Annotated in this window: 51 protein-coding genes and 1 other annotated feature (2 of these 52 only partly in view); of the genes, 16 read left to right on the top strand and 35 right to left on the bottom strand. The window is 44.5% G+C overall.

Going from position 1 to position 57,671, the window contains the following annotated elements:
• Positions 1-1,657, bottom strand: the 5' portion of a protein-coding gene (locus AACV32_RS06095; protein ID WP_170894773.1) for a YgiQ family radical SAM protein. 650 nt of this gene lie to the left of the window's left edge; the window shows 1,657 of its 2,307 coding nt (coding positions 1-1,657); the start codon lies at positions 1,655-1,657; the stop codon falls past the left edge of the window.
• A gap of 213 nt (positions 1,658-1,870) precedes the next feature.
• Positions 1,871-3,508, bottom strand: coding sequence for a S1 family peptidase (locus AACV32_RS06090; RefSeq protein WP_249339476.1), 1,638 nt, complete (start codon positions 3,506-3,508; stop codon positions 1,871-1,873).
• Between the two features lie 381 nt (positions 3,509-3,889).
• Between AACV32_RS06090 and AACV32_RS06085 the strand changes: the two genes are divergently transcribed.
• The 3 genes from AACV32_RS06085 (at position 3,890) to AACV32_RS06075 (ending at position 7,385) form a co-directional block, all read left to right on the top strand.
• Entirely contained in the window at positions 3,890-6,364 is a 2,475-nt protein-coding gene (locus tag AACV32_RS06085; protein ID WP_170894772.1) for a sensor domain-containing phosphodiesterase, read from the top strand.
• A gap of 70 nt (positions 6,365-6,434) precedes the next feature.
• Positions 6,435-7,115: a hypothetical protein gene (locus AACV32_RS06080; RefSeq protein ID WP_170894771.1), complete on the top strand. Its 681-nt coding sequence runs from the start codon at positions 6,435-6,437 to the stop codon at positions 7,113-7,115.
• A 69-nt stretch (positions 7,116-7,184) separates the two neighbouring features.
• Entirely contained in the window at positions 7,185-7,385 is a 201-nt protein-coding gene (locus AACV32_RS06075; protein ID WP_010316942.1) for a DUF4250 domain-containing protein, read from the top strand.
• A gap of 73 nt (positions 7,386-7,458) precedes the next feature.
• Here the strand turns inward: AACV32_RS06075 and metR are convergent, their stop codons facing one another.
• A complete protein-coding gene (gene metR / locus AACV32_RS06070; protein WP_170894770.1) occupies positions 7,459-8,370 on the bottom strand; it encodes an HTH-type transcriptional regulator MetR in 912 nt (303 codons plus the stop codon).
• Positions 8,371-8,681: 311 nt separating this feature from the next.
• On the opposite strand from metR, the gene metE reads away from it, so the two are divergent.
• Positions 8,682-10,976, top strand: coding sequence for a 5-methyltetrahydropteroyltriglutamate--homocysteine S-methyltransferase (gene metE / locus AACV32_RS06065; RefSeq protein WP_170894769.1), 2,295 nt, complete (start codon positions 8,682-8,684; stop codon positions 10,974-10,976).
• 83 nt (positions 10,977-11,059) lie between these two features.
• On the opposite strand, the gene AACV32_RS06060 is transcribed toward metE, so the two are convergent.
• From AACV32_RS06060 to AACV32_RS06000, 13 genes are all read right to left on the bottom strand, one after another.
• The gene (locus AACV32_RS06060; RefSeq protein WP_013857154.1) at positions 11,060-11,449 is read right to left on the bottom strand and encodes a GspS/AspS pilotin family protein; all 390 of its coding nucleotides are present in this window, start codon (positions 11,447-11,449) and stop codon (positions 11,060-11,062) included.
• A 1-nt stretch (position 11,450) separates the two neighbouring features.
• Positions 11,451-11,747 carry a YciI family protein gene (locus AACV32_RS06055; RefSeq protein ID WP_013857153.1) on the bottom strand — a complete coding sequence of 99 codons (297 nt, stop codon included), beginning with the start codon at positions 11,745-11,747 and terminating at the stop codon, positions 11,451-11,453.
• Between the two features lie 90 nt (positions 11,748-11,837).
• Positions 11,838-12,239 (bottom strand): acyl-CoA thioester hydrolase YciA, encoded by a 402-nt coding sequence (gene yciA / locus AACV32_RS06050; RefSeq protein ID WP_013857152.1) that lies wholly within the window; start codon positions 12,237-12,239, stop codon positions 11,838-11,840.
• A 131-nt stretch (positions 12,240-12,370) separates the two neighbouring features.
• The gene (locus tag AACV32_RS06045; RefSeq protein ID WP_017042013.1) at positions 12,371-12,937 is read right to left on the bottom strand and encodes a septation protein A; all 567 of its coding nucleotides are present in this window, start codon (positions 12,935-12,937) and stop codon (positions 12,371-12,373) included.
• Positions 12,938-13,039: 102 nt separating this feature from the next.
• Entirely contained in the window at positions 13,040-13,291 is a 252-nt protein-coding gene (locus AACV32_RS06040) for a hypothetical protein (RefSeq protein WP_017044617.1), read from the bottom strand.
• 228 nt (positions 13,292-13,519) lie between these two features.
• Entirely contained in the window at positions 13,520-14,779 is a 1,260-nt protein-coding gene (locus AACV32_RS06035; RefSeq protein WP_170894768.1) for a dicarboxylate/amino acid:cation symporter, read from the bottom strand.
• A 326-nt stretch (positions 14,780-15,105) separates the two neighbouring features.
• Complete coding sequence (gene trpA / locus AACV32_RS06030) at positions 15,106-15,912, bottom strand: tryptophan synthase subunit alpha (RefSeq protein ID WP_170894767.1); 807 nt, start codon at positions 15,910-15,912, stop codon at positions 15,106-15,108.
• Positions 15,912-17,102 (bottom strand): tryptophan synthase subunit beta, encoded by a 1,191-nt coding sequence (gene trpB / locus AACV32_RS06025; RefSeq protein WP_013857145.1) that lies wholly within the window; start codon positions 17,100-17,102, stop codon positions 15,912-15,914. The genes trpA and trpB overlap by 1 nt, the downstream gene beginning before the upstream one ends.
• Positions 17,103-17,233: 131 nt before the next feature.
• On the bottom strand, positions 17,234-18,643 hold the full coding sequence (gene trpCF / locus AACV32_RS06020) for a bifunctional indole-3-glycerol-phosphate synthase TrpC/phosphoribosylanthranilate isomerase TrpF (protein ID WP_170894766.1): 1,410 nt from the start codon (positions 18,641-18,643) through the stop codon (positions 17,234-17,236).
• A 5-nt stretch (positions 18,644-18,648) separates the two neighbouring features.
• Positions 18,649-19,647, bottom strand: a complete 999-nt coding sequence (trpD, locus tag AACV32_RS06015) for an anthranilate phosphoribosyltransferase (protein ID WP_170894765.1) — start codon at positions 19,645-19,647, stop codon at positions 18,649-18,651.
• A gap of 20 nt (positions 19,648-19,667) precedes the next feature.
• Complete coding sequence (locus tag AACV32_RS06010) at positions 19,668-20,258, bottom strand: aminodeoxychorismate/anthranilate synthase component II (protein WP_013857142.1); 591 nt, start codon at positions 20,256-20,258, stop codon at positions 19,668-19,670.
• A 5-nt stretch (positions 20,259-20,263) separates the two neighbouring features.
• Positions 20,264-21,829 (bottom strand): anthranilate synthase component 1, encoded by a 1,566-nt coding sequence (locus tag AACV32_RS06005; RefSeq protein WP_170894764.1) that lies wholly within the window; start codon positions 21,827-21,829, stop codon positions 20,264-20,266.
• A 124-nt stretch (positions 21,830-21,953) separates the two neighbouring features.
• Positions 21,954-22,056 (bottom strand) — a sequence feature (Trp leader region).
• The gene (locus AACV32_RS06000) at positions 22,003-22,140 is read right to left on the bottom strand and encodes a hypothetical protein (protein ID WP_010318233.1); all 138 of its coding nucleotides are present in this window, start codon (positions 22,138-22,140) and stop codon (positions 22,003-22,005) included. It overlaps the preceding feature by 54 nt.
• A gap of 64 nt (positions 22,141-22,204) precedes the next feature.
• Here AACV32_RS06000 and rnm point away from each other — a divergent pair, with 64 nt between their 5' ends.
• The 5 genes from rnm (at position 22,205) to AACV32_RS05975 (ending at position 26,246) form a co-directional block, all read left to right on the top strand.
• Entirely contained in the window at positions 22,205-23,074 is an 870-nt protein-coding gene (rnm, locus tag AACV32_RS05995) for an RNase RNM (RefSeq protein WP_017042022.1), read from the top strand.
• Positions 23,071-23,691 carry an L-threonylcarbamoyladenylate synthase gene (locus tag AACV32_RS05990; RefSeq protein ID WP_013857139.1) on the top strand — a complete coding sequence of 207 codons (621 nt, stop codon included), beginning with the start codon at positions 23,071-23,073 and terminating at the stop codon, positions 23,689-23,691. The genes rnm and AACV32_RS05990 overlap by 4 nt, the downstream gene beginning before the upstream one ends.
• Before the next feature lie 121 nt (positions 23,692-23,812).
• Positions 23,813-24,856, top strand: a complete 1,044-nt coding sequence (gene rluB, locus AACV32_RS05985) for a 23S rRNA pseudouridine(2605) synthase RluB (RefSeq protein WP_013857138.1) — start codon at positions 23,813-23,815, stop codon at positions 24,854-24,856.
• 276 nt (positions 24,857-25,132) lie between these two features.
• A complete protein-coding gene (locus AACV32_RS05980; protein WP_236732704.1) occupies positions 25,133-25,789 on the top strand; it encodes a GGDEF domain-containing protein in 657 nt (218 codons plus the stop codon).
• Positions 25,790-25,832: 43 nt separating this feature from the next.
• On the top strand, positions 25,833-26,246 hold the full coding sequence (locus tag AACV32_RS05975) for an EAL domain-containing protein (RefSeq protein WP_231564206.1): 414 nt from the start codon (positions 25,833-25,835) through the stop codon (positions 26,244-26,246).
• A 230-nt stretch (positions 26,247-26,476) separates the two neighbouring features.
• Here the strand turns inward: AACV32_RS05975 and cydC are convergent, their stop codons facing one another.
• The 4 genes from cydC to AACV32_RS05955 all read right to left on the bottom strand — a co-directional run bounded on the left by cydC (position 26,477) and on the right by AACV32_RS05955 (position 33,239).
• Complete coding sequence (cydC, locus tag AACV32_RS05970; RefSeq protein WP_170894763.1) at positions 26,477-28,198, bottom strand: heme ABC transporter ATP-binding protein/permease CydC; 1,722 nt, start codon at positions 28,196-28,198, stop codon at positions 26,477-26,479.
• Positions 28,191-29,978 carry a heme ABC transporter permease/ATP-binding protein CydD gene (gene cydD, locus AACV32_RS05965; RefSeq protein WP_170894762.1) on the bottom strand — a complete coding sequence of 596 codons (1,788 nt, stop codon included), beginning with the start codon at positions 29,976-29,978 and terminating at the stop codon, positions 28,191-28,193. The genes cydC and cydD overlap by 8 nt, the downstream gene beginning before the upstream one ends.
• Positions 29,979-30,115: 137 nt before the next feature.
• Positions 30,116-31,075 (bottom strand): thioredoxin-disulfide reductase, encoded by a 960-nt coding sequence (gene trxB / locus AACV32_RS05960; protein ID WP_170894761.1) that lies wholly within the window; start codon positions 31,073-31,075, stop codon positions 30,116-30,118.
• A gap of 133 nt (positions 31,076-31,208) precedes the next feature.
• On the bottom strand, positions 31,209-33,239 hold the full coding sequence (locus tag AACV32_RS05955) for a GGDEF domain-containing protein (protein ID WP_017044628.1): 2,031 nt from the start codon (positions 33,237-33,239) through the stop codon (positions 31,209-31,211).
• 520 nt (positions 33,240-33,759) lie between these two features.
• On the opposite strand from AACV32_RS05955, the gene AACV32_RS05950 reads away from it, so the two are divergent.
• The gene (locus tag AACV32_RS05950; RefSeq protein WP_170894760.1) at positions 33,760-34,416 is read left to right on the top strand and encodes a 2OG-Fe dioxygenase family protein; all 657 of its coding nucleotides are present in this window, start codon (positions 33,760-33,762) and stop codon (positions 34,414-34,416) included.
• Complete coding sequence (locus tag AACV32_RS05945) at positions 34,391-35,629, top strand: cysteine desulfurase-like protein (RefSeq protein ID WP_170894759.1); 1,239 nt, start codon at positions 34,391-34,393, stop codon at positions 35,627-35,629. Before AACV32_RS05950 ends, AACV32_RS05945 begins: the two co-directional genes overlap by 26 nt.
• Positions 35,630-35,684: 55 nt before the next feature.
• Here AACV32_RS05945 and AACV32_RS05940 read toward each other — a convergent pair whose 3' ends face one another.
• The 3 genes from AACV32_RS05940 to AACV32_RS05930 form a co-directional block, all read right to left on the bottom strand.
• Positions 35,685-36,434, bottom strand: coding sequence for a SanA/YdcF family protein (locus tag AACV32_RS05940; protein ID WP_026028037.1), 750 nt, complete (start codon positions 36,432-36,434; stop codon positions 35,685-35,687).
• Complete coding sequence (locus AACV32_RS05935; protein WP_088721142.1) at positions 36,407-36,730, bottom strand: DUF3392 domain-containing protein; 324 nt, start codon at positions 36,728-36,730, stop codon at positions 36,407-36,409. The genes AACV32_RS05940 and AACV32_RS05935 overlap by 28 nt, the downstream gene beginning before the upstream one ends.
• A 61-nt stretch (positions 36,731-36,791) precedes the next feature.
• Complete coding sequence (locus AACV32_RS05930) at positions 36,792-38,480, bottom strand: NAD-dependent malic enzyme (RefSeq protein WP_170894758.1); 1,689 nt, start codon at positions 38,478-38,480, stop codon at positions 36,792-36,794.
• A 438-nt stretch (positions 38,481-38,918) separates the two neighbouring features.
• On the opposite strand from AACV32_RS05930, the gene AACV32_RS05925 reads away from it, so the two are divergent.
• The gene (locus tag AACV32_RS05925; protein ID WP_026028825.1) at positions 38,919-39,296 is read left to right on the top strand and encodes a hypothetical protein; all 378 of its coding nucleotides are present in this window, start codon (positions 38,919-38,921) and stop codon (positions 39,294-39,296) included.
• A 52-nt stretch (positions 39,297-39,348) separates the two neighbouring features.
• Here AACV32_RS05925 and AACV32_RS05920 read toward each other — a convergent pair whose 3' ends face one another.
• The 3 genes from AACV32_RS05920 to AACV32_RS05910 form a co-directional block, all read right to left on the bottom strand.
• On the bottom strand, positions 39,349-40,452 hold the full coding sequence (locus AACV32_RS05920) for a phosphoribosylaminoimidazolesuccinocarboxamide synthase (RefSeq protein ID WP_017042032.1): 1,104 nt from the start codon (positions 40,450-40,452) through the stop codon (positions 39,349-39,351).
• Between the two features lie 302 nt (positions 40,453-40,754).
• Positions 40,755-42,437, bottom strand: coding sequence for an aspartate:alanine antiporter (locus AACV32_RS05915; RefSeq protein ID WP_013857120.1), 1,683 nt, complete (start codon positions 42,435-42,437; stop codon positions 40,755-40,757).
• Positions 42,438-42,622: 185 nt separating this feature from the next.
• Complete coding sequence (locus AACV32_RS05910; protein ID WP_010320195.1) at positions 42,623-42,889, bottom strand: GrxA family glutaredoxin; 267 nt, start codon at positions 42,887-42,889, stop codon at positions 42,623-42,625.
• Positions 42,890-43,183: 294 nt separating this feature from the next.
• Here AACV32_RS05910 and AACV32_RS05905 point away from each other — a divergent pair, with 294 nt between their 5' ends.
• Positions 43,184-44,425: an iron-containing alcohol dehydrogenase gene (locus AACV32_RS05905; RefSeq protein ID WP_170894757.1), complete on the top strand. Its 1,242-nt coding sequence runs from the start codon at positions 43,184-43,186 to the stop codon at positions 44,423-44,425.
• A 57-nt stretch (positions 44,426-44,482) separates the two neighbouring features.
• Here AACV32_RS05905 and AACV32_RS05900 read toward each other — a convergent pair whose 3' ends face one another.
• The 5 genes from AACV32_RS05900 to AACV32_RS05880 form a co-directional block, all read right to left on the bottom strand.
• Entirely contained in the window at positions 44,483-45,337 is an 855-nt protein-coding gene (locus AACV32_RS05900; RefSeq protein ID WP_010320194.1) for a MurR/RpiR family transcriptional regulator, read from the bottom strand.
• 311 nt (positions 45,338-45,648) lie between these two features.
• On the bottom strand, positions 45,649-47,292 hold the full coding sequence (gene panP / locus AACV32_RS05895; RefSeq protein ID WP_170894756.1) for a pyridoxal-dependent aspartate 1-decarboxylase PanP: 1,644 nt from the start codon (positions 47,290-47,292) through the stop codon (positions 45,649-45,651).
• Between the two features lie 99 nt (positions 47,293-47,391).
• Positions 47,392-47,904, bottom strand: a complete 513-nt coding sequence (locus tag AACV32_RS05890; RefSeq protein ID WP_013857115.1) for a hypothetical protein — start codon at positions 47,902-47,904, stop codon at positions 47,392-47,394.
• Between the two features lie 86 nt (positions 47,905-47,990).
• Positions 47,991-48,896, bottom strand: a complete 906-nt coding sequence (locus AACV32_RS05885; RefSeq protein WP_017047741.1) for a lysine exporter LysO family protein — start codon at positions 48,894-48,896, stop codon at positions 47,991-47,993.
• Positions 48,897-48,919: 23 nt separating this feature from the next.
• Positions 48,920-49,840 (bottom strand): HDOD domain-containing protein, encoded by a 921-nt coding sequence (locus tag AACV32_RS05880; RefSeq protein WP_026028035.1) that lies wholly within the window; start codon positions 49,838-49,840, stop codon positions 48,920-48,922.
• 370 nt (positions 49,841-50,210) lie between these two features.
• On the opposite strand from AACV32_RS05880, the gene AACV32_RS05875 reads away from it, so the two are divergent.
• Positions 50,211-50,804: a TfoX/Sxy family DNA transformation protein gene (locus AACV32_RS05875; RefSeq protein ID WP_013857112.1), complete on the top strand. Its 594-nt coding sequence runs from the start codon at positions 50,211-50,213 to the stop codon at positions 50,802-50,804.
• 88 nt (positions 50,805-50,892) lie between these two features.
• On the opposite strand, the gene AACV32_RS05870 is transcribed toward AACV32_RS05875, so the two are convergent.
• The 3 genes from AACV32_RS05870 to AACV32_RS05860 form a co-directional block, all read right to left on the bottom strand.
• Entirely contained in the window at positions 50,893-51,441 is a 549-nt protein-coding gene (locus AACV32_RS05870; RefSeq protein ID WP_026028034.1) for a hypothetical protein, read from the bottom strand.
• 182 nt (positions 51,442-51,623) lie between these two features.
• Positions 51,624-52,121 (bottom strand): response regulator, encoded by a 498-nt coding sequence (locus AACV32_RS05865; RefSeq protein WP_026027604.1) that lies wholly within the window; start codon positions 52,119-52,121, stop codon positions 51,624-51,626.
• Between the two features lie 30 nt (positions 52,122-52,151).
• Complete coding sequence (locus AACV32_RS05860; protein WP_026027605.1) at positions 52,152-54,077, bottom strand: ATP-binding protein; 1,926 nt, start codon at positions 54,075-54,077, stop codon at positions 52,152-52,154.
• Positions 54,078-54,251: 174 nt separating this feature from the next.
• Here AACV32_RS05860 and AACV32_RS05855 point away from each other — a divergent pair, with 174 nt between their 5' ends.
• The gene (locus AACV32_RS05855; RefSeq protein ID WP_017047739.1) at positions 54,252-55,511 is read left to right on the top strand and encodes a DUF945 family protein; all 1,260 of its coding nucleotides are present in this window, start codon (positions 54,252-54,254) and stop codon (positions 55,509-55,511) included.
• Positions 55,512-55,654: 143 nt separating this feature from the next.
• The gene (gene serC, locus AACV32_RS05850) at positions 55,655-56,752 is read left to right on the top strand and encodes a 3-phosphoserine/phosphohydroxythreonine transaminase (RefSeq protein ID WP_170894755.1); all 1,098 of its coding nucleotides are present in this window, start codon (positions 55,655-55,657) and stop codon (positions 56,750-56,752) included.
• 100 nt (positions 56,753-56,852) lie between these two features.
• Here the strand turns inward: serC and purB are convergent, their stop codons facing one another.
• On the bottom strand, positions 56,853-57,671 hold the 3' portion of the coding sequence (purB, locus tag AACV32_RS05845) for an adenylosuccinate lyase (protein WP_017049888.1). Its footprint extends 552 nt past the window's final position; only the last 819 of its 1,371 coding nucleotides appear in the window; its start codon lies off the right edge, out of view — the gene reads right to left on this strand; the stop codon is at positions 56,853-56,855.

Here is a 57,671-nt window from a genome sequence, read left to right as displayed (position 1 = left end):
ACTGTTTCTTACCTGCTTCAGCGCTGTACTTCTCAAACATCTCTTTGAAGCGATTATAGGTGCCCATACCCGGTTTCATCATCAGATCGAGCGGATTCTTCTCGGTATGTTCTGGGGCGATCTTGAGATAGCCTCCTACGTGATGCGTGACCAATTCACGCACATATTCAGGAGATTCAATCGCCAAGTCATAACGCACACCAGAGGCGATCATCACTTTTTTAATGCCTTTGACTTTGCGCGCTTCACGATAGAGATCAATCGTATGTTTGTGGTCGGTATTGAGCTTATGGCAAATTCCGGGGAAAACACACGATGGGCGGCGGCAGTTCATCTCAGCTTTAGGATCACTACAACCTAAACGGTACATGTTCGCCGTTGGCCCACCCAAATCCGAAATGGTTCCAGTAAAGCCGGGAACTTTATCGCGGATCTCTTCCATCTCATTCAAAATCGACTCTTTTGAACGGTTTTGGATAATGCGCCCTTCATGTTCGGTAATCGAGCAGAATGAACAACCACCAAAGCAGCCACGCATGATATTAACCGAGGTTTTGATCATGTCATAAGCAGGAATTTTACTTTTACCATACATAGGGTGAGGCACGCGTGCGTAGCTCAGGCCAAACACGTAATCCATCTCTTCTGTGGTGAGTGGGATCGGGGCTTGGTTGACCCACAACTCACGGTCGCCATGGCGCTGGATCAGCGCCCGGCCAGAGTAGGGGTTGGTTTCTAAATGCAGTACACGGCTTGCATGCGCGTATAAAATCCGGTCATTATTGAGCTTTTCAAAAGCAGGCAAACGAACCGCTGTTGTAGCGGCATCATGGCGAGAAGGACGAATGGTGATTGGCTTTGCTTCGGCTTCTTTTTCTTGATTAGTTTCACACTGCGTTTCCACCGCGTAAGGGTTCACCGGAACAAACGCTTTACCTGGTTTCTCAATGCGTGATGAGTCAATGATGGTGTAATGTTCAGGCTCAGCGGCCAGGTTCACTGCTGTGCCGCGAATATTGGTCATATCAGCGATATTATCGCCATTGGCCAAGCGGTGCGCTACTTCAACCAATGCGCGCTCTGCGTTACCAAACAGCAGTATGTCGGCTTTGGCATCAAACAGCACAGAACGACGCACTTTGTCTGACCAATAATCATAATGGGCAACGCGACGTAAGCTGGCTTCGATACCACCGAGCACCAGTGGCACATCTTTATAAGCCTCACGACAACGCTGTGAATAGACAAGCGTGGCGCGATCTGGACGTTTGCCACCTTCATTATTGGGTGTGTACGCATCATCATGACGTAATTTTTTGTCAGAGGTGTAGCGGTTGATCATCGAATCCATGTTGCCGGCCGTGATGCCAAAAAACAGGTTGGGTTTTCCCAGCGCCATGAAAGCGTCTTTATTTTGCCATTGCGGCTGGGCAATGATCCCAACGCGAAAGCCTTGCGCTTCGAGTAAACGGCCAATGATCGCCATACCAAAACTGGGGTGATCCACATAAGCGTCACCCGTGACGATCACGATGTCACAGCTGTCCCATCCTAGGGCATCCATCTCCTTTTTACTGGTTGGCAGGAAAGGTGCGGTTCCAAAGCACTCTGCCCAGTATTTTTTATATTGATGAATAGGAGTGACGTTGCTGTGCATATTTTGACCTCTGATTAATGAGCCGCGCATTATAACGACTTGCACTGGTAGTATCTAGCGGAACATTGGCTTTGCGTTCTATTTATAAAGAAAATTATTAATAAAGTGAGTGGTAAGTGTGTCGGAGAGATACTAAGTGATATGTGATAAAAAGGATGCACCAATAGTAAAAAGGTCAACCAGTAATAAAACGGGTTGACCTTTAGACGAGAGTTAGTGGCTCAAGTAACGACGTCGAATCAATAAGGCGGCCAGCATTGACAATAAAGTCATTCCACCAGTACTACCGCCGCCTGAACCTCCTGAAAGTGGGGGTAAGGTAAAGGAGTAAGGCTTTTCATATTTCAAATTTTTGATGTAAGCCGCATCACTGCCGGTTGGTGTGCTTGATGTCTTTACGTATTCAAAGCGGATATCGTTGACTTCATCATCCAAATATAGCGTTCTGCTGCCACTACGTTCACCATCTTCGATTATGTAAGTGCTACCGTTCACTTTCACAATTAAGGAATCATAAATAAAAGTAGAGGAGACTTGGAAATCAAAACTTACTTTTCCTTTAGGGACGTTTTCAAGAAACAAAACCGATCTCGCTTTATCGTTCATAATGGCAGAACGTAGCCAACCATCTTCTTCTAGCCAAGGGTTTACATTCACACTAAGACTGCTATTGGGTACGGTAATTAACCCCTCTAGTGATTTTGAAGCAGGTTGTAGAACCGTATTGAGCTTTAGTGACGAGGTGACGCTTCCTAAATTTAGTGGGCTTTTAGTGTCAATCTCTAAGCGCACATCAGCAGGTGTCATTGAATCAATGGTATAAGAAACATCAACATAACATTGGCTACTCGGAGCCAAGCCTTGTGAACAGTTTTCGGCTGTGATATTTGCAGAAGCTGGAGACAGTGTGACGTTGTTTGCGGTAATAATCTCATCAGAGCCGTTTACAAAATGAAAGCGATGGGTGTAAGTGCCGTACTTAATCTCGCTTTGGTATTGAGATTGACGAAAAGAAACACCTGACGTTCTTTGATCCAGCCAATCATTGAAATAGTCGACCTTGCTATAAACGCTAGCAGCACCTGCTAATCCGCAGCCACGTCCCCAACTGATAACACCATATTGAATAAAGTCATCACCCTCTTTAACAAAGATAGGGCCGCCGCTGTCACCTTGACAGGCATCTTGTGGAAAACTGCTCGTACAAAAAGCGTCATTTCCTATACGAGGGTAGTCGCTGCCACCTAAAGCTTTGCATGCTGCTGTATCCATTAACGACACCTCTGCTTTACGCAATAGTGAAGAAGGATTGCTCGATTTATTCAACCATTGGCTGTATTTCGTTGTACCAAAGCCAATAATTTCCAGAATCGAGCCAACGGCTATACTATCAAAATCACCAGTATTAGGTCTTTTGATTGCTTGGATTGGTAATGCACGTTCCAATTCAAGAATAGCGATATCGTTGAATTTTTCGGTATAGCCAGCATGAGTTTCATCATCATAAGCCTCATGATAATAGATTTGCTTGACTTTCACCCGGCGACCAGAATTAGTGCGTAAGTCATACGCTCCAACCGTCACTTCAATATCCTCTGCATTGAGCGGGTTTTTTCCTGCTACGCAGTGAGCGGCGGTAAGTACATACTTATCACCCAAGTAGCTGCCACCACAAAAAGAGCTTTTAAGAGTTGAATAGTGTAAGGCAACCATAAAGGGAAAGCTACCCGCGTCAGCAGGAGTTCCATTGATGATTCTAGTTGATATTCCGGATTCCGTTCCAGAAGCACTGAACTGAAAAGATGTAAACAGAAGCGCTCCTAGCGCGACTGAAAAAAGGGGTTTGTTCATGAGTACCTCGGATTAGTTTTTCCAGCACCTCTTAGGTGTGGGAACGGTACCATATAGAGGCTGATGAATCTCGTCAATCAGTAATAATTATCATATCGACAAGATATATTAATCAGATAAGGCAAGTTAATGTATTTTGTTAGCTTATTTAATGAACAGGTCGGCTAATTTGTGTTCGTAATTTTATTTCGATGATGACAATTCTAGGCTACTCCTTTTGAGGTGTATTGATGTTCGGCGTTTTTTATATGGCTTGTCTGGCCTAAAATAATAAATAAGCAACTGAATTTACATCATTAGTGCTAACTCACGGCTTGTGATTAAGTTTTGCTCTATGCTGTGGCCATTAATGGTAAATCATTTGAATGAGTTGGAGTCTATATGGCACAGGTGAAGTCTCAAGAGCTACGAGAAAAGGCAGACCTTCGAGAACCGCCAGTGGCTCGATATGATGCGATTGATTGGTCGTTTAACCTAACGACTTCCGAATTTATTTGTGATCTGAAAGCGGCGAATGCGTTACTTCATTCCCGTGTTTCGATAGCCAATATTCAAGAATTATTGCGTTATATGACGCCGAGCAAAGCTGCAGAGATGAAGCGCTGCTTCAAGTATGTGATTGAAAGTGGCAAAAGCCATGCCTTAAATTGCAACCTTGTTATTTCGGATCAGGCGTTAACTTATGTGGAGATTTTTATCGAGCGTACTTCTCTCACGCAGTTGCAAGGTACGATTCGACCGCTGCTCAAACTGGAATCATTGCAAGAGGTGGCCAAGCTTTTTGAAGGAGTGTTTGATAATACACATCATGGTTTGATCCTAACCGACGATCAAACGCAGGTTTTGGCTTGTAACCACTATTTTGAGCAGCATTCAGGTTTCAAACAAAACGAGCTACTTGGGTTAAAAGCCAACGTATTTAATGCAGGCAAGCATTCCAAAGAGTTTTACCAATCGATGTGGCATGACATCAACACCAAAGATCATTGGAGCGGTGTCATTCTCAATCGTCGGGCATCTGGGCTGGTTGCACCACAAGAATTAACTATTCAAAAAATAGTACTGCAAGATGGCCGAGTGTTCTTTGTAGGGATGACGCTTGATTTAGCCGATAATCTTCACCGCGTAGCCGATACGGCACTTGGGGATATCGATCTTTTGACGCAACTGCCTACCGAACAAAAGTTTAAAGCCTTGCTCGAAACATATTGCATGGAGTACCCCAAAGGCCAAACACAAATTGTTTTGGCTTTTCAACCTGCGTTTGAATCAGATCGACACCATGTAGAAACTTTAATGCTTTCCAGTTTTTTGGCGCGCTGTAAAGAAGCTAAGTTGGTGGGCTATGTGGGAAAAGATATTTATTTAGTGAGTTTGAGCTGTTTAGAGTGCCAAAAAAACACAGATTTTCGTCTCATCCAGCATGCGATCCGCCGCTTTATGAAAGAGTTAAAGAACGAATCCAGCTCACATACCGCGATTATTAATGGCCGAATTGGTGTGTCTGTTTTAGGGTTCGATGCAAAAACGCCAGCTCGAATGGTGACGCATGCGATGCAAGCAATGCTTGAACAACATGCAGGGGAAGCGCGTAACATCAGTTTCTATCACAGTGAAATACATCAACAAGTGAAACGTAGAAAAAACTTGGAAGACAGAGTCGCTAAAGCGATTGCGCAGAAAGACTTGGAGATACACTACCAACCGATTGTCGATACTAAAACATGGAACATTGCGAAATTCGAAGCGTTATGCCGTTTTAAGCCTGTGCCCGATTTACCTTTTACCACGCAAGAAATGATTGGTATCGCGGAAGATCTGGATTTGATTGCCGAGCTTGATCGTTGTGTCAGTATCTTGTCTTTGCAAGATTTACCAAAGATAAAAACCTTGTTTGGCCAAGGTGTTGGGGTAACAATCAACCGCTCTTTCAATACCAAAATGGATGCGACGCAGATTTTAACCAATACCATGGAGATCATTGATCGCTACACGGATACGCCTCAATCAGTCACCATTGAGCTAACCGAAAGCGCCTATTTTGATAGTCAATCTCATCAGGTTGATGCCCTCAATGCTCTTCGATCGCGTGGCGTAACGGTTGCGATTGATGATTTTGGTACGGGTTATTCCTCTTTTACCTACCTCAGTGATTGCAATTTTGATTATTTAAAAATAGATCGCGAGTTTGTCACAGACATTCAGGTCAACAGCAATAAGTACAGCATTGTTAAAATGATCACTGAGCTGTCGCACACACTCGGCGTGAAAGTGGTTGCTGAAGGGGTGGAAACAGAGCATGAGGTTTGGGTGCTTAAATCATTGGGTATTGACTACATACAAGGCTATATTTTTTCAAAACCACTACCGCTTAAGGAACTGGTTCGGGCCAAGGAGTATCGTAACCGTTTTGCGTATTCAGGCGCTAAAGTGGAACAAGAGCGAAAGCCCAACTGTTTGCTCAATCTGTTCAAAGAGGGGAAACCACATTTGGATCCCAGTGAGCCAATCTCTCTTGCTTATCAGTATATTAAAGCGACTAAAGTTGATGTGCTGCCAGTCGTCAATCAAGGAGAGTGTGTTGGCATCGTCGATGTGGCCTCACTCAATTTATATCTGACGCCGAACATGGGGACCGATCTTGAAACCACGCGTGAAGCGGCCGTATGGCGTAAGCCCGTGAATCAGATCATGAAATTTCATTTCACTCAGCTTGACGCGTACACCGAGCTGAATCAAGTGGTGAATTTGATCGAAAAAGGGCATGCGTTTCCATGGGTACTGGTCGATAACACTCGTTACAAAGGCTTATTGACTCAAGCGGACGTGCTGAGGTATTTGGCCGAAAGTCAGTAACCTTCTCTGGGCATCCGCGCTTACTCTTTGCTATTATCGCGCCCAGATGTTTCCAGATGATGTTTAGATTATGATTCAAACCTTACTTTCTGTTTTTTCACCCATGCTGCTCGGTGCGCAAATCTTACTGACGTTAGTGCTGGTCAAAGGGGATATTTGTCCTGGACAACGTGGCCGTATTCATCGCGTCTTGCCAGCCATTGGTGTGCTTTGGTTGGCAGTGGCTTCACTAAAAATTGAAGCCTTTTTGGTCGTCTTTTCCATCTTCTATTTCTATTCACAAGTTCAAACCAAGAAAACTCGAGATGAAGGCCCGTTATGGGCACTGTATTTGGCGAATGGCCTTGCCTTGGCTTATGTCGCGATTCAGATATCAGAGCAGGGTCATTGGTCAGCTTCTATCGCCATGTTGCTGTTGGTTGGTTTGTTGGGCGCGAGTTTCTCGCACCTTCTACTAACGATAGCGCGCTCGCGTTTACAAGCTTTCCATCGAGTTCTACCCGTTGTGGGCATTCTCTGCTCGATGGGGATCGCTTTATGCGTTGTGCCGCACGCGTACGGGTTAGATGACGAAACGTTGGCTCAAGCAACATTGCCGTTACTAACGACATTCGGTTTCATGATTGCAGGTATTATCGTGTGGTGCTGGTATATCTTGTTTGCCAAAAGCGCTGAGAAAATTCAATTAACGGCAGCCTTGTTATTGATGCTGGCAGCCAGTATTTGTTTTCAAGGTTTGTTTAATCTCTAGACCTGGGTCACTCTTTAGTGCGAATTTTACCGCTAGTCTTTAGTGGTCTCTTTGCTATAGGAGTGAGCCATGGATTTGAGTAACGTCAGCCGTTTTGATAGCAATATATTACTTGGCATCGTCAATGAGAAGCTACGCTTAGAGTGTGACAGCTTCGAAGAGCTTGCCAGTATGTATGAAATGGATAGAGAAAATGTAGTCGGTAAGCTGGATGTTTTAGGTTACCAATACGACCCACTGACCAACCAATTTAAAGCGAACCAACGCTAGTGCTAAGCAGCGTGCAGTGACAGTTAACCAACCACACTGTCATTCAAATAGCCATGTCGACACGACGAATAGTTTAAGCCATCTTGATCCCGTCAAGGTGGCTTTTGCATTGTTGGCGCGCGGTGGCAAAAAAAGCTTGTAAATAGTGGCGATCTTTTTCTCTGTGGCGTGTTGCGGCAAATAGTCGACGCCATAAACCTTTCCCTAGTGGCTTGCTGGTAATAAGCCCCTGCCTAGAGAACTCGCTGATGGCCCAATTTGGCAGTGCTGCCACACCTAATCCAGCAGAGACCATTTGTACTAGCATCAAAGTGTTGTCGGCTTGTTTCCACTTCGCGGGTTCAACACTAGCAGGTTGTAGAAAGTGTTTCACCACATCCAAACGCTGCTTTTGTACGGGGTAAGTGAGCATCGTTTGTGAGGCGAGATCCTCTGGTTCAATCATCGATTTTCCCGCAAGTGGGTGAGTTGTAGAGGTGATAAGGCGCATTTCAAAATCAAAGAGTGGTTCGTAATGTACCTCTGAGCGAGGCAAAATATCGGAAGTGATGACCAAATCAAGTTCGCCGGCCAGCAATGCGGGTAAAGGTTCAAAGCCAAAGCCGGACGAAAAATCTAACGTCACACTTGGCCAAGCAAGCTGGTATTCGCGCAGCGCTGGCATCAACCATTGAAAGCAAGAGTGACATTCAATCGCCATGTGTAAGCGCCCATTGACGTCTTCTTTCAAACTGGCTAAATCATTTTCAGCTCTGGCCAGCTTTGGCAGGATCTCGTCAGCCAGTTTCAGTAGGATCTCTCCTTCTGAGGTAAATTTCACTGGGCGAGTTTTACGTAGAAACAGTGGCCCGCCAATGCGTGTTTCGAGATCTTTAATCTGATGTGAAAGGGCCGATTGCGTCAAATGGAGCGCGGTAGCTGTTGAGGTGAGTGAGCCGCTGTCCCTTAAAGAAACTAAAGTCTTCAGATGCTTAAGTTCAATCATTGCTATTATTTTCCTTCATTCCTTTGAGAGAACGGTGGTTGATACCAGTATCGTGGGTCGCATCAACACGGTGACCATTCTGCTGTTCTGAGCTAAGTTACGCTTTTAATATGGAGCTGTAAACATCTAGACGTCTATTTATCTTGATGTCAATTAAAGCTCTCTGCAATCAACATGAATTTTTTTAATAAACAAGTTGAATAATTGCACCTTGTCTGTGGGTCAGTTTAGATGGATAGTCTAGCCATCCAGACATCTTTATCTCATGCGATAAAGAATCAGACACGATCAACAGCAAAAGGACTAGGGACATGGCAACGACGACTCACATCTTAGGTTATCCACGCATTGGTGAAAAACGCGAACTGAAATTTGCGTTAGAAAAATATTGGCGTGGCGAAAGCGATCAAGCGCAGTTACTGCAAGTAGGGCATGACATTCGTCAGAAAAACTGGGCTGAGCAGCAACAAGCGGGTCTGAGTTTTTCAACCGTAGGCGATTTCGCTTGGTATGATCACGTACTCACAACCACATTGCTCCTTGGACACGTTCCTAAACGTCATAAAAACGGCTTTCCTGATTTAGATACACTCTTTCGCGTTGGACGTGGTCAATCACAAGCGGGTTGCGGCTGTAGGGGAAGTGCAGCATCTGATATGACTAAATGGTTTAATACCAATTATCACTACCTTGTGCCGGAGTTCAGCCAAGACGATACGTTCGAAGTCAGCTGGCCTCAACTGTTTGAGGAAGTCAATGAAGCGTCGAAAGCAGGCCACCAAGTTAAGCCTGTACTGCTTGGCCCGCTGAGCTACCTCTACTTGGGTAAAGAGGTCGAAGAGGGATTTGATCGCCTGACCTTACTGCCTCGTTTATTGACCGCTTATCAAGCAATTTTAGCTAAGCTTGCTAAACAAGGAGTGGAATGGGTACAAATCGATGAACCTATTTTAGCGTTAGAGCTAGAAACAAAGTGGCAAGATGCATTTAAGTTGGCTTATCAAGTGATCGCTGGTGATGTAAAACTGTTACTGACTACTTATTTTGATTCGGTGCTTGATACGCTCGATAAAATCATTGAGCTACCAGTAAATGGATTGCACATCGATCTCTCCGCTTCTGCCGATCAATTGAACGCGGTACTAGAGAAATTGCCAAAAAATTGGGTACTTTCGGCAGGTGTGGTCAATGGTCGCAATGTGTGGCGCGCCGATCTTGCGACGTTATTGGCTCGTTTACAGCCAGTGAAGCAGCAACTGGGGGATCGTCTGTGGATTGCGAGCTCGTGTTCACTCTTACATAGCCCGGTCGATTTAGATCTTGAGCAGCAGCTCAGTGATGAAGTACAAAGCTGGTTTGCATTTGCCAAGCAAAAAGTGACAGAAGTTGCTTTACTTGGTAAGGCACTGGACGGTGATGACGCGGCGATTCTGGCCTGTGAAACTTATAGCCAACCGATACTTGCACGTAAAACGGCAACTCACGTTAATAAACCGCATGTACAGGCGAGAGTCAACAGCATAACGGCGGCACTCTCTGAGCGCAGTGCACCTTATTCAGAGCGCGCTCATCACCAAGCTGAATTGTTAGGGTTGCCATTTTTGCCAACGACAACCATAGGCTCATTCCCTCAAACGAGTGAGATCCGCCATCAGCGCAGTGCTTACCGTCAAGGTAAACTAGCACACGCTGATTATATCAATGCATTGAAAGGGCACATTGCCGATGCAGTAAAACGTCAAGAGGCACTTGATCTCGATGTGTTAGTGCACGGTGAAGCTGAGCGTAACGACATGGTGGAGTACTTTGCCGAAAACTTAGCTGGTTTCCAGACTACGCAATTTGGCTGGGTGCAAAGCTACGGCTCGCGCTGCGTAAAACCGGCTATCGTGGTGGCCGATATAGAACGTGAAAAACCGATTACGGTGGAGTGGTCTACTTATGCTCAATCATTGACTGCGAAGCAAATGAAAGGAATGTTGACTGGGCCTGTAACGATTTTATGCTGGACGTTTCCTCGTGAAGATATTTCTCGTCAAACCATCACACAGCAGTTGGCTTTTGCTTTGCGTGATGAAGTGGCAGACCTGCAGCAAGCGGGCATTAACATCATCCAAATTGATGAACCTGCGATTCGTGAAGGGTTGCCATTGAAGAAGCGTGACCATCAAGCATATCTGGCGTGGGCGGTTGAGGCATTTAAAATTGCGGCGGCGAGTGCGAAACCCGAAACGCAGATCCACACTCACATGTGTTACAGCGAATTTAATGAAATCATTGACTCAGTAGCGGCACTGGATGCCGATGTGATTACGATTGAAACTTCTCGCTCGAATATGGAACTGCTCAAAGCGTTTGAAGAGTTTAACTACCCGAATGAAATTGGCCCAGGTGTGTACGATATTCACTCGCCAAACATTCCCTCTCAAGAGTGGATTGAAGGTTTGTTGCGTAAAGCGGCGGAAAAAATTCCAGCAGAGAGATTATGGGTTAACCCTGATTGTGGTTTAAAAACGCGCAATTGGAATGAAGTGGAGGCAGCACTGACCAACTTAGTGTCAGCAGCTAAAGCGCTGCGCAAAGAGCTTAAACCCCAGCAAAGTTAAGCCACATTAATCTTGACAGAGGCCTCAAATGAAGCCTCTGTTTTTTACGAATAAAGTGGTGGTCATCACTAATAAGGGGAGGACTATTGTGCCGAACAAGTTGCTTTACTAATGAATTGGTCTACAACAAGTTGGCCCCGCGTATTGCGCATTTTAATTCGATAAGTTAAGCCGAGGTCGAGGTTAGCGCGTGTGGTTGAATCCGAGCAGTAGGTATTGATGCTGGTTTTCAACACTTGATCAATCGGCTTTGCTCCTTTTTGATCCTCATTGTAAATCATCATAATTTCCACCGTACTGCCTTTAGCACTGGCACGCATCACGGACAAAGGGCCAAACTCTAAGGGTAACTCAGCGCTAATCACATTCGCGCGATTACTGGCTACGGCTTCCAAATATTTTTGCTGATCACCATTCGAGCTACAACCCACCAGTACCAGCGTTGTAAACAGAGCACAGAGAATGACTTTCATCTTAAAATACTTTCTTGAAGGGTTTAACGATAACATGTTGATACACACCGGCAGCAACATAAGGATCGGCATCCGCCCATGCTTGAGCTTGTCTTAAAGAATCAAACTCAGCGATGACTGTTGACCCCGTAAACCCAGCTTCTGCTGGATTCTCCGAATCAATTGCTGGCATTGGCCCTGCGGTTAATAGACGACCTTCATCTTGCAAGGTTTGTAAGCGCTCTAAATGTTGTGGCCGGACACTCATGCGTTTTTCCAACGAGTTTTCTACGTCTTGAGAGAAAATAACGTACCACATATTGATATCCTTATTGTTTGATAATGAAGTCGAGGCCTTACTGTACTGAAACTGGCGCGTATTGAAAGCAACCAAACTGAATTTCTGTGATCAGTTGCTAGGCTTAATCGGTCGAGGGCGGCCATCAGTATCAATGGCGACATAATTGAAGGTTGCTTCACATACTTGGAAACGATCTCCCACGCTGTCGTATTTGATGGGTTTTACCCATACTTCAAGATTGACTGACATTGAAGTGCGGCCAATTTTGGTGCATTCACCATAACAACACACCACATCACCTACCTTGACGGGTTTTTTAAACGTAATGCTAGAAACAGACACAGTGACAACGCGGCCAAATGAGATCTCTTTGGCTAAAATTGCGCCAGCCAAGTCGAGTTGAGACATGATCCAACCGCCGAAAATGTCACCGTTGGCGTTAGTATCTGCTGGCATGGCTAAGGTGCGTAGCAATAATTGGCCTCTTGGGGCGCTATTTTCCTGATTCATTTTTCGACATCCACAACAACAAAACAGCGACCAAAGTGGTCGCTGAAAAATAGGGACGGATTATACCAAAGACAGCCTGTTTTGCACTCAAAGAGTCCTCTGAATGAATCCTAGCGAGAAGGTTAGTGTAATCAGTGCTCGTGCGAGGAGGGTTTGCTCTCGGAAACTTGCTTCTCTTTTGGCAGGTGTTTGTAGATAAAAACGCCCGTTAATAAGGTATAAACAAAAGTTGCGGCTAATAAGCCAAATACTTTGAAGTTGACCCAAACATCCAATGGCAGTTGATATGCAATGTAGATGTTTAGTACAGCGCAAACGCTGAAAAAGAAAACCCACGCCCAGTTGATTTTTGCCCATACGTGTTCAGGTAAGGTTAGCTCTTTGCCAAGCATTCCTTTAATGGCTGATTTGCCCATGATGTGGCTGATGGTCAAGCCCAAGGCAAAAACAACGTAAACAATGGTGACTTTCCATTTAATGAAATTGTCATCGTGAAAGAAAATCGTCATACCACCGAAGATAGTCACCATCAAAAACGTGATGATCTGCATTTTTTCAACTTTCTTATACAGTGCGTAGGTCAGGGCAATCTGTACCGCACTGGCCACGATAAGTGCCCCTGTGGCGACATAGATGTCGTACATCTTGAAAAGGGCAAAAAAGATGATAAGTGGTATAAAATCAATAAGTTGCTTCATTCGTATTTATGCTTCCGATTTAAACGTTGCGCACAGTCTAACCAAAACCGTGTCAGAGCTAAATAGAAAGAGACAATTCGAAACAAATTAACTAGAAATGGATCAGCGTTCCCAGCCGCTGGTTTCAAGTTGTGGTATTGCTCGTTTCATATCTTCTAAATAGCCTTCACTTTTTAAATTGGCGACGGCTATCTGCAATTCTTCATCTGTCATTGAAAAACAGGAATCTTTGCCAGTAATTAAGCCTAGATATTGGTGGTATTCAAATTCACTGAAATGGCCAATCCGATCGATAACCAATTCTCGGATCCCGTGGTGAATCAAACCATAATAAGTATCACGATGAATATCCATTACTCATACTCCAAGTCGATTCGTGCTAACGCCAAAAGTTTGCCGCTGCTATGTGGCACGAAAGAGGTGTCGTTTATTATAGCAATCGCAATGCCAACTTTATCGTCAGTCATAGGGCGCTTTAATGATTAACTTTAGTATGAGAACTGTTTTTTTTGCAAATTGCGATGCAAAAAGAAAGCCGCATAGGATGCGGCTTGTATTGGATCAATGATGCTCTGTGATGAGTTAGGCTTTTTGCTGCTCCAATGAGGCCTCAGTGGCTTCTTCTTCAATCAAAGCATCAACAATAACGGCACACGCGGCATCCCCTGTGATGTTGAGCGCGGTACGGATCATGTCGAAGATACGGTCTAGGGCGAACAGTAGTGGCAAACCTTCAATTGGAATTCCAGCCGCTAGCAAAACGGCTACTACAAGGAAAGAAGGACCAGGAACACCTGCCTGACCGACGGCGCCCAGTGTCGCTGTTACGATGATGGCAATGTAAGCGCCCATCGAGAGATCAATATTGAATAGCTGGGCGAAGAAAATCGCAACTAAACCGTAATAGATGGCGTTGCCAGACATGTTGATGGTGGCACCTAATGGCAGAACAAAGGCGGCAGTTGAGTTGCGTACGCCAAGGTCGTGTTCTACGGTATCCATAGTGACAGGGAGTGTCGCCATTGATGACGCGGTTGAAAGGGCTACGGCTTGAGGCTTTTTCATCGCAAGGATAAATTTCTTAGCCGACGTCTTGGTTAAGAGCTGAATCATCAGCGGGTAAGCAATAAAGCCGAAAATTAAAATGGCCGCGACATAAACGACAAACAGCTTAAATACCACCATCAGTGCACCAAAACCAAACGTGCCGACGGCTTCAGCCATCAAACCGAATACACCGATAGGCGCGATGATCATCACTTTGTTGATCATCCACACCATGGCATCAACAATGGTGTTTACGCCATTGATGATCGGGTCACGTTTTTCTTTGCTCTGTTTAGAAATGGCAATGCCAAAGAACAAACAAAAAACAAGGATTTGTAGAATGTTGGCATTATTCAGTGACTGGAAAACGTTGGTTGGGATCATACCCGTAATGGTTGCCCAAAAAGTAGGTAGTTCACCTTTTGCTGCGTATTCGGCAGAAAACATACCTTCAACGCCCGAAATATCGACGCCGATACCCGGTTGGAAGACTTCGCCCATTACCAGTGCCAGCGTTACGGCGAGTGCGGAAGTGACCGCAAAAAAGCTGAGTGTGACAAAACCGACTTTACCCGCCGCGTGGCTATTACCAAGGCCCGCAGCACCGGAAATAAGCGCAACGGCCACCAGTGGGATCACCAGCATCTTAATTAGGTTGATAAAAATGACACCCAGTGGCGAAAAGACGGCCGCATCGTGTCCCATCATGGCACCAACGGCAGTACCAATGATCATTGCAATGACGACTTGCACGCCAATGTTGCTTAACAAACTCTTTTTGTTTAACACTTCCATAACCTCTGTGCTAATTAATTGTAAATTCCTAGTGTTACCCACTACATAAATATCAATCGGTGGATAAATGTTTCGACTAGCTTTTTACACGGATATTTTACATTTAGCAATATGGTAACAAGGTAAATTGACAAGATTATTGATAGTTCATTGACATGAAACGTGGTTTTTTCAAAAAGAAAACGTTTGCTATTTGTTTTGTCAATTCAATGAGTGGTTGATTTGTGTTTTGTGAATGAATTTGGCGAGGCGTAAATGTTAAAAAAAAGATCGATTTCTTGGTTTGATTCAGAAATCGATCGGGTTGGTTTTTGCTGCAAACCAATTTATTTCAACGTTGCTGCTTTCATGCTGGAAACGAAATGGCTGAGAGTCGTTAACATTTCATCTGGCTGATTAAGTCGTTGTTCAATAATTTTCACCACTGCGGATCCCGATATTGCGCCAGCGGCACCAGCGGTGATGGCCTGTTTGACTTGCTCAGGTTCTGATATCCCAAACCCAAGCAATGCGGGTGGGGCATCAAATTGGTTCAGTCTTTCCAACAAGGCATGTACTGGCATGTTGGCTTTTGTTTCTGCTCCTGTCACACCGGATCGAGACAGTAGATAAGTATAGCCACGGCCAAGTTTGGCGACCGCGGCCAGGGTCTCATCACTGGCGGTGGGTGGTGCGATGAAAATGGGTTGAATCCCGTATTTGTCTGCCGCCGCGACAAATTCACGGCTTTCATTAGTCGGAACATCGGCGATCAATACTGAATCCACACCTGCATTTTTACAGCGTTGGTAGAAGTTCTCGATGCCGCGTGAATAAACGAGGTTGGCATACATGAGTAGTCCGATAGGCAGGTCGGGATATTGCGCGCGAATTTTGGTGATCAACTCAAAGCAGATATCTGGAGTCGTCCCTGCATCCAGTGCACGAATATTCGCCCCTTGGATGGTTGGGCCATCAGCGAGCGGATCAGAGAAAGGGATACCGAGTTCTAATGCATCTGCTCCTGCGTCCACTAGCGTTTGCATGATGCGCAGTGATTGCTCTGGATCTGGGTCCCCGATGGTCACAAATGGAACAAACGCACCTTGATTGTTGTCAGCTAAACGCTGAAATAGGGTTTGATAGCGATCCATTACAGCGCTCCTTTCTCTTCTAATAGTTTATGGACGGTGAAAATATCTTTATCGCCGCGACCGGATAGATTCACGACCAATAACTGCTCTTTTTCTGGCTCGGCATACGCCATCTTCACGGCGTAAGCAACCGCATGTGATGATTCCAGCGCGGGAATAATACCTTCGTTACGTGCGATCGATTGGAAAGCATCGAGTGCTTCGTCATCGGTAATGCTTTCGTACTCAGCGCGGCCTGTCGCATAAAGATGAGCGTGCTGAGGGCCAACAGAAGGGAAGTCAAGCCCAGCGGACACCGAGTAAGACTCTTCTACTTGCCCGTTTTCATCTTGCATCAAAGGTGATTTCATGCCGAAGAAAATACCTGTCTTGCCGTGCTTCAATGGCGCGCCATGCTGGTGGGTATGAATGCCTTTTCCTGCTGGCTCAATGCCAATCAAACGGACATTCTTTTCTTCAATAAAGTCAGCAAACATGCCAATCGCGTTCGAACCGCCGCCGACACAAGCAAGCACCGCATCTGGTAAACGACCTTCGCGAGCCAAAATTTGCAGTTTCGTTTCTTCGCCAATCATGCGTTGAAATTCACGGACTATGGTTGGAAATGGGTGAGGACCCGCTGCTGTACCTAATAAATAGTGGGTGGTTTCATAGGTGGCAGACCAGTCACGTAGCGCTTCATTGCACGCATCTTTAAGTGTTGCTGATCCTGAATGAACGGGGATCACTTCTGCCCCCATTAGCTTCATACGAAACACGTTGGGGCTTTGGCGTTCAACATCTTTTGCACCCATATAAACGCGACATTTTAGCCCCAGTAGTGCGCAGGCCAACGCTGTTGCAACACCATGTTGCCCTGCGCCTGTTTCGGCAATAATTTCATGTTTACCCATACGCTTAGCAAGCAGTGCCTGACCAAGTACTTGGTTGGTTTTGTGTGCGCCACCGTGCAATAAGTCTTCACGTTTTAAATACAATTTGGTTTTTGTGCCTTTCGTGAGGTTTCGCGTCAAAGTTAGCGCCGTTGGCCGACCTGCATACTCTTGTAGTAACGTCATGAATTCAGCACGAAATTCAGGATCTTCCTGCGCATCAATAAAAGCTTGTTCCAATTGGTCAAGCGCTGGTACTAAAATTTGTGGAACGTATTGACCACCGTATTCGCCAAAATAGGCATCGAGTTTTGCCATGATTCGTATCCTTAGTCTCTGTGTTACTGCTGAGTGATTCAGCGGTAATGAATCTGTTGTTATCCCTTGCTACTTGACCTTGAGGCTGGGTGAGTCACTCGCTTTTCAAGCCAATGGGAATCGATTTAGTGTTAGTACTGCCGAATAGCGTCGAACGCTAGGGTTAGCTTGTGTAAGTCTTTTTTCCCCGGCTCGCTCTCAACACCTGAATTGAGATCGAGCCCTAAACAACCGATGTTTGCTGCTTGCTGAGCATTTTCAGGGGATAAGCCACCCGCCAACATGACATCGTTTATCTTGGTTAGTAATTGCCAGTCAAAACGTTGGCCAGTGCCGCCAGATTGCGTTCCTACTTTGGCATCGAATAAATGACGGTCAATGTGGCGCTCAAGTTTGGTCGGTAGGCAGTCGCTCACGCCATAAGCTTTCCAGATTTCAATCTGGCTAGGTAAGTGAGCTCTCAATTGGTCAACATAGGCTTGATCTTCTTCGCCATGCAGTTGCACCGCAAAGAGTTTTAACGTCGTAGCAATCTGCGTAATGGCTTCAATAGTGTGATTTTGAAACACGCCCACGTAGCGCAGCGGTGCGCCGCTCATCGTCAAACGTGCATTGTCCAAGTCGACATAGCGTTTGGATTGCGGCACAAAAATTAAGCCACCAAACACGGCTCCAGCTTGATAGGCTTTGGCCGCATCGTCAGCATGAGTTAAGCCGCACACTTTGTTTTCGCCGAGCGTCACTTTGCGTACCGCTAGCTCTAAATTTTCTTCGGCCATTAACGAGCTGCCGATTAAAAATCCGTTGGCGTATTGCGAAAGTTCACGCACTTGTTGGTGAGTATAAATGCCAGACTCAGAGATGATCACGGTTCCTTCTGGGAGTAAAGGTGCCAGCTGTTTAGTGCGATTTAGATCGGTTGAGAGATCGCGCAAGTTGCGGTTATTAATGCCAATAACTTTCGCTTGCAGGGCGACTGCCCGATGCAGCTCTTCCTCATTGCTCACTTCGGTTAAAATACCCATACCCAGTTGGTGAGCCACATTGGCTAGCGTTTGATAGTGTTGATCATCAAGGACGGACAGCATCAATAAAATGGCATCTGCACTGTAATGACGAGCCAAATAAACCTGATAAACATCAACCATAAAATCTTTGCAAATCACAGGTTGGCTTACTTGCGCGCGAACGCGTGGCAGAAATTCGAGGTTGCCTTGGAAATATTTTTCATCAGTCAAAACTGAAATGGCGTCTGCATATTGATGGTAAACCGAGGCGATATAATCCAAATCAAAATCTTGGCGAATGAGTCCTTTGGAAGGTGACGCTTTTTTACACTCCAAAATAAAAGCGGTTTTACCCGTGTTTAACGCATCATAAAACGAGCGATCCGATACGGTTAATAAGTGTTCGAAGCTGCCCAATGGTTGCTGCGTTTTACGCTGCTCGACCCATTCATATTTGTCATTGACGATTTTGGCCAATACTTCAGCCATTTGAGTATGCTGGGTTGAAATGTGGTCAGAAAGTTGCTCAGGCATGGGGCTTAACCTCTTTGTGCCAGTTGTTGGACAAGCTGATAGGCTTTGCCCGAGTTCATTACACTAATGGCCTGTTGTGTATTGGCTTTGAGATCTTCTTGGCCAAAAAGACGCAGCAGCAGCGCCACATTAACAGCGACGGCAGCCAATTGCGCTGGCGTGCCTTTCCCTATCAGCAGGTTGGTGATAATGGCGCGATTCTCCGCAGGCTCACCACCTTGAATGGCTTCGAGTGGGTAGCTTTCAACACCAAAATCTTTAGGTGTTAAGGTGTATTCGATGATGTGTCCATCACGAATTTCAGCCACTAAGGTTTCACCATGAATCGCCACTTCATCTAAACCACTGCCATGAACGACCGCTGCACGTTTCAATCCCATTTGTAACATGGTTTGGGCAATAGGCAGAACCAGTTCTTTACTGTAAACACCCATCAGTTCAATGTTGGGGCGAGCAGGGTTAATTAGCGGTCCTAATATATTGAAGATAGTGCGCGTTTTCATGGTTTGGCGCACGGGCATCGCATGACGCACGCCACCATGATATTGCGGCGCAAATAGGAAAGCGACGCCCAAATCATCGATGGCTTGGCGAGTATTTTCAGCGCTCATCGCAAGGTTAATACCAAATGAATCCAGTAGATCAGAAGAGCCTGATTTGCTCGATACTCCACGATTACCATGTTTGGCAATTTTTACGCCACAGGCAGCAGCAACAAATGCTGCGGTGGTTGAAATATTAAAAGTATTTGAGCCATCACCACCAGTGCCGACTATGTCTGCAAAATCATAGTCTGGCCTTGGAAACGGGGCCGCGTTAGCCAATAATGCTTTGGCTGCGCCAGCAATTTCATCGGGTGTTTCACCTTTGATTTTCAGTGCCGTCAATACCGCTGCCATCAAAATAGAGTCGAGTTCACCACGGATGATGAGATCAAACAGTTGCTGGCTTTCTGCTTGCGAGAGCGACTGCTGCGCGTAAAGTTTATTAATGATGTTTTCCATAAAATATCCCTATAAATCCGTTAGTGGGTGCTTTTTTCTAAAGCCCAATCGATCGCATTGGCAAGCAATGCTGCGCCATGAGTAGTCATGATGGACTCTGGATGAAATTGAAAGCCGCACACTTTATCTTGCTCTTGCACCACGGACATCACGAGCCCATCAACCTCTGCCGTGATGGTTAAACTATCCGGAACTTCAGTAGCCACTAGGGAATGATAACGAGCAATGGCTAATGGTGACGGTAGCTGTTGGTAAATACGGTGATGTTGGTGTTCCATCATCGAGATTTTTCCATGGATAATTTCGCCAGCACCCGCGACAGTGCCGCCGTAAGCTTCAACAATCGCTTGGTGACCTAAACAGATGCCAATGATCGGCACTTTGCCCTTAAGGCGTTGGATTAATTGTGGCATGCATCCCGCGTCTGCGGGCGCGCCCGGTCCGGGGGAGAGTAGCAGCAGCGGTTCATCCAATTGAAAGACCGCTTGTTCAATGCTCTGTGCGGCGATGTTGTTGCGATAAACTGTCACCGTATGGCCGAGTGAGCGGAATTGATCAACAAGGTTGTAGGTAAAGGAATCAAAGTTATCGATAAAAATAATGTTGGCCATGTCTGCTACTCCTGATGCGCGGCTTGAATTGCAGAGATCACGGCTTGTGCTTTACCACGTGTCTCGTCGGCTTCCGATTGAGGGTCTGAATCATAAACGACCCCAGCGCCCGCTTGAACTTGCGCAATACCCTGTTCGACATAAGCCGAGCGGATCACGATGCAAGTATCTAAATCGCCTTCCCCGGTAAGGTAGCCTACCGCGCCACCGTAACTGCCACGGCGGGCTTTTTCCACGTTACGGATAAGCTGCATGGCCCGAATTTTCGGCGCACCAGTGAGTGTGCCCATATTCATGCAGGCTTGGTAAGCGTGCAGTGCATCGAGATCGTTTCGGAGTTGACCCACCACGCGAGAAACCAAATGCATAACGTGACTGTAGCGATCCACTTTCAATAAATCAGCGACGTGGCGCGTTCCTGCTTGTGCAATACGTGCGACATCGTTGCGCGCAAGGTCGACCAACATCATGTGTTCAGCATTCTCTTTTTTGTCGCAACGTAGCTCAAGTTCAATGCGGCTATCTAAATCAAAATCAATTGAACCATCAGCGCGTTTACCACGGCGGCGAGTCCCTGCGATAGGGTAAATCTCAATCTGGTTGGTTTCGGTGGCGTATTTCAATGCGCTTTCAGGAGAAGCGCCAAACAGAGTAAAGCGTTCGTCTTGCATATAAAACATGTAAGGGCTTGGATTGCTCTCTTTCAGTTTTTTATAAGCAGCAAGTGGTGAAGGGCAAGGCAGCGTAAATCGGCGAGAAGGGACCACCTGAAAAACATCGCCTTTCACGACAAATTCTTTTAACGCTTGAACGGTCTTGCAAAACTCTTGGTCAGAAATATTCGTTGTCACGATTACGTTAGCTACGGTTTTGGCTTGCGGTAGTAATTTGGGTGCAGCACATTGCTGCGCGATCTCTTGTAAACGAGTAATTAATGTTTCACGCATTGTTGGCGTGGGGTTAAAAACACTGGCTTGCAACTGACAATGCTCAGTTTTATGGTCAATCACCAATAAGGTTTCTGCGATATAAAAAACGTAGTCTGGACACTGATTAGTCGTATCGGCATTTCCTAGCGGTTCGAAGTTGGCCACCAAATCGTAGGCAAATAAACCGCCTAGAAAGAGGGCATGTTTATCGTGATGACGAAGATCGAAACTGTGCTGCACGAGACGTAGTGCATCAAAAGAAGAGGCTTCGCGTAGGCGAGAATCTTCGTCTAGCGTGTCGCATGGTGCTTGAAATTGAAGTGTTAAGGTATTTTGTTGTAACTGATGTTCAATATCCGTTTTAATATTACGCTGTAGATGTTCGATGAGCTGTTGACCATTGTCTGTCAATGCGTAAAAAGTGACAACGTGACCAAAGCAAGTGATGCGCACGGCAGCATCAACCAATAATAGACTTTTGAGATCCTGTTTTGAGTCGATCTCGGCGGATTCTAATAGCAAACAATCTGTTTTTGACTCACATAGCGTATGAAATAGACGTGTTGGATCTTGGGTATAAGGCACGGACATATTGATTACGTCAATTTGGCCTAAGCTTTTAATTTCAATGGTCTTATTCACAAGACCTCCTTGATGAATTTTAATGTTCCTGTCGTCCATACTCGCATAATCCTCTTAGAGACCCAATCATCACTTTGGGGGGGTCGCTGTTTTATTGCGCAATGTAATGTGAGCTATTCGACAAAATAAAAAGCCCGCTCATTGAGGCGGGCTTTGTGAATTCGTGTTCTATTTTAAAAGTACACGGTTGCCCACCAAGAACTTGTCCAAGTGTGCCACCAATTGAGCTCAGATGAAGCTGCGCTTAAATTGTGATTATGGTTTTGGTTAAATTCTTGTAACATGGTCAACCTCAAATACGTGCCTTGCATTTGCGTACTAGTTAACTAGTGCGAGAGTAAAAAGTCAAGCCTAAAAGATGGCCAAAATAAAATTATGAGAATTGATCTACATAGCCACACCACTTCTTCAGATGGCAGGTTATCGCCGCAAGCGTTAATCGATAGGGCGCTAAGCTTTGATATTGAGGTATTGGCGATCACTGATCACGATACGACTGATGCATTAACTATTGCTCATGACTATATTAATCAGCAACAATTACCCATCACCTTGATCGATGGCATCGAGATTTCCACGGTTTGGCAAAATAAAGATATTCATATTGTTGGGCTCAACATCGACTCAAACGCTCAAGCTCTGCAGCAGTTAATTGAGCAGCAAAAGGCACATCGTGTGCAGCGCGCACAATTGATTGCACAACGATTGCAAAAAGTGACACGTGAAGGGGTGTTAGAAGAGGTGCAAGCCATCGCCGGAGAAGCACCGATTACTCGTGCGCATTTCGCAAAATGGCTGGTTGAACAGGGTTTTGCGAAGAACATGCAGCAGGTGTTCAAAAAGTTTCTCACCCGCGATAATCCCGGGTATGTACCACCAAGTTGGTGCTCGATGACCGATGCCGTTGAAGCAATACACGCCGCTGGTGGCCAAGCGGTATTAGCGCATCCTGGACGATATGACTTGACGACCAAGTGGCTCAAGCGCTTAATAACGGCGTTTGTAGAAGCGGGTGGTGACGCTATGGAAGTGGCACAGCCACAACAAGCGCCACAAGAAAGACGTAATTTGGCCGATTATGCCATACAATACAATCTATTAGCTTCTCAAGGCAGTGACTTTCATTACCCCTCACCTTGGATGGAACTGGGGCGAAATCTTTGGTTGCCTTCTGGCGTCGATCCTGTCTGGAAAGATTGGGGTTTAAGCCCCGTAGATAGACTCAATAATGAGGAATTACAATGAGCCAGTTTTTTTACGTTCATCCAGAAAACCCGCAGACTCGCTTGATTACTCAAGCGGTTGCCATTATCCGCAATGGCGGAGTTGTTGTGTACCCAACGGATTCTGGTTATGCACTAGGCTGCCAACTAGAAAATAAACAAGCATTAGAGCGTATTTGCCAAATTCGCCGCCTTGATGATAAGCATAATTTTACCTTGCTGTGCCGTGATTTGTCAGAGCTCTCTTTTTATGCGCGTGTAGATAATACCGCTTTTCGCTTGCTAAAGAATAATACACCTGGCCCTTATACGTTTATTTTTAAAGGGACCAAAGAAGTGCCACGTCGGTTAATGAATGCGAAGCGTAAGACGATCGGTATCCGAGTGCCTAATAACCGTATTGCACTTGATTTACTTGAAGCGTTAGGTGAACCACTAATGTCCACCTCACTTATTTTGCCCGGCAACACCCATACAGAATCGGATCCAGAAGAGATTCGGGATCGTCTTGAGCACGCCGTGGATGTCATTTTAAATGGGGGTTATTTAGGTGAACAGCCGACGACAGTGATTGATTTCAGTGAAGATGAGATGGTGGTTGCTCGCGTGGGAGCGGGCGATCCAACACCTTTTGAATAGCTTTTGAGTAGGCCATCAAAACGAGTGCTTTTTGGCGTAGAATTTGAGATACTATGCGGCCGCGATTTTGGGGTCGCATTTTTTCATTCGACGTCTGTGAAGACGACACATAGGTAGATAAATGAGCGAAAAGTTACAAAAAGTTTTAGCACGAGCTGGTCATGGTTCTCGTCGTGAGTTAGAAGCTTTGATTAGAGCAGGACGTGTCAGTGTTAATGGCAAGGTAGCTATGTTGGGCGAGCGTCTAGAAGATGATAACGCGGTTGTGCGTATTGATGGACATGCTGTTTCCGTTAAAGCGCCAGAAGAGGTTATTTGTCGAGTGCTTGCTTACTACAAACCGGAAGGTGAGCTTTGTACCCGTCATGATCCAGAAGGTCGTCGGACGGTATTTGATCGCCTACCTAAAATTCGTGGTTCGCGTTGGATTTCAGTTGGCCGCTTAGATGCCAACACCTCAGGCTTACTTCTCTTTACTACCGATGGTGAATTGGCTAATCGCCTTATGCACCCAAGCCGTCAAGTAGAACGCGAATATTTAGTGCGTGTTTTTGGCGAAGTGAACGAACAGAAAGTGCGTAACCTCGTTAAAGGGGTTGAGCTAGAAGATGGCTTGGCACGCTTTGAAGATATCGTTTACGCTGGTGGTGAAGGTATGAACCATACTTTCTACGTCGCGATTAACGAAGGCCGTAATCGTGAAGTTCGTCGTCTTTGGGAATCTCAAGATACCACAGTGAGCCGTTTGAAACGCGTTCGTTATGGCGAGATCTATTTGGACAAAAAACTGCCACGCGGCGGTTGGATGGAACTGGATCTTAAAGATGTAAACTATTTACGTGAATTGGTTGAACTGCGTCCTGAAAAAGAGACGATGCTAGATTTGAGCAAAGACAACACTTCACGTACTCGTGAGCGTGCGCGTAGCCAAAAAATTCGCCGTGCCGTTAAGCGCCATGAAGAGCGCGTAACGACGACTGGCAAGCCTAAAAGTCGTACGACCAATGGTACAACGACGAATGGAAAAAAAACTAACGGTACGACAACCAATGGCACAACTACTGGCCGTCGCAAGCCTGCTTCAAGTACCCGTAACAGTGGTGCCGATGGTAGCCGCGGCACTGGTCGGCCTCAAACTGGTAAAGCGAAAGCGCCACGTCGATAAGCGAAACTTTCTCGTTGCCTGTTAGTTGATATTAAAATCCCGAGCTAAGCTCGGGATTTTTTCATTTAAGACATTGATAATAAAATAAAAATTAAAACAATAGAGTTGGTATTGAGCACTTGTGCATGGATTGACATCCCTATGTTCATATTTTCTGGTATTAAGTGAGTAGAGTGAAGAAGCAGGCTACATGTGGCATGTATGGTATGGTTGACTAAATTTTAGTGATGCTACAATGTTACGATCACAGGCGGGTAGATTTGGAGTTAGTTAAACATGGATAGAGCAGGCATCTCAGCCGTTAAAGTGGCACTTATCTACGCAACATTTGCCGTGCTCTGGATATTATTCTCGGATATGACAGTCGAATTATTGCTAGATAACGCCCAGTTGCGCGCTCTCGCTCAAACCTATAAGGGGTTGATGTTTGTCATTATTACCGCCTTACTTTTGCTCATGTTGGTGCTTAGAGGGAATCGCTTACTAGAAAAAGCCAATGATATGGACAGCCTCACTGGGCTGCACAGCCTTAGTATGTTTGTGCGTACTCTCAATATAACGATCAAAAAATTAAAGTCTAATGAGCGATTTATTCTTTGTTACCTTGATGTCGACGATTTTAAAAGTATCAACGAAACTCTGGGGTTTGAGCGTGCAGATGCATTTTTGCAGGATTTAGCTCACGATATTAACGAAATGACTTTGCCCAGCTCATTAGTATCGCGCTTACATGCCGATCAGTTTGCCAGTTTTGTAAAGTTGAGTGACGCTGTAGATATGGATTCTCATGTTCGGAGCGTCCAACGTCTGTATACCCATCGGGCCAAGCAACACAATATTGAAACAACTTGCTGCATAGGTGTTGCCATTTACCCAGCCGATGGTATCAGCGCCAGAGAGCTGATGGTTTCCGCGACTGAGGCTCTTTCTTAATGTTGCAAAGAAACAAAAGAACGCTATTCAGCAGCATGAGAATTTGAACTCATACATACGCATTGAAATTACGGAAACAGCAACGCTTACCGATATGAAAAAGAGTGTTGAAATTATTTCTAATCTGCAATCTAACGGGATTACTTTTTCCATCGATGATTTTGGCACTGGTTATACGTCACTTGCCATGCTCAAAGATCTTACTGTGGATGAAATCAAAATTGACCGCAGTTTCGTCTCTGAAGTAGAAAATGATGATCGTTCAAGAACGATAGTGAATGCCATTATTGCTATGGCGCAAAGTTTTGACATCGACATTGTGGCAGAAGGCGTAGAGAAGGCCAACCAATTGAAAATTTTGCAGGCAATGGGCTGTCAACAAGTGCAGGGCTACTACCTAGGGCACCCAATGCCAGCGGAAGATCTCATTAACCATTTGTCCTTGAATATTAATTAAAAATCTCACCTATAAAATGAGTAGTACGCTCAGTATTTATTAAGCTGATGAGGTACATATTTAGCGAGTTTGGTTGACTGCCGCTTCTTTGCAAGGCAGCTTCTTCACCCTCATGCACTGACTCTCAAAGCAAGAGGGCGAAGATTTTTCATACCAAGCTTCAGTTACCTAATTCAGCATAGTGTTCCTAAAAAAGATAAGTCTCATAACGAGCAAATGACAAACTATGGCTACAAGGTTTGTTGTAGTTGGAAATAGCGGCCTTGTTTGGCCAATAACGCTTGGTGGCTACCGTATTCCACGATTTCACCTTGTTCAATCAGGCAAATAGCATCCATTGTTTCTAACTCGACCAAGCGGTGAGTAATAAAGAGGACCGTTTTATGCGCAAAATGCTGTTGAAATAGAGCCAGAATTTGCTGCTCTGTTTGTTTATCCAAGCCTTCCGTGGGTTCATCGAGTAATAAAATTGAACCGTTGTGGAGCAGTGCGCGCGCGATACCGATGCGGCGTTTCTCTCCACCAGAGAGCTGACGGCCGCCGTCACCCAGCCATGCGTCCAAACCTAGATCGTCCAATAGAGTATGTAAACCGACTTGCGTTAAGGCGTGAGCCAACTGTTGATCGTTTGCGCTTGGATTGGCCATCGCGAGGTTGTCTCGTAGCGTGCCATTGAGTACATCTACACGTTGGCTAACCACACTGATGGTTTGGCGAAGTTCGCTCTCATTCCATGCTGTTAAGTGGGTACCTGCAATGGAGACGCTACCTTGCTGTGGATCCCAATAGCGTGACAGCAATTGCATTAAGGTTGATTTGCCAGAGCCTGTTTGTCCCACTATCGCAACGCGATGCCCTGCGGGAATATGGAGGTTGACATCGCGTAGCACATCTTGTCTGCTGTCAGGATAGTGAAAGGTTACGTCTGAAAATTCAATATCGAATTGACCTGAGTGCTGAGTTGAAGCGGTAGGAAATTGGACTTCAGGCTCAGCCAAAATAATATCGTTGAGGCGGCGAGCAGAAGTGAGTGTTTGCCCTAAATGTTGAAATGCACCAGCAATCGGCATCAGCAGCTCAAAACTTGCCATAGTTGCAAAAGCCACCAGTGCAATCATCGGGTCGGGTTGATTACCTGCCACACCATCGGCGGCAAGCCAGATCACTAACACAAGCGTCCAGCCATTAGCGAGCATGAGCAGTGCTTGTGCAAGGCCAGAAAAATGAGCGTTAGCCAATTGATTGACCAGCAATTTTTGCTGCGCGCTAAGAATCGCTTCACGGTAACGGTTTTCTGCACCAAACAGGGTCAGTTCACTGTAGCCTTGCAACCAGTCAAGCGTTGCAATACGCAAATCCGCCTTGTGCTGGGTGAGCTCGGCACCATTACGCTGACCCAGTTTATAAAAGAGGACTGGCCACACGAGCAGTAGCGTTAGAAGAATTGCACCAAGGGTTAAGCCAATGGCAGGGTCGAACCAACATAAGAATGCCGTTAACGCACTAATGCCTAGTACACCCACGGTTACTGGGCTGATTAAGCGTAAATAGACGTGATCCATAGCATCGATATCTGCCACTAGACGGTTGAGTAAATCAGCGTCTCTGAGGTTTGACACACGACCTGGGATCAGTGGCGCGAGTTTTTGGAAGAAGAAAATACGCAGATCCGTCAGCAGCTTGAATGTAGCATTATGGCTGACAACACGCTCACCCCAACGTCCTGCAGTGCGTCCCATGGCAAACCCACGTACAAACGCGCCCGGTAGCATGTAGTTGAATGTTTCACGAGCAATGGTTAAGCCAGCAATGGCCGCTGCGGATAAAAACCAGCCGGATAAGGTCAGTAGACCAATCGAGGCAAACAGGGTTAAAAAGGCCAGCAGCATGCCGAGAGATAAACCAAACCAGTGCTTTTTATACAATTTAAGGTAAGGGATGAGATCACGCATCAAGGTTCCCCTTATTGGCTTCATCAAGCGCTTGATTAGCTTGTAACATATCTGAAAACAGACCCTTTTGCTGGCTGAGTGTGTTGTAATCGCCTGTTTGAACTATCGCCCCATTTTGCATCACCAAAATCTGTTGCACCGATTTTAATGGTGCTAATTGGTGCGTCACGATTAAAGCGGTGTGGTGTTGAATTTGGCGGTTCAAACCTTGCATCACTAAGTGTTCGCTGCGGGCATCTAAGCTGGCGGTTGGTTCATCAAGTAGCCAAAAATTGCCGTTTTGTAGCAGCGCGCGAGCAAGTGCAATTCGCTGAGCTTGTCCGACAGATAATCCACCAGATCGATCGGTGATGGCGTAATCCAAACCATGTTTGTCGACAAATTCAGCCGCATAGGCATTGTCTAAAGCCGAATGAAGCGCTTCGTCACTCATGTCATACTTGCCAAGGCTGATATTCTCAACGATGGTTCCGTGCACCAATAGTGGGTTTTGCCCAACCCAACTGATCTGCTTACGCCAGCTGGTATGCTCAAGATCGCTCAGTTCAATACCATTAATTTTCAAACTGCCTTGGTAAGGCATGAAGCCTAAAATGGCGTTTACTAAGCTGGTTTTACCTGCACCGCTTGGCCCGACAAGCGCAGTGGTTGAATGGTTATCTAACGTAAATGAAATTGGACCGACCAAGCGTTTTCCTTCTGGGCTAAACACTTCGAGATCTTGCGCTACAATGTCAATCTGCTGTGCACCGTCGAGCGAGATAGATCCTGATTTCACTTTGCTGATGTCTGTTTCCAAAAACTCGACAATGCTTTCAGCCGCGCCGACAGCTTGTTGTTTGGCGTGATAAAAGGTGCCCAAATCACGTAATGGTTGATAAAACTCAGGCGCAAGGATCAAGATAAATAGGCCGGAAAATAGAGTTACGGCTGTACCGTAGTAGCCGAAATTCAACTCGCCAATAAAGCTAAAACCAAAGTAAACGGCGGTGATGGCGATCGATATCGAGGTGAAAAATTCTAACACTGCTGATGATAGAAAGGCGATTTTCAATACATCCATTGTGCGAGTGCGAAAGACTTCAGAAGCGCCTTTAAGCTGATCGGCTTCGGCTTGTGTGCGGTTGAATAGGCGTATTGTAGTCATCGACTGCAGGCGATCATAAAAGTGACCAGATAACCGCTGCAGAGCTTTGAAATTTTTACGATTAGCATCGGCTGCTTTCATACCGACTAAGGCCATAAACAGCGGCACTAAGGGTGCGGTGATTAAGAAAATCAAACCCGCCGCCCAGTTGACGGGAAAGACCACAATCAAAATCATAAACGGGATCAACACAGATAATGACATCTGCGGTAAATAGCGCGCAAAAAAGTCCTGCATGTTTTCGACTTGTTCAAGCAGTAATGTTGCCCATGCACCGGCAGGCTTACCTTTAATGTAAGCAGGTCCCAACTCGCGAACTTTATCCAGTATTAACTGACGGATATAAATGCGGATCTGCTCTCCGCAGCGAAAACCCGCAATTTCACGCCCCCATGCGCACGCGGCACGTGCGGCAATCGTCACCACCAAACCAAGAAAATAGGGAATGAGCTCTGCTTTATCAACTTGTTCAATAATCAGTTGATGCAGAATGGAGGCGAGGAGTGCGGCCTGAGCCAGCAAAAACACACTTGATAATACGCCAAGGCCAACAGCAATCATTAACCAGCGTTTTGCCAGTTTACTTTGCTGTTTGAGCCAATTATTCAAGCTACGTTGCTTTTTCTTATCCATTTCGAAGGCTTAATGAGAATTATTATGTAAACGGAAGGGCGGTAGTATACAAAATAAAGCCCGATGGATATACCACCGGGCTGTCGGGTTTTGTTATAAAACTGGAAAATAACCTTTTGCTTACTTGTCGTTCATGCCTACTTATCGTTCAAGCTATCTAGGTAACGTTCCGCATCTAAGGCGGCCATACAACCTGTTCCTGCCGAAGTGATCGCTTGGCGATAGTTGTGATCCATCACATCACCAGCAGCAAACACACCTTCAATGCTAGTCTGAGTTGCATTACCATCAAGGCCAGATTTGACCACGATATAGCCCTCTTTCATCTCTAGCTTACCAGCAAACATGTCGGTATTCGGTTTGTGACCAATCGCGATAAAGACGCCCATCACGTCAAGATCTTCTGTAGTTTCTGATTGGGTGTGTTTCATACGAACACCCGTCACGCCAGTCTCATCACCTAAGACTTCCTCTAGGGTACGGTCAGTGTGTAGCACTATATTGCCGCTTGCGACTTTATCCATCAGACGGTTAATCAGAATTTTTTCTGCGCGGAACGAATCACGGCGGTGGATGAGGTGAACTTGTGCCGCAATATTAGATAGATAAAGCGCTTCTTCCACCGCGGTATTGCCGCCACCTACAACGGCCACTTTTTGGTTACGATAGAAAAAGCCATCGCAAGTAGCACAAGCGGAAACTCCTCGTCCTTTAAAGGCTTCTTCTGAATCTAAACCTAGGTAACGTGCGGATGCTCCTGTTGAAATGATCAGAGCATCGCAGCTATATTCTGCACTATCGCCTTTAAGGCGGAATGGCCGCTGTGAAAAATCAACTTCATTAATATGATCAAACACAATCTCGGTTTCGAAGCGCTCGGCATGCTCTTTCATTCGCTCCATTAAAGCAGGGCCCGTGAGGCCTTCTGCGTCTCCTGGCCAGTTTTCTACTTCTGTAGTGGTCGTTAACTGACCACCTTGCTGCATACCGGTAACGAGAACTGGATTAAGGTTAGCGCGAGCTGCGTAAACGGCTGCCGTATAACCAGCCGGGCCGGAACCAAGAATAAGAAGTTTGCAATGTTTCACGTTGCTCATGGGGACTCCAGTATCGAAAATGCTCGAAAATTTAACACGATTGTAGGGAATATCTCGAGTCAATTAAAGCGATTACATGGGCTAGCTTAGAAATAATCGTTATATAGCCAAACTGAGCAATGATGGGACTTGGCTAATAAGTCAGCCAACGTGTTTTTAAGCAATTTCGGCCGCTGGCTTTAGCCGCATAAAGTAGTTGGTCGACTTCTTCACACAATGCTTGGAGGTCTAAATCAGTATTCGTTGCGGTCAACACGCCAAAACTCGAAGTGACGGATACCGATTCTCGTGATTCGGTTACAAAATGGTGATCTTCAATTTTTCGGCGCAAGGTTTCGGCAATTTCGCTAGCGACGCTTAAGTCAGTGTCGGGTAGTAAGATGAGAAACTCTTCCCCACCGTAGCGAGCGACAACATCGGAAGAGCGTACCGATGACTTAAAGATAGCCGCAGTTTCTACTAATACTTGATCGCCGAAGGCGTGACCATAAGTGTCATTAATGACTTTAAAATAATCAATATCGGTCAAAATAAGGCTAATCGGTTTTGCATCTTCATTATGTTGGATCTGTTCGTCTAATTGCGCTGAATCGAATGGCTCGGCGTTTTTTTTAGGTGAAGATTGACCTTTGAACCAAGTCTGTTGCCACATCAAAATCCGTTGTGCGAGTTTAATAAGCGTTTCGCTACTATTTTGGTAAGATTTAGATTGATGTTTTGCAAATCGTTCTTCCATGTAGCGTCGATTATACAAGCCAGTCAAGGTGTCCGTTTTGGCAAGCATGCCCATTTTGATGCGAGAGCGGTTGGCCCAGATAAATATGACCAATAATCCGATTAATGCAAGAGCAAGGAAAAAGACGATTTCACCTAATAGATGAAACGTTTTCTGATGGTTTTCAATTTCTAGCTTTTGAAGTACGTTGTTCCAGTTTAGATCCTGATTTTCATATTGTAGACGCTCAAGATCAAACAACATTTGTTGTCTCTGTAAGTTCTCTATCTGTTCAACATTGCGAAGTGTGAGCGATCGTAAATGATAAAAATCATAAGTTTCATAGGCTTGTTTGTAGTTATTTTGCCCAGCATAAGCCTGTGCTGCCACTTTTAACAACTCTATCTGTTGAATAAGTAGATTTGATCTTTGCTTGATATGCACAATGAGTGGTTCTACAAATTCAATCACTTCACCGTAGCGTTTTTGTTCCAATAGATCTTGTGTTTGTAATAGCTGAAAAGTGGCAAGGTAGCCTGGTTGGCTTTCTCTGTACTGCAGTTCCTCTGCTTTTTTCAAGAAAAAGCGCATTTGATCTCGGTTGTTGGTATCTCGATAAAGCCGTGCAAGTTCGATGTTAATACGAAAGCGATGTCGCCCGTCACCCAGTATTTGTGCTAGCTTGAGTGCGGTTTTATAGGTTTCGATCGCCGCCGTGATTTGATTACGTGACTCTTGCAACTTAGAGATGTCGAGTAAGCTAACCAATTGGCTATAAGACATTTTACGCTGCTTGAAGTAACTGTAGGAATTTTCAAGTAACAGTTGTGAACGATCAAAATCTTGTAGCTGAACCAGTATTTGACCTAGACCGTGAGATATTCTCTCCATTAACTCTTTGTTATCAATGGATTTTGCTGTATCAATTGAGGTCATTATTGCGGCGTACGATTTTTTAAACTCGCCTTGCTCTTGGTAATAGAGGCTTTTAGCTAGTAATACTTCTGATTCGATTTGTGCATTGTGATCGTTTCCTGCTTCAACTAACAGTGCGTCAAGTTTCGGCAACACGTCGACTTTTTGGTGCCGTAAAGCTTGAATCTCTCTTAGTTTGAGAGTGAGCGTTTCAACGTTGGTGTGTTCTGTTCGCTTTAATCCTAATTGTGCCGCTTCTAAGCTCCTATCATATTCCTCTAGTAGCCCATATACAGTGGCTTTGGCCAAATAGTAACGAACAACGAGAGCGGAAGGCTGTGACAATATGATGTAGTCTTCTTCTAGTTCACTAATTTGTGCTTTTGCCTTGATCGGTAGTGAATAGGTGATCTGCTCAATGCCCTCCAATGCTTGGAGAAATTTATCTTTAGGATCTATAGCCGCATAGGCATTGATTACACTGAAACCTAATGCGATGAAAGTCCACAGTGTGACTTTAATACTAGAGTTCACGAGTTGAGGATCTCCTTATCAGTTGAGCGATGTTTCAACTAAGTCTTAATAGTCAAATATATCAATTAGTTTGATGATCTAGTATTAACTTTAGTCTAATTTTTGGCATGGCTTACTACTTAAATGGTGCTAATTTAGAGTTAATGAGATGCTATATGGCTCATGGATTAATACATGCTAAATTTAGTCGAATCGAGTTGATAAATTAGTTACTGATATGTCCTTTAAACCTGCCCATGGTCTACATACCATTCCTACATCATCCTAATGTTGGTAATTCATTGTTTTTAAAAGCCTATTAACCTTGAAGTAGTGAGCTTGTCTAAAAATCGCTATGTGTCATGCTCGCTATTGGATGTTAATTCTTATTTTTGTGATTATTTAAGTATTAAATTTTATATTGATAGTCACATACAGATATAACATTCATTTTTACTTGAATGTGCAATATTAGTGCGTATCCTTAATGTAAATTAATTGTTAATTTAATGTGTTCAATAATTTAATTCAGGAGCTGGTGATGTTAGCTGTACATGAAAACACTTTACAGATTACACAATTAAGTCAAAAAGCGATTCAACAACTTGCTCCCTCCTTTGCGCAATTACCACATACGGAGCATGCTGATGGTCAGTATCGTTTACGGCGCTACTCTGTGGTTCAATTTAACAAAGGGAAAGTCGAGGCGTTGGACAAGCATGACTTTATGCAAACCGATCAAATCAATCATTTTCAAGGCAACATTAAGCGTCATTTCGATCCTATTTTACCCTCTACGTTACAAAGTGAGGGGATGAGAGAAGTGTGCGAGGTGTTTGTGAGTACGAATGGTCTGCCTAATGGGCAAGAGATTGAAATCCATCAGATCCGAATTGCTGCTGTGTTTGATGAGACGCAAGTCGCGCCAGAAGGTGTCCATCAAGACGGTTTTGATCATATTGCGTTGGTGGGGGTGAATCGCCACAACATCGTTGGCGGTGAAATTATGCTTTATCAAGACTGCAATGAAGCCCCTTTCTTTCGGAAAGTGTTAGAAAATGGTGAGATTGCGATGCTCGCGGACAGTAAGTTATGGCATAACGCTTGTCCTATTCGCTCGATTGAGCATGGGCAAGAAGGTCATATGGATGTTTTTGTGTTAACCGCTAAGGATGGCCGAAATGCTCTTCACTCCTGAAAAAGCGCGTACCCAGTTTAGTGCTTTGTCGCAAAAATATCATGGTAAGTCAGTGAGTTTCTTAGATGGTCCAGGTGGCTCGCAAGTACCTAAGTCGGTAATAGAAAAAATGAGTGAATATCTGGGCCATTTTAACTCTAATTTGGGCGGACACTATTTTTCAAGCCAAATCACCACTGATTTAATGCAGCAGGCTCGTGAGTCGGTGCAAGCGCTTCTGAACGCTGAGTCATCAGGAAATATTGTATTTGGCGCGAATATGACCTCGTTGACTTTTCAGCTAAGTCGAGCCATTAGCCGAGATTGGCAAGCGGGCGATGAAGTGATTGTTACTGCGCTTGACCATTACTCCAATGTCTCCAGTTGGCAGCAAGCGGCGCAGGATAAGCACGTTACAGTGCACCAGGTAAAGGTGAACCAACAAGATTGTACTTTGGATGTTGAGCACTTACTGTCATTACTCAATCCTAAAACAAAGCTGGTAGCGGTCACTTATGCTTCGAATACCACAGGATCTATTGTCGATGTTAAACGCATTGTGGATGCGGCGCATCAAGTCGGCGCGATGGTGTATGTGGATGCCGTTCACTATGCTCCGCACCATTTGATTGATGTACAAGAATTAGGCTGTGATTTTTTAACCTGTTCGGCATATAAATTTTTTGGTCCACACGTTGGTATCGCTTATATCGCTTCGCAGTGGTTACATGCACTTAAACCCTACAAAGTTGAACCTGCAACCAATATTGGTCCGGGACGTTTTGAAACGGGTACGCAGAGTTTTGAAGGTTTGGCAGGCGTGATTGCTGCAGTGGAATATTTGGCGCAATGGGGAGACGCGAGTGGCTCGTTAAGAGAGCGTTTGATCGATAGTTTCATTCAATACAACCAGCATGAACGCCAATTAAGTGAGTATTTTCTGTATAAACTTAAAGGATTGAGTTCGGCTAAGCTCTATGGCCTGACCAAGGCTAACAGTGAGCTACGTACACCGACCTTTGCCATTCGCTTAGCTAATCACCACCCAGAATTTGTGGCCAAAACATTGGGCGAGCATAATATTTGTGTGTGGAATGGGCATTTCTATGCGCTTGGTTTAGTGCGTCAGTTAGATCTTGAAAACAGCGGTGGAGTTGTCCGTATCGGTTTTATGCACTACAACACGCGCAATGAAATTGACGCTTTGTTTGATGTCTTATCCACATTAGCGTAACCAAAGTGGCCCGGAAATCTGTCGAAGGAAAGGTTTCTGGGGCGCAGTGCCTCTTTTAGCTTTCATCTTCGGTTGGCTCTAAGGGTAACTCTTCGATCACAATTGGCTCTTTGGGACCTAAAAATTTAGGTTGAGTATTCGTGATATAGAGATCTAAAAATGCTTTCGTACGAGCAAAGACCTCACGCAGCCTCACTTTAAAACCAGAACGAGTTGTTGGCCCTGCAACCGCTAAACACTGAGCATTAATGTTATGGTAGTTGGCAATAAAGAGTGCTCGCTCACAATGAAATTGTTGAGAAATGATCAAAAAATTGTCGGTTTCGAAGATGCGTTTTGCGCGAACAATGGAGTCCAAAGTACGAAACCCTGCATAATCTAAGTAAATATGTTCGCTCGGGATCCCAGCGCGCAGCAGATCGCGTTTCATCGTCCACGGTTCATTGTACGAACGGTGAGCATTATCACCACTGAGTAAAAACCCTTTTACTTTGCCTTGCTCATACAAAGCGATCGCGGCTTCAATTCGGTGGGTATAGTAGTCATTGAGCGTTTTACCCAAGTACTTACTGGTTCCAAGTACAACAGCGACTTGGAATTGACCGACTTGATTTTGCTCGGTGACGATTTGTTTTTCGGCTTGCCAACTGACCCAGCGATCAATGCCAAGCACAAAAAGGCTTGAAATGAACAACAGTACAGACACGTAGCGAAGCAGCGTGTGAACCCGCTTTTTCCAAACAGGGCGAGAGTGATTTGAAGATGAAAATTTTAACACTAAATTTGACGGTTCCTTTGTGCCCAGATCCCGATAGCAATAAAGCAGAGCATAATAATGCTAAACATCATGCCTGATTCTAACTGCGAAAGTGTCCGAGCAAGGTAAGGGCTCGCTTTGATGATCACCAAACCGTAGCCGAAAGCGTTAATCAATATAAACGTAAATGTGCGAACGACAAAGTGTTGGTTGCGCATTAGCTTGCGCATCGCGGCGTTAATCTCTCCACCGAGCATCACGAGCAAACAAGCGATAAATGCAGTTGATATCTCCGTTAAATACGGTGATAAGTAATGCCCTGCGGGCGCTAAAAAGTTCATCATATTGACTCACAGAAAAGCCCCTAAACATCAGCCGAAGCTTAGGGGACAGCAGAGTAGTAGCTTAGAAAGCAGTGCGTTTGTAGCGGCGGTATACTGGCTGCCAAAAATGCTGCTCAATGGCGGTTTCTAACACATCATCTGGGATCTCCAGTGCAACGCCTTGCTCAATTGCTTTTTTCGCTACCGCAAACGCAATTTTCTTGGAAACGGAGTGAATGGCTTCCAGTGGTGGAAGTAACGCACCATGCCCATTAAGCGCCAGAGGTGAACAGTTGGCGAGTGCGCGGCTTGATTCCATCAGCATCTCATCAGTAACTCGACGCGCATTGACCGCCAGTACGCCTAAGCCGATACCAGGGAAAATATAGCTATTGTTGCATTGTGCAATTGGGTAGGTTTTACCGTTATGCAACACGGGATCGAACGGGCTGCCTGTGGCGACGAGTGCTTCACCGTTGGTCCAACGGATAATGTCATTGGGGGTCGCTTCAACACGGCTGGTTGGGTTCGATAGTGGGAAAATAATCGGGCGTGGGCAGTGTTTGTGCATCTCAGTGATAATCTCTTCACTGAATAATCCCGGAGCCCCAGAAACACCGACCAACACCGTTGGTTTGCCATTTTTCATTACTTCCAATAATGAGAAACCATTACCTCCTGTGTTCCAATCATGTGTGTCTTTGTTTTTTTGCACGAGGCGCTGTTGGAAATCAAGTAGGTTAGGCATTCCTTCTTGCAGCAGGCCCCAGCGGTCAACCATATAGACTTGAGAACGAGCTTGAGCATCTGAAATACCTTCTGACACCATTTGCGCGATGATTGCTTCGGCAATACCACAGCCTGCAGAGCCCGCACCAAGAAAAGCGATACGTTGCTCGGAGAGTTGACTGCCCGCGGCTTTGCATGCGGCCAATAGCGAACCTACAGTCACCGCCGCAGTGCCTTGAATGTCATCGTTAAAACAACAAATACGGTTTTTATAACGCTCTAATAGTGGCATTGCGTTCTTTTGTGCAAAATCTTCAAATTGGATCAGTGCATCAGGCCAGCGACGTTGCACCGCTTGGATGAACTCTTCTACAAATGCATCATATTCGGCCCCGGTAATCCGAGGGTGACGCCAGCCCATGTACATCGGGTCAGCCAAGCGCTGTGGGTTATTGGTTCCAACATCGAGCACGACCGGTAAAGTATAAGCAGGGCTAATACCACCACATGCGGTATAAAGTGCCAGTTTGCCGATAGGAATACCCATTCCGCCAATTCCTTGGTCACCCAAGCCGAGAATGCGTTCACCATCGGTCACTACGATAACTTTTACGTTATGGTTCGCTGCATTATTGAGTAAGTCATCGATGCGATCTCGATTCGGAAAGGAAATGAACAGACCGCGGCCGCGACGATAAATATTTGAAAAGTTTTCACACGCGGCACCCACCGTTGGTGTGTAGATGATGGGCATCATCTCAGTGATGTGGTTTTGTACTAAACGATAGAATAAGGTTTCGTTAGTATCTTGAATATTACGCAGATAGATATGCTTATCCATATCACTTTCAAAGCTGCAGTATTGTTGGTATGCGCGAACAACTTGTTCTTGTATCGTTTCCGTCGTTTCAGGAAGCAGGCCTTCTAAGTTGAAGGAACTGCGCTCTTCAGCACAAAATGCACTGCCTTTATTGAGCAAAGGCGTGCTGAGTAGAGCGGGGCCCGCATAGGGAATATAAAGAGGGCGTTTATCATTATTCATTGTCGGCCTATTTTAGGGTAGAAGGGAACTCAAAAATGATAACGGTTTACTCATGAGATTGTAAATAGACGAGCGGCGACACATGGCACAGAATACTGAAGAATGCAGATAAAAACGGTAGAATTCTTCGTGTTAATTGCTGAGGGCATCAATGTACACATTTTTGTCTATTGGTCTCCTTAAGCAGAGATTTCAAAAGTAGTGTTGAGCGATGATCACTTTAAGTGATAAAGCGACTTTTTGTTCACGGTTTGAAATATTAATCAATCAGACACATATGTCAGTAAGTCTGTTTATGCCTTGTTACAAACCTGGTTTTGATATAGCCAATCCATTTGATTTTAAGGAATAAAAGACTGTTTTTTTATATCCTATTGCTATATGAACAATCATGGATGATATTGAGTACAGTGTGCTGCCAATTTGTCGGGGGACAAAATGAATACACAAGAAAGGACACGGGTGGTGTTTGATTACACTACATTTCTTGGCGCGTCATGTAATAAGAAATGGACATTCCTCGAAGCCATGACGTCATTTGCACCGATTTTTGGTACGGTATGGAAAGACAGCATTAAAGAATTATCAAGCCCAGAGGATCGCCTATGGGAAATGGCGTTGAAGTCGTTATCAACACGCCGTAGTGATGAAGCGAATTTAATTTCACTGGTGAGATTGGCGAAATTAGAGGGGATTGAAGAGCTAAAATTAGTAATGCCGTATGCATTGGATTCTGAACAGATCCAATTGATTCAAAATAAAAGCCAATCTTTGATAAAAAATACAAAACCAGACGAATTTATTATCACCCTGTAAGGGGATAAACAGATAACGGGGCATATTTAATGTCCCGTTATTGTTTTGAGTACTAGTCAATCAAGCCATATTGAGAACGCAGGATCGTAATGATCTCTTGCTTTGGGTTTTGGCTTAATACGATCGGTTGGCCAACAATTTTCTCTGCAATCGCAAGATAGGTGTTGGAAATATCCATTAATGCAGCCAAAGGCAGCGCATTATCACGTGCAAGCGCTTCTCGCTCAGCCATCCGTTCTTTGTTGAGTAAAATATCTGGGTCAGGGAAGTAGTTGAGCAAGAATTGACGAAAACCTTCTTTCGAATTTTCCACAATACGTCCTTGCTGATAGGAAGCGCTGTCCCAGATGCGAGAAGAGTCCGGCGTACCTACTTCATCCATATAAATGAGTTTCTCAACGCCGTTGGCATCGGTGACATAACCAAACTCAAACTTGGTATCGACGAAAATTTGCTCTACTTGGCAGAGTGCATGGCTAATGACGCCGAAGCCTTCTTTTAATAACTTTTCATACAAGGCAATATCTTCGACACGACTGAAGTTAAAAGCGGCAAAATTCTCTTCAATATTATGACGTGAGATATTGACATCATCGGCTTCTGGAACACCGGGAATGCCTTTTAAGATGCCTTTGGTTGATGGTGTAATGAGCAGTTCTGGCAGTTTTTTATCTTTCTGCAAGCTTTCTGGTAATTGAATACCACAAAAATCTCGTTCACCTTTTTCGTAAGCACGCCACATTGAACCGGTAATATACTGGCGACAAATCGCTTCAATTTTGATTGGCTTGGCTTTTTGCACAATCCATACAAAAGGATGGGGAATATCTAAAATATGGCTATCGGCTAACCCGCTCTCTTGAAATAGCTTAAACCAGTGGTTTGAAATCGCGTTCAATGCCGCGCCCTTACCCGGTACACCTTTGATGCCACCTTCGGCATGCCAGATACAATCAAAAGCGGAAATACGGTCACTGATTACCATAATGGCTAAAGGTGCATCAGGAGCAACGTTGTAACCTTTTTCTTTGATCAAACGCTGGCTATCTTCTGGAGTTAGCCAATAAACAGAGCGAACTTTGCCGCTATGAACAGGTTGGTGAGTGCGAATTGGGAGGTCGTCATTGACGGCAAGGATTTGATCAGCAAGGCTCATTTAGACATTCCTATCTTTTTCAAACGTCATACAGAGAAGATATCGCTTAGCTCAACGCTAGTAAGGATATCGATAAACTGTGCGCATCATACCAGAACTATTTTCTGCTGCCAGATAAAAAGCAAACGATTGCCTTTTGTTTGAAAAATTAAGCAGTGGTGAGTTGAATTCAGGAGAAAAGATGCAGTTCTGAGTCGATAAAGCGGCAAACATTGAGATAAAAGCGAAGTAAATAGAGGGGCGATGGCTCGCCAAAAGCCACACATGTGACTTTGGGCGAGTAGCACTGAGGATTATTAGGTTTAGCTGAGTAAAATTAAAATAGTTCCTGTCAGTGTCATCAGTATATTGGCGATAGCATAGGTGCCGGCATAACCCAATGCGGGAATGGTCGATTTTGCGTAGTCGTTAACGATATCCATCGCTGGTGCGCAAGTTCGTGCACCGATAATCGCACCAAATAGAAGCGCGCGGTTCATTTTCAAAATGTACGCACCGACCAAATAGGCAAAGACGACGGGCACCACGCTGACTAAAAATGCAAGGCCGATCACTTGTACGCCCACTTCTGAGAGGTGCTGGAACATTTTCCCGCCAGCACTTAAGCCAATGCCTACCATAAAGAACATCAAACCTAGGTCTTTGACCATATTTAATGCCCCTTGCGGTACATAGCCGAAAGTGGGGTGGTTGGCTCGTAAAAAACCAAGCATAATGCCAGAAAGCAGTAGCCCAACCGCGTTGCCTAAACCGAAGGAGACTTGTCCAAAGGTCATGGTGATCAAACCAAACAAAATGCCGAGAATAAAGAAGCTACAAAAGGCGAGTAAATCGGCCATTTGACTATGGATAGAGATGAAACCGATTTTATCGGCCAAGCCTTGAACACGGCTTTTTTCACCACTGACTTGCAGCACATCACCTTTGGCAAGCACAATGTCTAAGTCCATTGGCATTTCAATTTGTGCGCGTATCACTCGGTTCAGGAAACAGCCATATTCGGATAAATTCAGATCCGATAGGCGTTTACCGGCAATACTGTCACTTTTTACGACAATTTCCTCTTCAGAGATGCGCAAATCAAGTAGGTTGCGATCAAACACCTCTTTGCCATTTCGAAAGCTAGGGTCTAGCCTTGCATGGCTGTCAGGGAAGCCAACCAGTGCAATTTCATCCCCTTCTTGCAAGATGGCGTCACCGTCAGGATGGGCAAGAATGCCATTACGTCGGATGCGTTCAATATAACAACCCGTTTGACGATAAATACCAAGCTCACGTAAATTGCGCCCATCAATCCAGTTGATCAACTCTTGACCAACGCGATAGGCACGGATGATGGGTAAATAGACTTTGCGTTGACCGCTGCCACCCAAACCACGCTCTTGAGCAATCTGTTGAGCAGAATCAGAGAGGTTTTGTTTTTGCAACTTAGGCAGTAACTTGGCAAACATGATCATACTGATAAGGCCAATTAGATAAGCCATCGCATAACCCACCGAAACATTATCTAAAATAAGGGATAAATCCATATTTCTTGGAATGGTGGCTAGCCCGGAGTTTAACGCATCTTGTGCGCCTACTAATACGGGGGTGGAGGTTAATGCACCTGCCATCATACCAGCAGCTAAGCCAAAATCGAGGCCGAGATAATAACTGCCAAAATAGGTAATCCAAGTGGCGGTAATGAGCACCACTAAACTTAAGATGAGATAATGTTTTCCGTCACGGAAAAATATGCCAAAAAAGTTAGGGCCAGCTTCAATGCCGACACAATAGATGAACAGCATGAAACCGATGGTTAAGGCTTCAGCATTGAAGGAAAAACCAAGGTGCCCCATGATGAGAGATGTAATTAACACCCCAATAGAGTTGCCCAGTTGTAAGCTACCAAAACGAATTTTGCCAAAACCAAGGCCAATCGCTAAGACAACAAAAATAAGAAGAATAGGGTTCTGATCAAGCAAAAGTACGACGTCGATATTCACGGCTCAACTCGTTATGTGTGCCAAGTGGGGTAGGTAAAGTGTGGGAATTGTATCTGAATATTGCAAAAAGATAAGTGAAATTTGTGACAATTGACATTTCATTGACCTAATTTGAGAGAAAGAGCCATTTATTTATAAATAGCAAAAACCCGCTAAAAATCAGCGGGTTTTTATGTTTCTTGGTTTTATTCGTCGAATAAGCCTAAATGCTCTTTCGCATAAGCTTCGAAATCAGTACAGCCACCGATGTGTTCTTGATCAATAAAGATTTGTGGCACAGTCTCAACGGGTTTACCCACTGTCTTTTCTAAATCAGCTTTGCTGATGCCTTCCGCGTGAATATCGACATAACGGTAGTTAAAATCATCGCGTTTTAATTTCAATGTTTCGGCGTGTTCTTTTGCGCGAACACAGTAGGGGCAACCAGGGCGGCCAAAAATAACAACGAACATAGCTTTCTCCTTCATTCTTGTTGCATGCAACTATGCCCGATTCAAGGTCGGAAATAAAGTGGCATTCACCAGTTACTTCAATAGGTAAAAGCTATTGCTTATTCCTTAATCAAAGCAAGCTTACCTCTCGATGGTGTTGGGAATAGATCAATAATGGCTTGGCTGTGACATGCCGCATAAACTTGTGTTTTTTATGTGGTTATTTGCTCCACATTGCACTGCATCAAAAAATTTTTTTAACGATAGGTGCACTCTAAACAGAGCTAATCTAGATGAGAGAAAAGGGAGTTATTCATGTTCCAATTTATGACGGCGACGCGGATCATTTTTGGAGAAGGAGCGTTATTGAATTCACTTTCTGTTCTTAACCAATATGGTTATAGCGTACTGCTGGTTTCGGGAAAAGAACAACAACGAGCTGCCCCTATTGTTCAATACCTGAAAATGCAGAATATGCGCTATCAGCATGTAGCTATTGTTGGTGAACCTAATATTACCATGGTGGAGGAAACGGCCATTTTAGGCCGACGTTTTCAACCGGACATGGTCGTTGCTATTGGTGGCGGTAGTGTGATTGATATGGGCAAGGCACTCGCGGCAATCATTCCTAACCAAGGTAACGTTTATGATTATGTGGAAGTGGTTGGCCGAAATGTGCCGTTAAAGACAAAACCGCTGCCATTTATTGCTATTCCAACCACCGCCAGTACGGGATCCGAAGTCACGCGTAATGCTGTGTTGAAATCGGGACAAGACAAAGTAAAAGTAAGCTTGCGCAGCCCAGATATGCTGGCAGATGTTGCGATTGTTGACCCCACGTTGACCTATGGTACCGACAGTTACACATCTGGCAGAGGCGCAATGGATGCTTTTACGCATTTAATGGAAGCCTATGTGTGTGGTGAACCCAATCCACTCACCGATATGGTGTGTGAAGAGGGGCTGCGCAAACTCAGTCGTTCTATATTGCCAGCGTGCCGAAAAGATGATCATAAAGCGCGAGCGGATCTCTCTTTTGCAGCAATGCTTGGAGGAATGGCAATTACCAATGCAAAGCTTGGTGCTGCACATGGCTTGGCATCGGCATTGGGAGGGAAACTTGATGCTCCACACAGCGTGATCACGGCGCGTTTGGCCCCTCATGTTATGCGAGAAAACATTCGAGCAGCGCAAAAAGCAGGGCGAAATGATGTACTTACACGTTATAAAAAAATCGCTCAAATTGTGACTGGCAGAACAAATGTTCACGTTGAAGATGGCGTGCTGTGGGTGAAAATGATGTTAGATAAGTTGCAACTGCCTAAACTCAACCAGTTTGGTGTGTGCAATACGTCGTTTGAGCGCGTGGCGTTAGATGCTTTAAAGTCGGTCGCGATTAAAGGTAACCCTTTGCCTTTAACACAAGAAAGGTTAATCCATATATTAAATCAAGTTTGCGAGTGCCAAGGTGAGTGTGAGGAGTGGCAACCGAATTCATCCAATCAGGTAGAAGTTAGGCATGATCCAGTCGCGCCTGAAAGTAGCAAGCAAAGTTGATAAAAAAACGGAGCAATCGAGCTCCGTTCTAACGATTATTTTAGGATCGCGATTATCTTAGAACTGTGACAGCTTATCGTAGCGCGAGTCTTTTAGTACATCCTTGACGCGTTTAAGATTTTCACGAAAACCAGAGCCACGGCGCAGGGTGAAACCAGTAGCCAGTACATCAATTACCGTCATTTGCACCACACGGCTTGCCATGGGCATATAGACGTCAGTATCTTCAGGTACGTCAAGAGAGATCGACAACGAGCTTGCTTTGTCCAGCGGTGAATCTTTTGCCGTAATCGCAATGACAGTCGCACCATTTTCGCGCGCAAGATTGGCGATTTCCACTTGGCTTTTAGTACGACCTGTATGCGAAATCAAAACAATTACGTCATTGTCGGTACAGTTGATACAACTCATGCGTTGCATCACGATATCTTCAAAGCAAGTGATCGGAATGTTAAAGCGAATAAATTTGTTTTGGGCATCTTTTGCTACAGCAGAAGAGGCTCCTAAACCGAAGAAAGAGATCCGTTTTGCTTGTGTGAGTAAGTCAACTGCACGGTTAATTTGCATTGGATCCAAGCTGTTTTTAGCCACATCCAAACACGCCATAGTCGATTCGAAAATCTTATGGGTGTAGGCGTCTGGGCCATCATCTTCTTCAACATTTCGGTTTACATACGGAGTCCCGTTAGCAAGGCTTTGCGCTAAATGAAGCTTAAAGTCGGGAAAGCCTTTGGTGTCGAGTCGTCGACAAAAGCGGTTTACCGTTGGTTCACTGACATCGGCCATTTTGGCGAGCGTCGCAATACTTGAGTGAATCGCGGTTTGGGGCGAAGCCATAATTACTTCGGCGACTTTACGTTCCGACTTACTAAAGTTTTCCAGATTTTTTTGAATTTTTTCTAATGTATTCATAGTGTTCACGCGGGCGAAGAGAACAACTCGTTGGTTTTACCCGGTCGCCCTTTGGGGGGATTGGAAATAACACATTTCCAAAAAGGTAAGTTAAACCAACGCCATGCAATGAGTATAAACCTAGGATGTAGATTTCCGTAACAATTCAAGTTAACAATTGATGAGAACATGACAAGCCTCAAACAAAATTTCATGAAAACTACAGAATTTAGATTTAAATCGATGATTAATGGAAATTTCCAGCTCATTAATGATGTATTAGTTACAGCAAAAAGAAATAAATTTTCAATTCGCTGTAACTTACAGGGATTCTAGCTGATGATTCTTTGAGCAAGCCGCTCAATTTTGGCCATCAAATTAGGGGCTAGCGTGGCAATATGTCGCTGCTCATCTAATATCGAGTGCAAGATAGCATGTGTCGTTAGCGGGTTGGCTAGTACCACGCGGAATACGATGGTATCAAGCTTGTCCCAGCGTTCTGGGTTTAAACGGGTTCGAGAGACAAATGAACGCCCCGTTTCCCTTTGTTTTTTCTGCACAAACTGGGTGATTTCATTTAGCAACGCGTTCAGTTCTGCTTTTTGATTGGGCAAGGCTTGTTGCAGTGCTTGGCGAACAAAAGCAGGAATATAGCGATAGGTTAAAAGACACAGTTCGGGTTCAGAAATCAGCTCAAAATCGTCTTGTTCTTTAATTAGATCGGCGAAATAGCGAGCTTTAGCTAGGCTTTGGTCAATCAATAATTCGTAGCCAGGGCGACTAATAATGTGCATGCTAGCGTACACCAACATGGCCATACCTGAACGAGAACCTTCTAACGTATGGCTGCCTAGATCTTTTGAACCTTTCCGCAAAATATACTGCGCATGGTGCTCAATTGAATGCATAGCATCAGGCTTTTTGAATAGTACCATGCCTGCACCCATAGGGATGTAGAGCTGTTTATGTGCATCAATTGTGACGGAGTCAGCCAACTCAATACCATTGAGTAAGTGTCGGTGATTATTCGACATTAATGTTGCACCGCCCCAGGCGGCGTCTACGTGAAAATGACAACCTTCTTGCTGACAAATATTGGCGATATCTCTTAAGGGATCAATGTTGCCTGTTTCTGTCGTTCCGGCGACGCCAACAACCGCAAAAGGTTTAATTTTCTGGCTTTTTAGGTGTGCCATTTGGGCTTTCAAATCTTGTGGGCATAAGCGGTTGTTGTGGTCGGTTTTTACACAAACCAAGCCTTCTTGGCCGATACCCAATACGTCAGCGGCTTTCTTTAAAGAGTAATGGCCACGATCAGACACTAAAATGGCTAACCCGTGGTAACCATAATGACGCATGGCTTTAAACAGCCCCTCTTTTTCGACGCCTTGGAAATCACCATCGGCTTTCAAAGCATTATTACGAGCCACCCACAATGCCGTGATATTGGCAATTGTTCCGCCAGAGCAAAATGCACCGAGCGAATGATTAGCGCTATGCATCCATTGGCTGTAAAAAGCGTCGTTTTTTTGATAGATCAAACGATGCAACATACCCAAAACCTGCCGTTCTAGCGGTGTAAACGCTTTTGACGTTTCAATTTTGACTAAGTTTTGATTCAGCGCAATCATGATCTTTGATAACGGCATCAAGAAATATGGCAGTGCAGATGTCATATGACCAATAAAGCTAGGAGCCGAGGTATGCACTGAATGAGCGACTAAATTATCCAACAAATGCTGAGTATGTTCTGAAACGAACTCCGGTGACTCTGGAATTTGCGGATTAGAGAAATCTTTTTCGATCTCTTTGAGTGGTTTTTCTTCAGCGACAATATGTTCACGCAAGAAGAGGTTCAAATTGCGCGATAGCTCTTGGTCTATTTTTGTCAGTGTTGAATCGGGGCCTTCGGGCACAGTGAAGATCCGTAACAAGCTCTCGAAACTCACATTTGCAGTTTTTTGTTCTGATACCATACAGCTTCGTTATTTTGATTTTATGGAATGCGAGCGGCACAATCTAAACGAAAACGGGACAGTTGTCCCGTCTTAATTCGGCTAGAGTAGAGGCGGCGACTAGTTACAGACTTTCTTTTCGATCAAGGCGATGGCATCGTTATATTTATTCAACGCAGCTTCGATCTGCTTCGGATGACTGAGCAATTCGGCTAAAGCTGAACGTAATTCATAGTTTTTTTCGTTAGGCTTTGCTTGGCGATCTTCATAGGTGATTTTAGCAATGTGGCCGAGATCATCACTGCGTGAGGCCAATACTTTAATGTCGTGCTGTTCTAGTTTTAACCAAGCTTCTACAGGTTGCGAGGTGGCAACTTTCGAAGGATCGTTGCTTAGGTAATAGTGGACTGCCGCACGGCTTAATTCAAAGTGATGCTGGCGTCCTTGCAGAAACCATTGGCTGACTTCAGTAAGTTCAGGATATTGCGCAGTCGTTAAGTCTGCGAGATCACTATACCAATGGAGAGACGCGTCGACATAAGCGTCATATTTTTCGGATAAGCATTGGTTATCAGCAGCGAGAGCAACATTCGCTGAAGTTGAGAGCAGTAGGGCAACGAGAACACGTTTCATAAATCTTCCTTTGGGCTTTGTTATTGTGTGGGAGTTTTCTACTCCCTATTGTTAGTTTAAATGAAGGCTAGAGTGATTCCTGAGATCTAGCCTGCAAGTGATACAAAGAACAGCATAAGAATAGGCACCAGTAGGCTGAGAATAAACCCACTGACAATTGCGATCGGTACGCAACGAACCCCGCCAGTTGTCTGGATCACGGGCAAGGTGAAATCCATCGCAGTTGCCCCAGCATAGCCGATGGCAGAGCAAGGTTTGGTTCGGATTAGCATGGGGATCATCACTAAAGCAACCAGTTCTCTAAGTAGCTCTATCATGAAAGAGGCACCACCATAGACTGGGCCGAAAGCATCACCCATTAAAATCCCGGCAAGTGAATACCATCCAAAACCGGAAGCCATGGCTAGTCCTCGATAAATTGGGATATCAAGAATCATGGCCGCAATGATCCCCCCAATCCAAGAGGTCAATATAATGACTAATGCGATGACCATTCCGTATTTATTGAGCAAAATTTGTCGTAGAGTTAAACCACTATTTCTCAACTGAATACCAATAAAGAAAAGTAATACGAACAAGATCCATTCACTGGCAGTGCTCACCCAACTTAAATCGAATCCTAATACAACCCCAAGCGCCAATCCTCCACCGACAACCACAATCAGCTTTACGGATTCTAACGCCATGCTAGATAGTGGCAGTTTTGAATGGTTCGCATCGGTTTTTATGGGTAGGAATTTGTCAATAAAAGGCAAGACCAACAAGTTGCAAGCACCGATCATCAAGAAAAATACGGTGGTAAATTTGAGTATCAACTGTAGGTTACTGCCCAAGTTATCGAGGGCTGCCAAGCTTAAACCCATCAGAAACAGAATGACGTAAACTAACCAAGACGTGGCTTTATTTAATGCTGCTAGCCACTGTTGATTGGCAATAGAAAATAGATACCCCACTATTAGTGGGGCAAAAATAAATAACATCCCTGAGAACATCTCATCCTCTGATTATTTTGGGTTTAGAAGCCGCTTGCGTTGATCACATCATTGAGTTTTGATTTGAATTCAAGCTCACTAAGGTTACTTAAGTTGTATAGCACCTCAGCTCCGGTCGCATTTATTTCGACGTCATGCTCTTCAATCTCTTCATCTTGACGACGAAACAGTAAAAGATGGTGAGCAATACGTGCCACATCAAGGTAACTGACTTCGTGAGAAGATGCGACTAAAGATTGATTTCCTGCTACTTCAAGGAAATCTGAGTCGAACCCCCAACTTCTTAACACAAGCTGACTGGTTTTTGAACATCGCGACTGAAAAATCTGTAGGGCGATGTCTTGATCGAGATAGTTGCCTTTCTCAAGATATAAATGATATTCGTGTACCAGACAAAACAAGCCAATATCCGCAAGTAGACCGACAAGTAAGGCTTTTTCCTGCTCTAAATGTTGATATCGGCTTGGTTCAAGTTGTTTAAATGCGTGAGTTACCATCACCATGGTTGCGCCAAGCTCCCGCGATATGGTGGCGCTATTAACCAATATTTTATTGCATTCTTTGCTTAAGTTTACAGAGTGCTTTAACTGCTCAATCGCTTGGGCTGTTACAATGTCGCGTACTCGTAGTATGCCTAAGCGTGATACAGCCGTGACTAAATCCGTACAGGTAATATTTCGACGATTAAAGACAACAGAGTTTGCTACGCGTACTACAATTGCAGTCAGTCCGGGATCTTCAAGTAGACAATCGGCGACATCTGAAATTTCTGTAGATTCTAATGTGCATAAGCGCTGTATTTTTAGAACAACATCAGGAATAGGAGGAAGTGAAATTTTTCCTGTGCTGAGTGAGTGTTCAACCAATTGAGAAAATTCACTTTCTAACCCTTGGATGAGCATTTGATGATGATCTGGAAGCCAGTAAAAAGATAGATGATTCATAAATTTGTGCTCAATCTGTACTGAAGGCATTTTACCGTCTGCTAACCCAAATAAGCAATCAATTCACCATCAATCGCATTAATTTGTTTTCTTGATGCATTAATCTTAATACGTTAATGGAAAGCGTATGTGTCAAAAAAATTTATTCATAAACACAATGATGTGATTTCTATCTCATAACTCTGCGCAGATATGTCTATTGATGTGATGTATGCCCAGACTTATTTTGTATCGTTAACTATGATAGTACCCATATTAAGCAAGCTAATACTAAACTACTACAAGCTTGTTGCTAACTTACTCTTTTTATTCGCAAAAATACGCTGCTATCTGGTGATCACTATTAATCGGGGAACTTGATTAAGGATCAATGGATATGATTGAGCATGCATTTTTCAATTACGTTATTAAATTTGGCGCATTTCAAAAGCGTTCAATGTTTGGCGGTGTTGGGCTTTTCCAAAAAGAAGCGATGTATTCACTGATTAGTGAAGAGTCTGTTTTTATTCGTGGAGGTGAAGAGCTCGATGATGCACTCACAAAATTAGGCTGCGAAAAATACAAACACGTTAAAAAGCAGACCACAGCAACCGTTAATTATTATGATATTACTGAGCTTTTTGTGAGCAATCATGAGAGCCTAGATACGATCATTGAACGTTCCATTCGCTATTCTGTTGAGCAACGTAGCTTTCAAAAATCCTCTGCAAGCCGTCGACTACGTGACTTACCAAACATGCAGTTAACGTTAGAGCGTATGGTTAAAAAAGCGGGCATTAATGATGTGGAAACGTTCATGCGCTTAGGTGCTCCTACGATATTTTCTAAAGTGAGAAAAACGTACGGTAGTGACGTCGATGTAAAACTACTGTGGAAGTTTGCTGGTGCGATCGAAGGTATTCATTGGAAATTGCTGCAAGAGCCTCGCAAGCGTCAATTATTAGAAAGCTGCTCATTACGCTGACAGTTTTGTAGCACAGTTATCAAATAAATAGTTATCAAATAAAAAGCCGAGTCTTACGTCTCGGCTTTTTATTGTATTTAGCTTACACCTAGAACTTAAAACGAGTCGTAAACATCAGTTGATCGCCGTAAGCATCATTGATGCGAGCCTCGGCACCGAGAGAGAAAAGTTCTGTAGAATGAAAACGGGCATAAACAGACGCAATCCAGTCATCATTGTCATCGATAGAAACAAAGCCACCTTTGCCACCAACTTCTAACTGTGGTCCAAGCCATTGACGTACGCCAAGGTTTAATTCCATTCCGGTATCGGTGCTTTTATTATCGCGGGTATCTACGACGCGTAATAGCATTTCACCCGTGAAGTCAGCCCAGTTGTTAATAGGAGCATGAAAGCCAAAACCTGCGGCTGCGTCAAAATCACCTTCAAACTCAGAGTCTATACGACCAATAACATGTGCATTTGGGTGAATTGATTTGCTCATCGCAGCACCAAAGGTGACTGGACTTGCTCCAATACGAGCTTCGATATAGTCGTAACTAAAATTGCTCATGACGGATGGGCTATTTCGGTCTATTTCTGCCAGTGTTTGGCCTGAGGCTAGCAGCAAAGCGGCTGCAATGATTGTTTTACGCATAGTCACTATAAACCTATATTTTTAGTTTATTTCCATGGTCAGTCGCGGAATGCCCGCGGTGACATTAAAGAATTTAGACATCATAGTGCATAGATTGACATTGTCGCCATTAAAAAGTGTCATTCTTTTGTTGTCTTCGCAAAAAATAAGCAAAGACAGTGCCATTTCTTCGTTAGGATATTTTATTCACCAAAACTGATGCGGTTTTGTGCGATCGCATTGAAGATTTTCTCGGCATCCAAGACTCTAGCCCAAGGCATTAAATCTGATTCGTTTTCAATCATATATTGTGTTAATTGATCTTTGATAACATCGCGAAGTTTGTTCCCATCCCAAGGTTTGGCTACATAAAAATGTAGGCTGGCATGATTCACCGCTTCTACGGTGTCTTCTAGCCCTGCTTGGCCTGTTAGTAGTACTTTGCGTGTATGTTGCGTCTCTTCATTGTGGCTTAATTCAATTAAGAAACTAATGCCTGTTTGTTCGGGCATAATGTGATCGCACAAAATTAAAGCCAGCTTGATATTTTGAGCTTGGTGATCGGCAATCACTTCTTTTGCCTCTGCAACAGATTCTGCGGCTTCTAAGATAAAAAACTCTTCAAATTCGTCGAGGTCTTGTATGACGCTGTCCAATACTTCACGTTCATCGTCCACGCATAAGATCAAAAATTTGTTCATGATATTCTCCTTAATCATCAGCACGACAAGTTATCGACTAACTGGCAGCCATACCGTCATTGTCGTGTATTTATCCTGTTCAGATTGAACATCGATCCAACCTTGATGCTGGTGGACTATTTGTTGGCAGACAGAAAGCCCAATACCGAGTCCAAAGTTACCTTCTTTTTTCGTCGTGTAATTTAATGTGAAGATACGCTCTTTCTGCTCGTACGGGATCCCACAACCATTATCCGTGAAACTGATGGTCACAAAAGATTGATTACCCTGTTTTGCTAATGTGGTTGCAATGTGCAGTACGCCATTGGCTGGGAAGGCATCAATAGCGTTGGAAATGAGGTTTGTCCATACTTGTTGTAATGCAATCGGCTGACAGGTAATCAAAGGTAAGTCGGCATACTCTTTCTCGACTTTGTGGCGCTTAAGACGATTTTCGAAAATAACCAGAGTGTCTTCAATACCTTCATGAATATTGACCTTGTGCAGCGCTTCATCATCAGGGCGAGCATACCCTTTAAGGCTTCGTACCATATCGGCGATGCGTTGTGCACAAACATTGATAGAACGAAGTGTACTACCAGTTAGGAAATAGTTTTCTAATTGTTCCAGTGTTTCTAACGTTTTTTCGGGATCGTGCTTAGCCGATTGTCGGAGCGCAAGATCATCATCTAGATTGAGTTTGACCAATTTTTTTGCGATCAAACGATGATGAATTTCATTTTCTATGGCTTTAGCGCGTGCCCGCTCTTCTGATGTAGAAGTAGGTTTGGCTGAAAGTGCATTCCTTAATAGTTGGCTGCCTTTATGTTGCAGATTTTTATGTTCAGTCTCTTGGACTAAGTGCTCAATCTTGTCTGACAATGTTTCGGTTCCACGTAAAATTGCGGCGACAGGATTGTTTAGTTCATGAGCGACGCCTGCAACAAGCTGACCGAGCATGGCCATTTTTTCCCGCTCGATTAATTGCTGATGAGCTGACTCAAGTGATTCGAGCGTTTTTTGTAGTTGCAATTTAGTGTTAATACTGCGTTGTAAGCGGCGGTTAAAATGGCGGAGCAGCAAGTTAGTAAATAGGGGTAATAGCCGAGTATCCGAATGCATGACTTTTGCAAACACATCTCGGTCTAGTTTAATCACATCGGTTTTAGTCAGGGTGACGGCAGTAGAAAAAGATTTCTCACCAGTCACAAAAGACATACCACCGACAATGTTGCCTTTTTTGTGGCGAACCACTTCTCTTTGTTGCCCTAAATCATCTTTTTTATACAGGGCCACTTCACCTTCAGTGATGAACCAAAGAAAGCGGTTCTCTTCTCCCTCTTTGGTAAGAAAGTGATTAGTGGAGTAGGTTCGGCAGGCGCGAGTTTCATCTTCATTTTCAAAAAATTGGTGTAAAGCACCAATTACTTGTTCAGCCAGTTCTGTATCAGAAAGCTTGTGGTAATCGGAGATAAAACCATCTCGATAACTGCGCATTTTATTATCGATGTGCGCGCGTAAGATGCGCTGTTGATCAAGTACGGTGCTGTAGTTGAGAATGTTGTCTTTATCGTGATCTAAGATGTAGGTCGTGAGCTCTTTTTGGACGGTTTTATAGAGCACGTTATTTTGTAGTGGCTTAGTGAGGCAGTGATCTAATCGGCCCTCATTGACGGCGGTGAGAATGGCTTGAATATCTTGTCCGCAGCTTATCAGCACTTTCCGCGCTGAACGCGTGTGGATTGATTTATCGAGTTGAGTCAAAAAATCCGCACCATCAAACTGCTCATGGTGACTGGCAATGACCAATGCAATCGTTTGTTGCTGTTCGTGCAAATATTCTAGGGCTTGCTCAGCTTCATCTATGGTGTCCGCTGTATGAAGATCAAATTTAGCGGCGAACGGAGCTAACTCAGCTCGCAACTGTTCTGTGCTGATTGGGTTATTGTCTAAACAAAGTAGTGCGTAATGGTTCACACAAGCCTCTACTGTCATCGCTGTTTTGACTACTGTAGCAAGTATTACGCAGTGGGTTTGAGAGCTAGGTTTTAGAATTTCTCATCACATCTTAGCAATACTCTGACCTAACTCCATGTTTTGGTTTTCAATTGTTTACGGTAGACTGGATAAAATCTTCAGGAATTGAACACTATGAAACAGTTAAAAATTATTGGTGCGGTTGGTGGTGCTATCGTCTTAGCGGCATGCTGGCCGTTGGCTGTCGGGCAAATCGGTGAAAAGGTGATCACTAACGGTATTGCAAATATCTCTTCAGGTTCAATCGAGGCGGATATTGTCAGTTATAAGCGCGGTTACCTTTCATCAACCGTGCAAACCCGCTATCAGATTGCAGATAAAACGCTCAAACAACAGTTTGTTGCCGATGGTTTACCGACCCAAGTTCTAGTCAATAGCGAGGTTAAGCATGGCCTGTTGAGTTTAACAGCAACATCCGTTATTGCTGATCAAGAAAATCTACCATTGACGATGACCAGTATCACGCAGTTGAATGGCAATACTCAATACACTGTGGCGCTAGACAGTTGGCACTACCAAAGTGAAGATGGCGAGATGACGTTCTCGACAACGCCCGCCACATTGAAAGGTGATATTTCGGTGCTAGGTGAAATCACTTATCAACTGAATGTTCCTTCTGTTGAGTTGGATTTTACCAGTGGTGAAAAAATGATGCTTTCACAGCTAACTGGTCAAGGTATAGGTAAACAAGATAAAGGCTTCTGGCTAGGACAACAGTCATTGGCGTTAGCAAAAATTAATCTTGTCGATGGCCTAGGTGAAAATACGCTGAGTATGGACAACATGCGTTATTCCTTTGATTCGGTATTAAAAGGAGAGCCTTCTCGTTTTGATAGTAATCACTTGATTGAGATGGATAAATTAACTTATAGCGAAGGCGAGGTGAAGGACCTCAATCTTGATTTTACCTTGGGTGATTTAGATGGTGACGCTTTTGAGAAGCTCTCAACGCTTTACCAAAACAGCCCAGAACTTTCTGATGAGGACATTCAGCAAGCACTACCTTATGTGCAATCATTATTCGAGAAAGGTTTTTATCTATCGATGAATAAAATGGCGCTAAAAGTGGGCCAAGGTGAGTTTGAATCAAACTGGAAGATAGCGGTTCCTGAAGGGACAAATAATGTGGTGCAAGATCCGAGTACCATTTTACCAGCCTTAACCGGCCACATTGATACCTTCATTTCTAACCAGCTGGTTGAAGATTTTCCTTTTATCCAGCAAGGTATTGATGAGCTTGTTGTGATGGAAATTATGCAGCAAACCGATCAAGGATATCGACTCCAAGCTGAACTGAAACAGGGCAACTTGGAATTTGAAAATGGCAATCAAATGCCGCTATTGACACTATTACTTCCGGCATTGATGCGATAGCGAACGGCGCTCAAGCAAACGATTTCGCGAGTTTTAGCAATCAGTAAGAGAAAAGAGCCGATAGAAGCTCTTTTCTCGCTTTTTATCCACATCAAAAAGTGGTATTAATCACATTAATTGTCGATAGCAGGAGCAAGGAACTCATGGAATCAAATCAAGCGGGCCCAGTCTATAATTTCAGCGCAGGCCCAGCAGCCTTACCTAAAGCCGTGATGGAAAAAGCGCAAGCCGAGTTTATTAACTGGAACGAGCTTGGCACGTCCGTTATGGAAATTAGTCATCGCAGTAAACCTTTTATTCATGTTGCTCAAGAAGCGGAGCAAGATCTGCGAGATTTGCTTAATATCCCGAGTAATTACAAAGTATTATTTTGTCAGGGTGGAGCGCGCGCTCAGTTTGCGGCGGTGCCTTTAAACTTATTAGGCGATGCGACTAAAGCGACCTATATTGATGCGGGTTACTGGGCTGAAAGTGCGGTCAAAGAAGCGAAGAAATATTGTGAAATCGATGTTTTCAACGCCAAAGTGACCAAAGAGGGCAAAACAGCGGTATTACCAGCCAGCGAATGGAAAATCGATCCTGAGTCGGCTTACGTGCATTTTTGTCCGAATGAAACGATAGATGGTATTGAGATTAATGATTTACCAGATACAGACAAACCGATTGTAGCTGATATGTCATCTACGATTTTGTCGCGCCAAATAGACGTCTCAAAGTACGGGGTCATTTATGCGGGAGCGCAGAAAAACATTGGGCCAGCGGGGATCTGTATTGCGATTGTTCGTGATGATTTGCTTGATTTAGCCAGTGATGTGCTACCGACTATATTGAATTATAAAGTGCAAGCTGAACAAGATTCTATGTTCAACACGCCGCCTACGTTTGCGTGGTATTTGTCGGGTCTCGTGTTCAAGTGGCTAAAAGGGCAGGGTGGTGTCGCGGCGATTGAGAAAATCAACCGCGAGAAAGCAGCGCTGCTTTATAACGCAATTGATGAGTCACCTTTCTATCGCAATAGCATTCACCCAGACAACCGTTCACTGATGAATGTGCCTTTCCAATTAGTGAAACCAGAGTTGGATAGTACGTTTTTAGAGTTGGCTGAAGCACGTGGTTTAGTCTCGTTGCAAGGTCACCGAGTCGCGGGTGGTATGCGTGCCTCGATTTATAATGCGATGACACTGGAAGGCGTTCAAGCCTTAGTTGATTTTATGCAAGAGTTTGAACAGCAGTACGCCTAACGTTTTTTATGGTATCAAAAACGATATAACATAAAATACGACCTTAAAAAACAAAGCCCACTAAGTGGGCTTTGTCATTAATCGGCTAGATTGAAGAGCATTACAATTTGTCGGTTAACTCAATCGCTTGGCCAATATAATTGGCTGGTGTCATCTCTTTCAAGCGTGCTTTTTCAGCTTCAGGTAGCGCAAGGCCATCAATAAAGTGGCGCATCGCTTCACCATCGACTCGCTTACCGCGCGTGAGTTCTTTCAATTTTTCGTACGGTTTTTCGATGCCGTAACGGCGCATAACCGTTTGCACTGGTTCAGCAAGGACTTCCCAGTTTTTATCGAGCTCAGCAAGCAGCGCATCACGGTTCACTTCCAGTTTACTGATACCTTTTAGCGTCGAAGTGTAGGCGATGATCGCATAACCAACACCCACACCAAGGTTACGCAGCACGGTTGAATCTGTTAAGTCACGTTGCCAGCGAGAGATAGGCAGCTTTTGTGCTAGGTGATTGAACACGGCATTAGCAAGGCCTAGGTTGCCTTCTGAGTTTTCAAAATCGATCGGGTTGACTTTATGTGGCATTGTCGATGAACCAATTTCACCCGCAATGGTTCTTTGTCTGAAGTGGCCCAAAGCGATATAGCCCCAAATGTCACGATCGAAGTCGATCAGAATAGTATTGAAGCGGGCAACGGCATCAAATAGCTCTGCGATGTAATCATGTGGCTCAATTTGTGTGGTATAAGGGTTCCATGCCACACCTAGCGATTCAGTGATAAACTCTTCGCTAAAGGTATGCCAGTCGAGTTCTGGATAGGCTGAAAGGTGAGCGTTGTAGTTACCTACTGCGCCGTTTACTTTTGCGAGAATCTCGATATTGGCAATCTGCTTATATTGGCGTTCCATACGGTACGCTACGTTAGC

It is taken from the genome of Vibrio sp. B7 (assembly GCF_963888765.1).
Classification (GTDB): Bacteria; Pseudomonadota; Gammaproteobacteria; order Enterobacterales; family Vibrionaceae; genus Vibrio; species Vibrio anguillarum.
Note: the sequence above shows the minus strand (reverse complement) of the source record. Positions and strands in the feature narration are given on the sequence as shown.

Excerpts from the sequence above, each read along its gene's own strand:
- AACV32_RS06090 (WP_249339476.1), bottom strand. The coding sequence starts at position 3,508 with ATGAACAAACCCCTTTTTTCAGTCGCGCTAGGAGCGCTTCTGTTTACA.
- AACV32_RS06085 (WP_170894772.1), top strand. The coding sequence starts at position 3,890 with ATGGCACAGGTGAAGTCTCAAGAGCTACGAGAAAAGGCAGACCTTCGA.
- AACV32_RS06080 (WP_170894771.1), top strand. The coding sequence starts at position 6,435 with ATGATTCAAACCTTACTTTCTGTTTTTTCACCCATGCTGCTCGGTGCG.
- AACV32_RS06075 (WP_010316942.1), top strand. The coding sequence starts at position 7,185 with ATGGATTTGAGTAACGTCAGCCGTTTTGATAGCAATATATTACTTGGC.
- metR (WP_170894770.1), bottom strand. The coding sequence starts at position 8,370 with ATGATTGAACTTAAGCATCTGAAGACTTTAGTTTCTTTAAGGGACAGC.
- metE (WP_170894769.1), top strand. The coding sequence starts at position 8,682 with ATGGCAACGACGACTCACATCTTAGGTTATCCACGCATTGGTGAAAAA.
- AACV32_RS06060 (WP_013857154.1), bottom strand. The coding sequence starts at position 11,449 with ATGAAAGTCATTCTCTGTGCTCTGTTTACAACGCTGGTACTGGTGGGT.
- AACV32_RS06055 (WP_013857153.1), bottom strand. The coding sequence starts at position 11,747 with ATGTGGTACGTTATTTTCTCTCAAGACGTAGAAAACTCGTTGGAAAAA.
- yciA (WP_013857152.1), bottom strand. The coding sequence starts at position 12,239 with ATGAATCAGGAAAATAGCGCCCCAAGAGGCCAATTATTGCTACGCACC.
- AACV32_RS06045 (WP_017042013.1), bottom strand. The coding sequence starts at position 12,937 with ATGAAGCAACTTATTGATTTTATACCACTTATCATCTTTTTTGCCCTT.
- AACV32_RS06040 (WP_017044617.1), bottom strand. The coding sequence starts at position 13,291 with ATGGATATTCATCGTGATACTTATTATGGTTTGATTCACCACGGGATC.
- AACV32_RS06035 (WP_170894768.1), bottom strand. The coding sequence starts at position 14,779 with ATGGAAGTGTTAAACAAAAAGAGTTTGTTAAGCAACATTGGCGTGCAA.
- trpA (WP_170894767.1), bottom strand. The coding sequence starts at position 15,912 with ATGGATCGCTATCAAACCCTATTTCAGCGTTTAGCTGACAACAATCAA.
- trpB (WP_013857145.1), bottom strand. The coding sequence starts at position 17,102 with ATGGCAAAACTCGATGCCTATTTTGGCGAATACGGTGGTCAATACGTT.
- trpCF (WP_170894766.1), bottom strand. The coding sequence starts at position 18,643 with ATGCCTGAGCAACTTTCTGACCACATTTCAACCCAGCATACTCAAATG.
- trpD (WP_170894765.1), bottom strand. The coding sequence starts at position 19,647 with ATGGAAAACATCATTAATAAACTTTACGCGCAGCAGTCGCTCTCGCAA.
- AACV32_RS06010 (WP_013857142.1), bottom strand. The coding sequence starts at position 20,258 with ATGGCCAACATTATTTTTATCGATAACTTTGATTCCTTTACCTACAAC.
- AACV32_RS06000 (WP_010318233.1), bottom strand. The coding sequence starts at position 22,140 with ATGCAAGGCACGTATTTGAGGTTGACCATGTTACAAGAATTTAACCAA.
- rnm (WP_017042022.1), top strand. The coding sequence starts at position 22,205 with ATGAGAATTGATCTACATAGCCACACCACTTCTTCAGATGGCAGGTTA.
- AACV32_RS05990 (WP_013857139.1), top strand. The coding sequence starts at position 23,071 with ATGAGCCAGTTTTTTTACGTTCATCCAGAAAACCCGCAGACTCGCTTG.
- rluB (WP_013857138.1), top strand. The coding sequence starts at position 23,813 with ATGAGCGAAAAGTTACAAAAAGTTTTAGCACGAGCTGGTCATGGTTCT.
- AACV32_RS05980 (WP_236732704.1), top strand. The coding sequence starts at position 25,133 with ATGGATAGAGCAGGCATCTCAGCCGTTAAAGTGGCACTTATCTACGCA.
- cydC (WP_170894763.1), bottom strand. The coding sequence starts at position 28,198 with ATGCGTGATCTCATCCCTTACCTTAAATTGTATAAAAAGCACTGGTTT.
- cydD (WP_170894762.1), bottom strand. The coding sequence starts at position 29,978 with ATGGATAAGAAAAAGCAACGTAGCTTGAATAATTGGCTCAAACAGCAA.
- trxB (WP_170894761.1), bottom strand. The coding sequence starts at position 31,075 with ATGAGCAACGTGAAACATTGCAAACTTCTTATTCTTGGTTCCGGCCCG.
- AACV32_RS05950 (WP_170894760.1), top strand. The coding sequence starts at position 33,760 with ATGTTAGCTGTACATGAAAACACTTTACAGATTACACAATTAAGTCAA.
- AACV32_RS05945 (WP_170894759.1), top strand. The coding sequence starts at position 34,391 with ATGGCCGAAATGCTCTTCACTCCTGAAAAAGCGCGTACCCAGTTTAGT.
- AACV32_RS05935 (WP_088721142.1), bottom strand. The coding sequence starts at position 36,730 with ATGATGAACTTTTTAGCGCCCGCAGGGCATTACTTATCACCGTATTTA.
- AACV32_RS05930 (WP_170894758.1), bottom strand. The coding sequence starts at position 38,480 with ATGAATAATGATAAACGCCCTCTTTATATTCCCTATGCGGGCCCCGCT.
- AACV32_RS05925 (WP_026028825.1), top strand. The coding sequence starts at position 38,919 with ATGAATACACAAGAAAGGACACGGGTGGTGTTTGATTACACTACATTT.
- AACV32_RS05920 (WP_017042032.1), bottom strand. The coding sequence starts at position 40,452 with ATGAGCCTTGCTGATCAAATCCTTGCCGTCAATGACGACCTCCCAATT.
- AACV32_RS05910 (WP_010320195.1), bottom strand. The coding sequence starts at position 42,889 with ATGTTCGTTGTTATTTTTGGCCGCCCTGGTTGCCCCTACTGTGTTCGC.
- AACV32_RS05905 (WP_170894757.1), top strand. The coding sequence starts at position 43,184 with ATGTTCCAATTTATGACGGCGACGCGGATCATTTTTGGAGAAGGAGCG.
- AACV32_RS05900 (WP_010320194.1), bottom strand. The coding sequence starts at position 45,337 with ATGAATACATTAGAAAAAATTCAAAAAAATCTGGAAAACTTTAGTAAG.
- panP (WP_170894756.1), bottom strand. The coding sequence starts at position 47,292 with ATGGTATCAGAACAAAAAACTGCAAATGTGAGTTTCGAGAGCTTGTTA.
- AACV32_RS05890 (WP_013857115.1), bottom strand. The coding sequence starts at position 47,904 with ATGAAACGTGTTCTCGTTGCCCTACTGCTCTCAACTTCAGCGAATGTT.
- AACV32_RS05885 (WP_017047741.1), bottom strand. The coding sequence starts at position 48,896 with ATGTTCTCAGGGATGTTATTTATTTTTGCCCCACTAATAGTGGGGTAT.
- AACV32_RS05880 (WP_026028035.1), bottom strand. The coding sequence starts at position 49,840 with ATGAATCATCTATCTTTTTACTGGCTTCCAGATCATCATCAAATGCTC.
- AACV32_RS05875 (WP_013857112.1), top strand. The coding sequence starts at position 50,211 with ATGGATATGATTGAGCATGCATTTTTCAATTACGTTATTAAATTTGGC.
- AACV32_RS05870 (WP_026028034.1), bottom strand. The coding sequence starts at position 51,441 with ATGCGTAAAACAATCATTGCAGCCGCTTTGCTGCTAGCCTCAGGCCAA.
- AACV32_RS05865 (WP_026027604.1), bottom strand. The coding sequence starts at position 52,121 with ATGAACAAATTTTTGATCTTATGCGTGGACGATGAACGTGAAGTATTG.
- AACV32_RS05855 (WP_017047739.1), top strand. The coding sequence starts at position 54,252 with ATGAAACAGTTAAAAATTATTGGTGCGGTTGGTGGTGCTATCGTCTTA.
- serC (WP_170894755.1), top strand. The coding sequence starts at position 55,655 with ATGGAATCAAATCAAGCGGGCCCAGTCTATAATTTCAGCGCAGGCCCA.